Source organism: Paraliobacillus sp. PM-2 (assembly GCF_001368815.1).
Taxonomy (GTDB): domain Bacteria; phylum Bacillota; class Bacilli; order Bacillales; family Amphibacillaceae; genus Paraliobacillus.
The window spans coordinates 1-57,671 of sequence record NZ_CTEI01000001.1; the positions used below are offsets into that span (position 1 = coordinate 1).

Annotated in this window: 56 protein-coding genes, 2 tRNA genes, 1 rRNA gene, 1 other RNA gene and 2 other annotated features (1 of these 62 running past the window's edge); of the genes, 32 read left to right on the forward strand and 28 right to left on the reverse strand. The window is 34.3% G+C overall.

The genetic code is table 11. The features are described from left to right. The 8 genes from BN1058_RS00005 to tadA form a co-directional block, all read right to left on the reverse strand. Positions 1-122 (reverse strand): 16S ribosomal RNA (locus tag BN1058_RS00005); the annotation flags it as partial. Positions 123-566: 444 nt separating this feature from the next. Next, positions 567-833, reverse strand: a complete 267-nt coding sequence (locus BN1058_RS00010; protein WP_090851018.1) for a pro-sigmaK processing inhibitor BofA family protein — start codon at positions 831-833, stop codon at positions 567-569. A 63-nt stretch (positions 834-896) separates the two neighbouring features. Further along, positions 897-1,109 (reverse strand): YaaL family protein, encoded by a 213-nt coding sequence (locus tag BN1058_RS00015; protein ID WP_090851022.1) that lies wholly within the window; start codon positions 1,107-1,109, stop codon positions 897-899. Between the two features lie 15 nt (positions 1,110-1,124). Beyond that, entirely contained in the window at positions 1,125-1,721 is a 597-nt protein-coding gene (gene recR / locus BN1058_RS00020; RefSeq protein ID WP_090851025.1) for a recombination mediator RecR, read from the reverse strand. A 12-nt stretch (positions 1,722-1,733) separates the two neighbouring features. After that, positions 1,734-2,057: a YbaB/EbfC family nucleoid-associated protein gene (locus tag BN1058_RS00025; protein ID WP_090851028.1), complete on the reverse strand. Its 324-nt coding sequence runs from the start codon at positions 2,055-2,057 to the stop codon at positions 1,734-1,736. 21 nt (positions 2,058-2,078) lie between these two features. Then, on the reverse strand, positions 2,079-3,770 hold the full coding sequence (gene dnaX / locus BN1058_RS00030; RefSeq protein ID WP_090851031.1) for a DNA polymerase III subunit gamma/tau: 1,692 nt from the start codon (positions 3,768-3,770) through the stop codon (positions 2,079-2,081). 148 nt (positions 3,771-3,918) lie between these two features. Then, positions 3,919-4,183, reverse strand: an RNA gene (ffs, locus tag BN1058_RS00035) — signal recognition particle sRNA large type. Positions 4,184-4,267: 84 nt separating this feature from the next. Beyond that, positions 4,268-4,756: a tRNA adenosine(34) deaminase TadA gene (gene tadA, locus BN1058_RS00040; RefSeq protein ID WP_090851035.1), complete on the reverse strand. Its 489-nt coding sequence runs from the start codon at positions 4,754-4,756 to the stop codon at positions 4,268-4,270. A 153-nt stretch (positions 4,757-4,909) separates the two neighbouring features. On the opposite strand from tadA, the gene BN1058_RS00045 reads away from it, so the two are divergent. The 4 genes from BN1058_RS00045 (at position 4,910) to BN1058_RS00060 (ending at position 10,181) form a co-directional block, all read left to right on the forward strand. Further along, complete coding sequence (locus BN1058_RS00045) at positions 4,910-6,199, forward strand: glycoside hydrolase family 18 protein (protein ID WP_090851038.1); 1,290 nt, start codon at positions 4,910-4,912, stop codon at positions 6,197-6,199. Between the two features lie 138 nt (positions 6,200-6,337). Continuing rightward, positions 6,338-7,822 carry a spore germination protein gene (locus BN1058_RS00050; RefSeq protein WP_090851040.1) on the forward strand — a complete coding sequence of 495 codons (1,485 nt, stop codon included), beginning with the start codon at positions 6,338-6,340 and terminating at the stop codon, positions 7,820-7,822. Positions 7,823-7,839: 17 nt separating this feature from the next. After that, the gene (locus tag BN1058_RS00055; RefSeq protein ID WP_090851043.1) at positions 7,840-8,928 is read left to right on the forward strand and encodes a GerAB/ArcD/ProY family transporter; all 1,089 of its coding nucleotides are present in this window, start codon (positions 7,840-7,842) and stop codon (positions 8,926-8,928) included. Beyond that, on the forward strand, positions 8,925-10,181 hold the full coding sequence (locus BN1058_RS00060) for a Ger(x)C family spore germination protein (protein ID WP_090851045.1): 1,257 nt from the start codon (positions 8,925-8,927) through the stop codon (positions 10,179-10,181). Before BN1058_RS00055 ends, BN1058_RS00060 begins: the two co-directional genes overlap by 4 nt. Positions 10,182-10,439: 258 nt before the next feature. Here the strand turns inward: BN1058_RS00060 and BN1058_RS00065 are convergent. Then, positions 10,440-10,512, reverse strand: a tRNA-Arg gene (locus BN1058_RS00065). A gap of 238 nt (positions 10,513-10,750) precedes the next feature. Here BN1058_RS00065 and BN1058_RS00070 point away from each other — a divergent pair. Both BN1058_RS00070 and BN1058_RS00075 read left to right on the forward strand, forming a co-directional pair. Further along, on the forward strand, positions 10,751-11,389 hold the full coding sequence (locus BN1058_RS00070; protein ID WP_090851048.1) for a deoxynucleoside kinase: 639 nt from the start codon (positions 10,751-10,753) through the stop codon (positions 11,387-11,389). Further along, positions 11,389-12,063: a deoxynucleoside kinase gene (locus tag BN1058_RS00075; RefSeq protein WP_090851051.1), complete on the forward strand. Its 675-nt coding sequence runs from the start codon at positions 11,389-11,391 to the stop codon at positions 12,061-12,063. The genes BN1058_RS00070 and BN1058_RS00075 overlap by 1 nt, the downstream gene beginning before the upstream one ends. A 37-nt stretch (positions 12,064-12,100) precedes the next feature. On the opposite strand, the gene proC is transcribed toward BN1058_RS00075, so the two are convergent. The 9 genes from proC to guaB all read right to left on the reverse strand — a co-directional run bounded on the left by proC (position 12,101) and on the right by guaB (position 20,711). Beyond that, positions 12,101-12,919, reverse strand: coding sequence for a pyrroline-5-carboxylate reductase (gene proC / locus BN1058_RS00080; RefSeq protein WP_090851054.1), 819 nt, complete (start codon positions 12,917-12,919; stop codon positions 12,101-12,103). A gap of 30 nt (positions 12,920-12,949) precedes the next feature. Next, entirely contained in the window at positions 12,950-13,621 is a 672-nt protein-coding gene (locus BN1058_RS00085; protein ID WP_090851057.1) for a DUF1129 family protein, read from the reverse strand. After that, positions 13,622-13,951, reverse strand: coding sequence for a PadR family transcriptional regulator (locus tag BN1058_RS00090; RefSeq protein WP_090851061.1), 330 nt, complete (start codon positions 13,949-13,951; stop codon positions 13,622-13,624). A gap of 239 nt (positions 13,952-14,190) precedes the next feature. Further along, positions 14,191-14,283, reverse strand: a tRNA-Ser gene (locus BN1058_RS00095). Positions 14,284-14,343: 60 nt separating this feature from the next. Next, the gene (serS, locus tag BN1058_RS00100) at positions 14,344-15,618 is read right to left on the reverse strand and encodes a serine--tRNA ligase (protein WP_090851064.1); all 1,275 of its coding nucleotides are present in this window, start codon (positions 15,616-15,618) and stop codon (positions 14,344-14,346) included. Positions 15,619-15,679: 61 nt separating this feature from the next. Beyond that, positions 15,680-15,899 (reverse strand) — a binding site (T-box leader). A gap of 41 nt (positions 15,900-15,940) precedes the next feature. After that, positions 15,941-16,531 carry a pyridoxal 5'-phosphate synthase glutaminase subunit PdxT gene (gene pdxT / locus BN1058_RS00110; protein ID WP_090851071.1) on the reverse strand — a complete coding sequence of 197 codons (591 nt, stop codon included), beginning with the start codon at positions 16,529-16,531 and terminating at the stop codon, positions 15,941-15,943. Positions 16,532-16,554: 23 nt separating this feature from the next. Beyond that, on the reverse strand, positions 16,555-17,439 hold the full coding sequence (gene pdxS, locus BN1058_RS00115; protein WP_090851073.1) for a pyridoxal 5'-phosphate synthase lyase subunit PdxS: 885 nt from the start codon (positions 17,437-17,439) through the stop codon (positions 16,555-16,557). 250 nt (positions 17,440-17,689) lie between these two features. Continuing rightward, on the reverse strand, positions 17,690-18,982 hold the full coding sequence (locus BN1058_RS00120; protein ID WP_255307029.1) for a D-alanyl-D-alanine carboxypeptidase family protein: 1,293 nt from the start codon (positions 18,980-18,982) through the stop codon (positions 17,690-17,692). 259 nt (positions 18,983-19,241) lie between these two features. Next, positions 19,242-20,711, reverse strand: a complete 1,470-nt coding sequence (guaB, locus tag BN1058_RS00125) for an IMP dehydrogenase (protein WP_090851079.1) — start codon at positions 20,709-20,711, stop codon at positions 19,242-19,244. 207 nt (positions 20,712-20,918) lie between these two features. On the opposite strand from guaB, the gene BN1058_RS00130 reads away from it, so the two are divergent. Further along, a complete protein-coding gene (locus tag BN1058_RS00130) occupies positions 20,919-21,872 on the forward strand; it encodes a YaaC family protein (RefSeq protein WP_090851082.1) in 954 nt (317 codons plus the stop codon). A 48-nt stretch (positions 21,873-21,920) separates the two neighbouring features. Here the strand turns inward: BN1058_RS00130 and BN1058_RS00135 are convergent, their stop codons facing one another. The 8 genes from BN1058_RS00135 to dnaA all read right to left on the reverse strand — a co-directional run bounded on the left by BN1058_RS00135 (position 21,921) and on the right by dnaA (position 32,378). After that, the gene (locus tag BN1058_RS00135; RefSeq protein ID WP_090851085.1) at positions 21,921-22,994 is read right to left on the reverse strand and encodes an HD-GYP domain-containing protein; all 1,074 of its coding nucleotides are present in this window, start codon (positions 22,992-22,994) and stop codon (positions 21,921-21,923) included. Between the two features lie 148 nt (positions 22,995-23,142). Next, positions 23,143-25,632: a DNA gyrase subunit A gene (gene gyrA / locus BN1058_RS00140; protein ID WP_090851088.1), complete on the reverse strand. Its 2,490-nt coding sequence runs from the start codon at positions 25,630-25,632 to the stop codon at positions 23,143-23,145. A 64-nt stretch (positions 25,633-25,696) separates the two neighbouring features. Beyond that, the gene (gyrB, locus tag BN1058_RS00145; protein WP_176694397.1) at positions 25,697-27,616 is read right to left on the reverse strand and encodes a DNA topoisomerase (ATP-hydrolyzing) subunit B; all 1,920 of its coding nucleotides are present in this window, start codon (positions 27,614-27,616) and stop codon (positions 25,697-25,699) included. 105 nt (positions 27,617-27,721) lie between these two features. Continuing rightward, the gene (gene remB, locus BN1058_RS00150) at positions 27,722-28,015 is read right to left on the reverse strand and encodes an extracellular matrix regulator RemB (protein ID WP_090851091.1); all 294 of its coding nucleotides are present in this window, start codon (positions 28,013-28,015) and stop codon (positions 27,722-27,724) included. Between the two features lie 53 nt (positions 28,016-28,068). Beyond that, positions 28,069-29,181 carry a DNA replication/repair protein RecF gene (recF, locus tag BN1058_RS00155; RefSeq protein ID WP_090851094.1) on the reverse strand — a complete coding sequence of 371 codons (1,113 nt, stop codon included), beginning with the start codon at positions 29,179-29,181 and terminating at the stop codon, positions 28,069-28,071. 30 nt (positions 29,182-29,211) lie between these two features. Further along, on the reverse strand, positions 29,212-29,442 hold the full coding sequence (yaaA, locus tag BN1058_RS00160) for a S4 domain-containing protein YaaA (protein WP_090851096.1): 231 nt from the start codon (positions 29,440-29,442) through the stop codon (positions 29,212-29,214). A 220-nt stretch (positions 29,443-29,662) separates the two neighbouring features. Beyond that, positions 29,663-30,805, reverse strand: coding sequence for a DNA polymerase III subunit beta (dnaN, locus tag BN1058_RS00165; RefSeq protein ID WP_090851099.1), 1,143 nt, complete (start codon positions 30,803-30,805; stop codon positions 29,663-29,665). Positions 30,806-31,025: 220 nt separating this feature from the next. Further along, positions 31,026-32,378 carry a chromosomal replication initiator protein DnaA gene (gene dnaA / locus BN1058_RS00170; protein WP_090851102.1) on the reverse strand — a complete coding sequence of 451 codons (1,353 nt, stop codon included), beginning with the start codon at positions 32,376-32,378 and terminating at the stop codon, positions 31,026-31,028. Between the two features lie 654 nt (positions 32,379-33,032). On the opposite strand from dnaA, the gene rpmH reads away from it, so the two are divergent. The 12 genes from rpmH to ygjK all read left to right on the forward strand — a co-directional run bounded on the left by rpmH (position 33,033) and on the right by ygjK (position 46,445). Further along, positions 33,033-33,167: a 50S ribosomal protein L34 gene (gene rpmH, locus BN1058_RS00175; protein WP_090851105.1), complete on the forward strand. Its 135-nt coding sequence runs from the start codon at positions 33,033-33,035 to the stop codon at positions 33,165-33,167. A gap of 162 nt (positions 33,168-33,329) precedes the next feature. Further along, the gene (gene rnpA / locus BN1058_RS00180) at positions 33,330-33,674 is read left to right on the forward strand and encodes a ribonuclease P protein component (protein WP_090851108.1); all 345 of its coding nucleotides are present in this window, start codon (positions 33,330-33,332) and stop codon (positions 33,672-33,674) included. Positions 33,675-33,816: 142 nt separating this feature from the next. After that, complete coding sequence (gene spoIIIJ / locus BN1058_RS00185; protein WP_090851111.1) at positions 33,817-34,599, forward strand: YidC family membrane integrase SpoIIIJ; 783 nt, start codon at positions 33,817-33,819, stop codon at positions 34,597-34,599. After that, positions 34,596-35,219: an RNA-binding cell elongation regulator Jag/EloR gene (jag, locus tag BN1058_RS00190; protein WP_090851114.1), complete on the forward strand. Its 624-nt coding sequence runs from the start codon at positions 34,596-34,598 to the stop codon at positions 35,217-35,219. Before spoIIIJ ends, jag begins: the two co-directional genes overlap by 4 nt. Before the next feature lie 295 nt (positions 35,220-35,514). Continuing rightward, on the forward strand, positions 35,515-36,891 hold the full coding sequence (gene mnmE, locus BN1058_RS00195) for a tRNA uridine-5-carboxymethylaminomethyl(34) synthesis GTPase MnmE (protein WP_090851117.1): 1,377 nt from the start codon (positions 35,515-35,517) through the stop codon (positions 36,889-36,891). 45 nt (positions 36,892-36,936) lie between these two features. Continuing rightward, positions 36,937-38,826 carry a tRNA uridine-5-carboxymethylaminomethyl(34) synthesis enzyme MnmG gene (mnmG, locus tag BN1058_RS00200; RefSeq protein WP_090851120.1) on the forward strand — a complete coding sequence of 630 codons (1,890 nt, stop codon included), beginning with the start codon at positions 36,937-36,939 and terminating at the stop codon, positions 38,824-38,826. Between the two features lie 33 nt (positions 38,827-38,859). Further along, positions 38,860-39,576, forward strand: a complete 717-nt coding sequence (rsmG, locus tag BN1058_RS00205) for a 16S rRNA (guanine(527)-N(7))-methyltransferase RsmG (RefSeq protein WP_090851123.1) — start codon at positions 38,860-38,862, stop codon at positions 39,574-39,576. A gap of 358 nt (positions 39,577-39,934) precedes the next feature. Continuing rightward, positions 39,935-40,789 (forward strand): nucleoid occlusion protein, encoded by an 855-nt coding sequence (gene noc / locus BN1058_RS00210; protein ID WP_090851126.1) that lies wholly within the window; start codon positions 39,935-39,937, stop codon positions 40,787-40,789. Between the two features lie 161 nt (positions 40,790-40,950). Continuing rightward, positions 40,951-41,733, forward strand: a complete 783-nt coding sequence (locus tag BN1058_RS00215; RefSeq protein ID WP_090851130.1) for a ParA family protein — start codon at positions 40,951-40,953, stop codon at positions 41,731-41,733. After that, complete coding sequence (locus BN1058_RS00220) at positions 41,705-42,547, forward strand: ParB/RepB/Spo0J family partition protein (protein ID WP_090851133.1); 843 nt, start codon at positions 41,705-41,707, stop codon at positions 42,545-42,547. The genes BN1058_RS00215 and BN1058_RS00220 overlap by 29 nt, the downstream gene beginning before the upstream one ends. Positions 42,548-42,658: 111 nt before the next feature. After that, a complete protein-coding gene (locus tag BN1058_RS00225) occupies positions 42,659-43,366 on the forward strand; it encodes a DUF554 domain-containing protein (protein WP_090851136.1) in 708 nt (235 codons plus the stop codon). A gap of 703 nt (positions 43,367-44,069) precedes the next feature. Next, positions 44,070-46,445, forward strand: coding sequence for an alpha-glucosidase (ygjK, locus tag BN1058_RS00230; protein WP_090851139.1), 2,376 nt, complete (start codon positions 44,070-44,072; stop codon positions 46,443-46,445). Positions 46,446-46,556: 111 nt separating this feature from the next. On the opposite strand, the gene yyaC is transcribed toward ygjK, so the two are convergent. Next, complete coding sequence (yyaC, locus tag BN1058_RS00235) at positions 46,557-47,204, reverse strand: spore protease YyaC (protein WP_090851140.1); 648 nt, start codon at positions 47,202-47,204, stop codon at positions 46,557-46,559. Between the two features lie 86 nt (positions 47,205-47,290). On the opposite strand from yyaC, the gene BN1058_RS00240 reads away from it, so the two are divergent. From BN1058_RS00240 to BN1058_RS00290, 13 genes are all read left to right on the forward strand, one after another. Beyond that, on the forward strand, positions 47,291-48,304 hold the full coding sequence (locus BN1058_RS00240) for a YkvI family membrane protein (protein WP_090851143.1): 1,014 nt from the start codon (positions 47,291-47,293) through the stop codon (positions 48,302-48,304). Positions 48,305-48,379: 75 nt separating this feature from the next. Then, the gene (locus tag BN1058_RS00245; protein ID WP_090851147.1) at positions 48,380-48,580 is read left to right on the forward strand and encodes a DUF951 domain-containing protein; all 201 of its coding nucleotides are present in this window, start codon (positions 48,380-48,382) and stop codon (positions 48,578-48,580) included. A gap of 219 nt (positions 48,581-48,799) precedes the next feature. Continuing rightward, positions 48,800-49,900: a redox-regulated ATPase YchF gene (gene ychF / locus BN1058_RS00250; protein WP_090851150.1), complete on the forward strand. Its 1,101-nt coding sequence runs from the start codon at positions 48,800-48,802 to the stop codon at positions 49,898-49,900. Between the two features lie 170 nt (positions 49,901-50,070). Next, entirely contained in the window at positions 50,071-50,361 is a 291-nt protein-coding gene (gene rpsF, locus BN1058_RS00255; RefSeq protein WP_090851153.1) for a 30S ribosomal protein S6, read from the forward strand. A gap of 12 nt (positions 50,362-50,373) precedes the next feature. After that, entirely contained in the window at positions 50,374-50,862 is a 489-nt protein-coding gene (ssb, locus tag BN1058_RS00260) for a single-stranded DNA-binding protein (RefSeq protein WP_090851156.1), read from the forward strand. Between the two features lie 25 nt (positions 50,863-50,887). Continuing rightward, the gene (gene rpsR, locus BN1058_RS00265) at positions 50,888-51,118 is read left to right on the forward strand and encodes a 30S ribosomal protein S18 (RefSeq protein WP_090851159.1); all 231 of its coding nucleotides are present in this window, start codon (positions 50,888-50,890) and stop codon (positions 51,116-51,118) included. Between the two features lie 189 nt (positions 51,119-51,307). Next, positions 51,308-51,634, forward strand: a complete 327-nt coding sequence (locus tag BN1058_RS00270; RefSeq protein ID WP_090851162.1) for a hypothetical protein — start codon at positions 51,308-51,310, stop codon at positions 51,632-51,634. A gap of 263 nt (positions 51,635-51,897) precedes the next feature. Further along, positions 51,898-52,893 carry a DUF4003 family protein gene (locus BN1058_RS00275; RefSeq protein ID WP_090851165.1) on the forward strand — a complete coding sequence of 332 codons (996 nt, stop codon included), beginning with the start codon at positions 51,898-51,900 and terminating at the stop codon, positions 52,891-52,893. A 31-nt stretch (positions 52,894-52,924) separates the two neighbouring features. Beyond that, the gene (locus BN1058_RS00280) at positions 52,925-53,647 is read left to right on the forward strand and encodes a DUF975 family protein (protein WP_090851168.1); all 723 of its coding nucleotides are present in this window, start codon (positions 52,925-52,927) and stop codon (positions 53,645-53,647) included. Between the two features lie 158 nt (positions 53,648-53,805). After that, positions 53,806-54,025: a binding site (T-box leader), on the forward strand. A gap of 145 nt (positions 54,026-54,170) precedes the next feature. Further along, positions 54,171-55,757, forward strand: a complete 1,587-nt coding sequence (serA, locus tag BN1058_RS00285) for a phosphoglycerate dehydrogenase (protein WP_090851171.1) — start codon at positions 54,171-54,173, stop codon at positions 55,755-55,757. Positions 55,758-55,877: 120 nt separating this feature from the next. Continuing rightward, entirely contained in the window at positions 55,878-56,054 is a 177-nt protein-coding gene (locus tag BN1058_RS14235; protein WP_176694398.1) for a hypothetical protein, read from the forward strand. 16 nt (positions 56,055-56,070) lie between these two features. Continuing rightward, positions 56,071-56,196, forward strand: coding sequence for a DUF6254 family protein (locus BN1058_RS14405; RefSeq protein ID WP_255306918.1), 126 nt, complete (start codon positions 56,071-56,073; stop codon positions 56,194-56,196). Between the two features lie 156 nt (positions 56,197-56,352). Continuing rightward, positions 56,353-56,931 (forward strand): hypothetical protein, encoded by a 579-nt coding sequence (locus BN1058_RS00290; RefSeq protein WP_090851174.1) that lies wholly within the window; start codon positions 56,353-56,355, stop codon positions 56,929-56,931. A gap of 66 nt (positions 56,932-56,997) precedes the next feature. Here BN1058_RS00290 and BN1058_RS00295 read toward each other — a convergent pair whose 3' ends face one another. After that, positions 56,998-57,671, reverse strand: partial view of an MATE family efflux transporter gene (locus BN1058_RS00295; RefSeq protein ID WP_090851178.1) — the end only. The gene runs 697 nt beyond the window's last position; the window shows 674 of its 1,371 coding nt (coding positions 698-1,371); its start codon lies off the right edge, out of view; the stop codon is at positions 56,998-57,000.

The following is a 57,671-nucleotide window of genomic DNA, read 5'->3' on the forward strand; positions in this document are numbered from 1 at the left end:
GTCCGCCGCTCATTCCACAAGCGCACACCCCGAAGGGTGATTGCTTGCTTCCTGCGCTCGACTTGCATGTATTAGGCACGCCGCCAGCGTTCGTCCTGAGCCAAGATCAAACTCTCCATAAAATTGGGTTGCACACGGATGTGCTGACATCAACGTTGCAACACGGATGTTGCGAAATTAGTCGATGATCATTGAGTTTGCTTACTCATTACTTGACTAGCATGTTACTTCTTAACATATTGGTTGTTTTGTTCAGTTTTCAAAGATCAAATTGTTGATAGTGTTTTTTAGCAACTTAATTATCATAACACTAAACTCAGTAAAAAGTCAACTTGTTTTTTAAATATTTTTTTAAAAACAAATTGTTAGTAGTTGCTGCTCAATTCGACAGCTTATATATTATATAATATATAATAATAAAAAGCAATAGTTTTTTTGAAAAGATATTAAATTAACTATCAATATCAAAAGCAACATTTTTTACTATACCATGTATAAGTAGACTTTGTAAACCATTTATTTTAACCAAAAATATCCTTCCTATTTTAATTTAGGAAGGATATTTTTTAATTGAAAATCAATAGATGGAGCGCGGTAAGTGAGATGAACCCCGGTATACCTAAAAGACCAATTATACCAGCATTATAAATATTTATCGGTAAATGTAATCCAAAAGAAGCTCCAAAAATATTAAAGAAAAATAAACATAATACACCAATGATGATCTTTACCGAACCTTGCATAAACCATCTTATTGGCTTTAAAGGAGCGCCAACTACTAATAACAAGACAATTAAAGCCATTATTCCTATAATGACAAAAGGGGCATTCATTTCCTCTCTCCTTTCAAGCTTTTTTTACATACTATGAAAGACAAAAAGGAAATAGAACAAGCCCTATTGAGCGCTAACCCCACGATGTCTTGCTTCACGTAATAAATAGAAGTACTTCGCTTCAGCTACTTTTACTTCATACATTCCTATTTCACTAGGTTCAACACTTATATCAATAATTCCCTGCATTTTTGCCCATTCATCTTTTAAGCGAAAGATATCTTGAAGTAAACGTTTGTTTAGCTCTTTTTCTTTTATCTTTTTTCGAAAAGCCATTTGGTCACAACTCCCTTATAATTCTCGCCTTCCCTCTAATGCCTTTGATAATGTCACCTCATCAGCATATTCAAGGTCTCCACCCATTGGTAATCCATGTGCAATACGCGTAATTTTAATACCAGATGGTTTCACTAAACGTGAAATATACATTGCTGTAGCTTCACCTTCAATATTAGGATTAGTCGCAAGAATTAACTCTCCCACCTCTTCATCCTTTAATCGATTTAATAAAGTAGGAACATTAATATCTTCTGGCCCTATTCCATCCATAGGTGAGATTGCTCCATGCAATACATGGTAACGCCCATTAAACTCTTTCATTTTTTCCATCGCAATGACATCCTTTGGATCTTGAACAACACATATAACCGAGCTATCCCTTGTTTCATCTTGGCAAATTGGACAGGGATCTTGATCGGTAATATGTCCACATACACTACAATGTGTTAACTCTCTCTTCGCACTAACAAGCGCGTTACTAAAATCAAGCACGTCATCTTCTTTCATATTTAGTACAAAAAAAGCCAGTCGAACCGCAGTTTTCGGTCCGATCCCTGGCAATTTAGTAAAGCTATCAATTAGCTTTGAAATTGGTTCTGGATAATACACAACAACTACCTCCTAGAACATTCCTCCAGGTAAATTCATTCCTTTTGTGAATTTGCCCATTGTTTCATTTGATTGATCATCTACTTGCTTAAGCACATCATTTGTTGCAGCCAAAATTAAATCCTGTAGCATTTCTACATCATCTGGATCTACTACTTCTTCTTTAATTTCAATATCCGTAATTTGTTTACTTCCATTTGCTACAACCTTCACCATTCCTCCACCTGCTGTCGCTTCAAAACTCATCGCTTGCAAGTCTTCTTGTGCCTTCATCATATCTTTCTGCATTTTTTGCATTTGTTTCATCATTTTATTCATATTTCCTCCACCACGCATGGTAATTCCTCCTTTTATTATCTACTCTTCGTGTATTTCTAATAAATCATCGCCAACCAGTTTACGAGCCTCTTCTACAACCGGATCTTTTTCTTCTTTATCAGAATCAGTATGTTGCTGTTGTCGTTGTTTCTGCACATATTCTTGCCTGATTTCTACCCAGTTAGTTTCTGGTATAGGAATAATTGATACTTGCTTACCAATTACTTCTGATAATAATAATTCTATCGTTTGTTGGTGTTCCAAAGCAAGTGAACAATGAATGTCATATTTGAACGCCAATATCAAAGCATTGTCTGACGCAGCACTTGGTTTACTATCTTGAACAGTGGCATGTGCTGGCGCATTTTGTTTTTTTAATAATTGCATAAAAGTTGCCCATTGTGATTGAATGTTTTTTAAGTCGGCCTTTGATGCATGCTCTAATACGTGTCTAATTCGTTCGTATGGAACTTTAAATCGATTTTTTGTTGTCGGTTGTTTTCGCTTTGTCGCGGGCTGTTGTGTTTGCTTTGATTCATGTGTTGTGCTGTTTTGTTTGATATCCTTTAGTTCTTTTTCTAACTGATCAACTTTTTGCATGAGACGTTTGACTGATTCTGTTTCTACTATATTACCTTCACTATATTGCAATTTTTCTTCCGTTATTTTTAATACTGTTATTTCTAGAAACACCTTCGGACTATTTGTCCACTTCATTTCTTGTTGACAATCGTTCAATAAACTAATTACCTTTTGAATCCATTTTGCATGTATTGTATTACTTAGTTGTTGAAATGGTTCATCAACCATGGCACGATCTAATACATCTAATTGGGGTGCACTTTGATACAATAACACATCCCTTAGAAAATAGATGGAATCATATACAAAACGACCAGGATCTTTACCTGATTGAATAAACTCATCTACCAATTGTAATGCATGCTGTGCATCATTTTCGAATAGCGCTGATATCATTTCTATCAATTTCTGTTGTGAGACAGATCCCGTTACAGCGAGTACATCTTCTAATTTTACTTGTTCATCACTATAAGATATAGCTTGATCTAGTATACTTAATGCATCACGCATACCACCCTCTGCAGCTAAAGCAACAGCGTGGAGTGCCTCTTTCGTTATGGAAATCGCCTCTTTTTCAGTAATTGTTTCCATTCTTTCAACTATATCTTGCTGTGTAATGCGTTTAAAATCAAAACGTTGGCAACGAGAGATGATCGTTAATGGTATCTTATGCGGCTCTGTTGTTGCTAAAATAAATATAACGTGTTTTGGTGGTTCCTCTAATGTTTTTAATAAAGCATTGAATGCGCCAATAGATAACATATGTACCTCATCAATAATGTAAACTTTATATGCTACAGCACTTGGCGCATATTTTACCTTATCACGTATATCACGTATTTGTTCCACACCATTATTTGAAGCAGCATCAATTTCCATTACATCTGAAATCGAACCATCCTGAATTCCTTGGCAAGCGTCACACGTATTACATGGTTCAGCTACTGGTGCCTTTCTGCAATTAATGGTTTTAGCAAATATTTTTGCCGCACTTGTTTTCCCAGTCCCTCTCGGACCAGAAAATAAATAGGCATGTGAAAATTTTTCTTGTACTATTGCATTTTGAAGTGTTCGCGTAATATGTGATTGACCTACAACATCCACAAAGCTCTGTGGACGCCAAACACGATACAAGGCTTGATAGCTCATTTATTCATGATCCTCTCTTAGGAATTCTTTTTTATTATAACTGAAACATAATCATTCTGTGAATCATTCAGTCAAAATTATATTTATATTATAGAAAAAAACCTCTCACGCATAATGGTAAGAGGTTTTTGTATGTATTAAGATAACACCGTGCACCCGTCGTCGATGCTATAGCCCCAAGCGTTACATAAGTTCATGGCTCAGTTCAGGTTGCTCTGCGGCACACGAGAAAGACCGCTTACTGCTGCTTCCTTCCGGACCTGACAGAATTCACGGGTTCCCGTTGCGCAGGACCCAAACATCAACACCAATTCCTTATGGCAGACCTTAAAGCTATACACCTCAGACGGGGATTCCGTCTCGCTATAGCGGATTGCGAGTATAGGGCACCGCTACCTCCCCACCTAGCACGGCAAGTTGTATAATAATTTAAGCGCAAGTAAAGCGCAATTACAATTATAGCGATTGTTTTAGCAAAATGCAAGGGATTGACTGTGTTATTTATTTCCTTTTTTATTTTTATTTACTTCTTTTTTTTTGCTACGTAATTGTTTAAAAAAATCGGTTAATAATGCGCCACATGCTTCTTCTAATACTCCACCCATTAGCTTTACCTGGTGATTAAAACGATTATCTTCTAATAAGTTCATAATTGATCCTGCACAGCCCGCCTTCGGATCATATGCACCAAAGACAACTCTCGGAATTCGTGATTGTACAATTGCCCCTGCACACATTGGACAAGGTTCTAAGGTAACGTATAACGTGCATTCCTCTAAACGCCAGCTTCCTATCTGTTCATTTGCTTTATCAATTGCTAGCATTTCAGCATGTGATGCAGTAGTTTGCAAACTTTCTCTTAAATTAAATGCTTGTGCAATCACATCTCCACCATGAACAATCACCGCACCTATAGGTACTTCACCTAATTGATTCGCTTTTATTGCTTCTGCTAGAGCTAATTCCATAAAATCTTCATCTGTCATATTGATAAACTCCTACTATTTTTTCTATGGGATGATGTCAGATCATTTATTTATTATATTGTATCAAATGAGAAGGACAAAAAGAACCAAACATTTTCATCTTTTCTAACGCATAAGCTAATAAAGGTATAAAGAAAAGAGGAGGAATTAGTAATGCAAATTCATGTTGTTAAAAGTGGTGATTCACTTTATTCCATTGCCAACATCTATGGTACAACATATCAAGCGATAAACGAAGCAAATGAACTAGATAATCCCAATCAATTAGTTGTTGGTCAATCGCTTGTCATTCCAATCATTGGACAATTTTATTACGTGCAGCCTGGTGATAATTTGTATAGTATTGCCCAACAATTTAATTTAAGCTATCAAGAGTTAGCTGCTATTAATAATATAAATCCGAATAGTACGCTTTCTGTTGGTACGCGATTATACATCCCAGAACAAGAACAACCAACTATTGAATCAAATGCCTATATTGAACCATTTGGTAATACCGTTTCTACTACATTAGAAAATGCAGCAGAAAAAAACACACCTTACTTAACTTATTTGGCCCCTTTTAGTTATCGTGTTAACAGAAAAGGAAACTTAATTGCCCCACCATTAAATAATTTTGCTGCTATTGCTAATAAAAATGATGCCACTTTAATGCTCGTTGTAACAAACTTAGAAGAAGGAGCTTTTAGCGCAGAGCTTGGAAACCTTATTGTTACCGATCAAGCAGTTCAAGATACATTATTAACGGATATTATTGAAACAGCAAAAAAAATAGGATTTAGAGACATACATTTTGATTTTGAATTTTTACCTGTTACTGCAAAAGAATCCTACAATACTTTTTTACGAAAAGCAAAGGATCGTTTAGCAAAAGAAGGTCTATTAATGTCTACTGCATTAGCTCCAAAAACAAGTAGTGAGCAAAAAGGGGAATGGTATGAAGCACATGATTATCAAGCACATGGTGAAATAGCCGACTTTGTTGTGTTGATGACCTACGAATGGGGATATAGTGGCGGGCCGCCTCTTGCCGTTTCACCGATAGATAAGGTAAGAGAAGTAGTCGAATACGCTTTAACAGAAATGCCAGCTAGCAAAATTATGCTAGGTCAAAATCTATATGGATATGATTGGACGCTTCCTTACGAGCCAGGGGGAGAATATGCAAAAGCTGTTAGTCCTCAGCAAGCTATTCTTTTAGCTAGGGATAATAACGTAGCAATTGAATTTGATCAAGAAGCACAAGCCCCTTTTTTCTTCTATACAGATAAGGATGGCAAGCGACATGAAGTTTGGTTTGAAGATGCCAGATCGATTCAATCTAAATTTGATCTCATAAAGGAATTAAACTTACGTGGTATAAGCTATTGGAAACTAGGTCTAGCTTTCCCTCAAAATTGGCTTTTACTAGAAGATAATTTTGCAATAAAAAAACAAAAATAATGCTTTCCAGTATAAAAACTCGCTTCAGTTGCTATGGAAGCGAGTTTTTATTATTTATAGATTTAAATACTTTAAGGTATAAAAATAAATTACCCACACAAACTAAACGTTGAAATATTCCCGTTTGGAGGGTAATCTATGTTTCGCTTTCAATCATTTGAAAAAAAGGAAGAAAATTTCACAAAAAAAGATACCCCATTAAGCAGTGATACCAACCTACTGATCAAACAACTAAAAGAAATATATGATCATCATATAAATAAAGACTTCTGTTCTCGTACTTTATTTGCTAACTTTAACAAGAAAAATGTCTATTTATTCTATTATGCTTCCATTGTTAATAGTGACAAAATAGAACAAGCTATTGTGCAGCCATTATTGGAGAACGATGGTTCTTCATATTCTAATGTATTAACGAATGAGAGTCTAAAAGAAATAGCTACAATAGAAAAAGCAATTGAACATATTAATAGCGGGAAAGTTGTCCTTTTATCTGAAGGCGACCAGATTGCTTATTCCATTGATGTATCTCAATTTCAACACCGTGCGATTAGTCAATCTGAAAATGAAAGTGTTGTTAAAGGGCCACAAGACGCTTTTACCGAGTCTACTCATATAAATGTTTCTTTAATTCGTAAACAAATTAGAGATAAACAACTAATTACTACTGTTTCTTCTGTTGGAGAGCGATCAAAACAGGATGTAACCATTGTATATATATCAGATTTAGTAAATCCCAACATATTAAAAAATGTAAAAGAAAGAATTGAAAATATAGATACAGATAATGTCCGTAATGTGGAGTTATTAGAGCAATATTTAGAAGAAAGACCATACTCAATCTTTCCAAGCATTTATTATACCGAACGTCCAGATAACGCTGCGGCTTTTATAGAGGATGGCCATATCATACTACTGATGGACAGTTCTTCTGCATGTCTCATTTTACCAGTAACTTTTTGGACTTTTTTTCATAGTCCTGAAGATCGCTATTCCCGTTTTATGTTTGGCAACTTCTCTAGATTAATAAGATTTATTGCTTTTTATATAACAATGATGATCTCTGCTACTTACGTGGCTTTAGCCAATTTTCATAGCCAAATGATTCCACCAGATTTACTATTAGCGATCACCGCATCAAGGGAAAGGGTACCATTCCCGCTAATTGTAGAAGTATTAATCATGGAGGTCGCATTTGAATTAATTAGAGAAGCAGGAATTCGGATCCCTTCTGCACTTGGTCCTACCATCGGTATTGTGGGTGCATTAATTCTTGGACAAGCCGCCGTAGAAGCAAATATTATTAGTCCTATTATTGTCATTATAGCTGCTTTATCTGGACTTACATCTTTTGCTATCTCTGATGTCAGCTTGAACTATACGGTACGAATTACAAGATTCTTATTTATTTTTGCCGCTGGTTTGATGGGAATGCTTACGTTGATGGGCGCATTCTTACTTTGGTTTATGTATGCAGCATCATTAAAATCTTTCGGTATGCGTTTCTTATCTCCAATTGCACCATCTTTTAAATCACCAAAAGATACCTTATTTCGCAAAGCCGTTCGTAGTGAAATTTGGCGTCCTGGACAAATCCAACCAAAAGATTTGAAAAAGAAATAAAGTAGGTGTGTTATATAATGAATCCACATAAATTGTTAAAAACCGGTGAGATGTTTGCCATGTTAGTCATATTACTATCATTAAAGGCATCGGATACTACTGCATCATTACTTGCACAACACACACAAAATGCCTTTTGGTATATGCCATTTATCTCATTACTCGTTGTTCTACCATCCATACTCATATTAGTACATCTACTAAAAAAATATGAAGATAAAAATTTAGTTCAATTAATAGAGGCTATCATGGGGTCTTGGGCAAGTAAAGTTATTAGCTTTATGATCTTTCTAAGTTCATTTATACTAATGGGTTTTAGTTACAGAAGTTATGTTGGACAAATTAAAATAATGTATTTTCCTCAAACCCCCACACTTTTTCTATATTTGATTTTTTTTATCATTGTCTATTTTGCTGCAAAGAAAGGATGGGAAGTTATTGGTTTTACTTCAAAAATATTTTTACCTTTGTTTATAGTATCTACTTTAATTTTAATAAGTTTAACTATGAATGACATCGTTATCGAAAGGATTTTTCCGTTTTTTGGATCAGGAAAATTACCTATATTAAAAGAAGGAGCATTAAAAGGCTCTATCTTTGTTGAAGTTTTTTTGATTACCATTGCTTATACCTCATTTAAAAAAACAAACTATTTTAGAAAAGGGTTATTCTTAGGGTTAGCCTTTTCTACTGTTAAAATTATGTTATTCTTTTTTATTTATGCAACACTGTTTGATTATAATTCTATTGTAATGCTTTCCTATCCTTTCCATGACGTGCTACAGTACGTTCATTTCGGTGCATTGACTAATATCGAGACTTTCTTTATGATTTTTTGGCTTTTAGGAAGCTTTCTACGATATGCTATATATCTGTATTTAGTAAGTTGGATATTTTCAGAAATCTTTCACATTAAACATATTGAATCTTTGCTTCTTCCTATTGGTTTTTTGGGATTAATGGTAGCAGTTATTTCAAGGAATGTAATTGTCAGCGAGTTGGTTTTTTACAATTCCATTTCTAATTACATCACCTTCTTTTATATTGGATTCCCTATTTTATTATGGTTAGTATCATCTTTGAAAGGGGAAATGATAAAACAATGAAACAACTATTACAGTTAATTATCCTTTTACTTTCATTGCTTTTATTGACAAGTTGTTACGATAAAATCGAATTAGAACAGCAGTCCAACGTAATTGCAATTGGCATAGATAAAGAGGACGAAAAGGGTAGCTTCTCTTTTACCTTTCAAATTGCTAATCCAGAAGCAGGTTCAACCTTATCTACAATTGGCTCTAAAGAAGAAGAAAAAGAAACCATTACTGTTCCCGGAACCGATATCCTTACCGCAACAAGTTTGGCAAATTCCTTTGTTACGAAGCGAATGGTCCTAGATCATACAAAAGTAGTTGTTGTTTCAAAAGAATTAGCAGAATCAAATGATTTCCTTCGAATTATTCAATCAGCCTCTAGAAAGCCGGAGATCAGAGGCGATGTACAAATTATTGTTTGTAAGGAAGAAGCTTCGCAGTTTTTAAGAAATAATCAACCATCCATGGAACGAAGACCACACAAGTATTATCAATTTATGTTACAGCGAGCAATACAAACCGGTTTAATTCCTGATGCTGATTTTCATCGTTTTTTCCAAATTACAGAAGGGGATGCGGACTTATTTTTGGCTATATATGCAACTACTCTAGAGGAAAATGAAAAAGAATACCGTATAACTAAAGAACATAATTATATAGCTGGACAGATCCCTAAAGAAGGCGGAAACAGGACACAATTTATTGGTTCTGCCGTTTTTAAAAAAGGAAAAATGATTGACATATTATCTGGTCAAGAAACAAGAACGAGCAATATACTGGATAAAACACTCCATATGGACAACATACAAGTTACTTATTCTGATCCAATTAAACCTGATTACCAAGTAGCAGTAGATTATATTCAAAAAGTCAATCCCATCATTGACATACAATACAATAAAGAAACAAATCATGCTTCTATCGATGTGACTGTTCCATTTGAGGTTCGAATCATTGCTATACCAAGTATGGTGAACTATCTGTCAAATAAAGAACATCAAAAAAAACTATGTAACACAATTGAACAAACAAATGAAAATATCGCCAACAAATTGATTGAAAAATCCCAAAAAATATACAAATCCGATCCATTCTATTGGTCCCTATATATTCGAAAGAAGTTTAAAGATATCCCTTCATTCGAAAAAGCGAATTGGGATGAAGAAATTTATCCGAATGCAGATATTAACGTTAGTTTTCAGTTAAAACGCATGTCTTTTGGGAAAATGTTCAATGATTCAAGACTAAATGAGGTGACAGAATAATGGAGCTCTTCCTGTTGAGTGTATTAGCTATTTATATAGCTATTTATTGCTTATACATTGGATATGATCAAATAAAGCACCATGATAATAAAAGTGGAGGAATTTCAATTTTTGTTTTAATCCCCTTTATTCTCTCCTCTCCTGTTCTCTATTATTTTTTAAGATAGCTGTGCTCATCAGTGTTGCCATAGTTAATAAAGCAACTTAAGAAACGAGCAATATGCTATATAGCATATTGCTCGTTTTGCTTAATAAAAGCGGCCCCAGCAGGATTCGAACCTGCGACACATGGTTTAGGAAACCATTGCTCTATCCCCTGAGCTATGGAGCCAAATTAGTATATAGATAAGTTGAATAAAATCATACCTATATATTATACAAAATAACGAATCAATTGAAAAGTAATTAGCAGGATACTAGATCAAGATTAAACTTTACAGTGTAAAAATTCCATTTAGTTAAATTTGTGAATATTCTTTTTGATAAAGAAAAATGTGATAGAATATTGATTGTCTTATTCTTATATTTTACACATAAATTGTTGCATAATGTCGATTGGAGGGGAATAGATGCAACATTTACCATTTATTGCTGTAGAGGGGCCTATTGGCGTTGGCAAAACCTCTTTATCAAAAAAAATAGCGGCACACTTTGAACTACACTTATTAAAAGAAATTGTTGAGGAAAATCCATTTCTAGGGAAATTTTATGAAAACATTGAAGAATGGAGCTTTCAAACAGAAATGTTTTTTCTCTGTAATCGATATAAACAGTTGGAAGATATCCAAAAAGACTATTTATCACAAAGCAAACCTGTTGTTGCTGATTACCATATTTCAAAGAATATGATATTTGCAAAACGAACACTGAAATCCTCACAATTTGAAAAATACGAGCAAATCTATCATATCCTCACAAATGACATGCCTAAACCGAATATGATGATTTATTTAGATGCTAGTTTAGATACATTGCTAAAACGTATATCTATGCGTGGAAGAGATGTAGAAAAGAATATCCAATCTTCGTATTTACAACAACTAAAACAGGACTATCAAGATTTTATGGAGAGTTTTGAAGCAAAACATCCAGAAATACCTGTTATTCGAATTGATGGCGACAAATTAGATTTTATAAAACACCAAGATGATCTAAATCAAATTCTGTACAATATTGAACAACAAATAAAAAAAGGGGAACTAACGTAATGAACCTAAGAGAAAAATACCAAATCCCACATGATAGCGTGATAACCATCGCTGGAACAGTTGGTGTAGGTAAATCAACAATGACAAACGCATTAGCCAATGCACTTCAATTCCGTACGTCTTTAGAGAAAGTAGATACCAACCCCTATTTAGATAAATTTTATGCTGATTTTGAACGTTGGAGTTTTCATTTACAAATTTACTTTTTAGCCGAACGATTTAAAGAACAAAAACGTATCTTTGAATACGGTGGTGGTTTTATCCAAGACCGTTCCATTTATGAAGATACAGGTATATTCGCAAAAATGCATTATGAAAAAGGAACCATGACGCCAACTGATTATCAAACATATTATAGCTTGTTTGAATCCATGGTGATGACACCTTATTTCCCGCATCCAGATCTTTTAATTTATTTAGAAGGTTCATTTGACGATGTGATTGATCGTATTAAAGAGCGTGGACGTCCGATGGAACAACAAACACCGATTAGCTATTGGAAAGAGATGCATGAACGTTATGAAAATTGGATTAACAGTTTTAATTCATGTCCAATTCTACGTATTAATATTGCTGATTATGATGTTATAAATGATGATCAATCTATTGAATCCGTCCTCGAAAAAGTGGGACATTTTATCCAACAATCACGTAAATGGAAAGTAAGACAATAAAAATTCCCAAAAATAAAACAGGCTATAAGTGCCTGTTTTATTTTTTTGATTCGCCTAATTCCTTTGATCGCTTCAAAGCCGCTAATATTGTTGCTTCTATGCCTTTATCTACTTCATGATCCATCAACGCTTCTATTCCACTTTGTGTTGTACCATTAGGACTTGTAATGTTTTTTCGTAATTCATATGGCTCTAGATCGGTTTGCTGTAGCATTTCCGCTGCACCAAGAATCGTTTGATAAATTAAATCTTTAGCAACATCCGACTCTAATCCATTTTTTATAGCGGCTGTTTCCATTGCCTCCACAATATAATAAAAGTATGCTGGACCACTTCCAGATACAGCGGTCACCACATGCATCTGTTCTTCATTAACAATCGATACATTCCCGACCGTCTCAAATAATTGTTTCGTTTGTTCTAGCTGATCCGCAGTAACAAACTTTCCTGCTGTCATCGCTGTTGCACCATAACCAATCGTTGCTGATGTATTTGGCATGGCACGAATTACAGGATTGTCTTGTTGCAATTTTTCTGTAAATAAGGCAATTGGTGTGCCTGCCAAAATAGATATTAATAATTGTGATGGCTGTAAGAAAGGCTTTATCTCTGTCAATGCATGCGTAATGTCCTTGGGTTTTATAGCGAAAATAACAGCATCTGCTCCTACAACTGCTTTTTCAGTAGATGATGTCGTTCTCACTTTATATTTCATTAATAATTCTTTTAGTCTCGCTTGATTTGATTTATTAGTTACTGTAATTTGATCGGGAGTCAACATTTTTGCTTTAATCATTCCTGCAATCAATGCTTCTGCCATAGATCCTGCACCAATAAATGCAATTTTATTTAACATATTACTTCCTCCTTTTTTAATATATAATACTTATACCTGTTTTCTAAGTTTTTGTCCCATGAAAAACAACACAATCCCTATAGGAATGAACCAATAGACATCAAAAGTAATAGTCGGTCCAAAAGATGGCATAAAATAAAAAATGAACATGAACAGACAAAATGGTAGCACACCAAACAAAATACCCGTAAACACAAATTCAAAGACTTTAGATACTTGTTTAAAACAAGACCATCTTAAATAACGAATGATTCCATATAGTACAAGTGCAGCAACACCTAATGACAAACAAGTATTCACTAACACGGTACCAACGGAATACGTTTGACTTATTTCTGATTGATTAAAGACATAAAATAAAATTATTGATAACAAACCTTGAAACATTGCACTTACTGCAAAAAAATAGGAAACACCCATACCGAATAACAGTAATCTTTTTTTTGAGACTGTTTTAGGGAGTTCATTAATAATTTCATCTGCATACCTCTGTGGGTCCTCTCCAAACAATTCTTCAGCATCTTTACCTTCTTCTTGCAAAATGAACAAATGATCTAATAATTCCATTAATATTTCTTCGGTTTCTTCTTCAGACTTATCATAAGATAACCGAATATACATTAACATATCTTCATAAATTTTTTTGTTCTTCTCATTAAGCAATTTTCGTTTTTGATTATTCGCTTGAATTATCGCCTCCACTTAGTATTCCTCCTTTTGTTCTAATAGTTGGTCTACTGGACGTTTGAGATTTTCCCAATTAGAGCGAAATGCTTGCAATGCGGTCTTACCTTTTTCAGTTAATTGATAATATTTACGATTGGGGCCACTAGGTGACTTTCGCATTTCCCCAACAATAAGTTGTTCTTTCTGTAGTCGCAATAAAATCGGGTAGATCGAACCTTCACTAACATCGATCCCTTGTGTTTGTAATTTGACAGCAAGCTCATAGCCATATACCGTTTCTCTTGCGATAATAGCTAATAAACATCCCTCTAAAATTCCTTTTAATAATTGACTTCTAATTGCCATATCATCACCTACTTTGCAATACAAGTTAGCGTATATTAAAAAATAGATAGTCCACTAAACTAGCTATTTTTAAACAGACAAATTTATTCGCTATCTTGTTATACCATATAGTAAATATGTTATATTATTTTTCGTTATTATACAAGGTTTATGTGAAATTTTATTACATTTAAAAAGCAGCAGCTATTAACTAGCTACTGCTTTTGTTTATTTATATTGTCATTTTGTATGTATAAAAATGGCGGAGGAGGAGGGATTCGAACCCCCGCGGGCCGTGAAGCCCCTGTCGGTTTTCAAGACCGATCCCTTCAGCCGGACTTGGGTACTCCTCCAAACTGACGACAAAATTAATATTATCAGTTCTTTTTATACATGTCAATGATTTTTGTAAATTATTTAATAACTGTTTTTCCACCCATGTATGCTTGTAACACTTCAGGTACCATAACAGACCCATCTTCTTGCTGATAGTTCTCAATAATTGCTGCTACCGTTCGACCAATTGCTAACCCTGATCCATTCAATGTATGCACATATTCTGGTTTTGCTTTTTCCTCACGACGGAAACGAATTCCTGCACGGCGAGCTTGAAAATCTTCAAAATTTGAACAAGAAGAGATTTCACGATACGTATCATTACTTGGCATCCAAACTTCAATATCATATTTCTTAGCAGCTGTGAAACCTAAGTCAGCTGTACACATGCTCATGACACGATACGGAAGCTTTAGCAATTGCAACACTTTTTCTGCATGCCCTGTTAATTCTTCTAATACATCATAAGAATCCTCAGGTTTAACAAATTGAACAAGTTCTACTTTATTAAATTGGTGCTGGCGAATTAAGCCACGTGTATCGCGTCCTGCTGATCCAGCTTCAGACCGGAAAGAAGCACTAAAAGCAACGAATTTCTGTGGTAATTTATCACCGGTCAAAATATCGTCACGATAATAATTTGTTACTGGAACTTCAGCTGTTGGGACAAGAAAATATTCCCAATCTTCAATTTTAAATGCATCTTCTTCAAATTTCGGAAGTTGACCAGTTCCTGTCATACTCGTTCTGTTTACCATATATGGTGGTAACATTTCTTGATATTCATGTTCATCTGCATGTAAATCCATCATAAAGTTTAATAAAGCACGCTCTAACCGAGCACCTAAGCCTTTATAAAATACAAAGCGACTTCCTGTGACTTTACTAGCACGTTCAAAATCTAACATATCTAGTTGTGTAGCTAATTCCCAGTGGGGTTTTTGCTCATATGATGGTTGATTTACTTCTCCCCATTTCCGAACCTCTATATTATCATCTTCTGTTTCTCCAATTGGGGTTGATTCATGAGGTATATTTGGGATGGATAATAAAAGCGTTTCTAATTTCTGTTCTACTTCCTTTAATGTAGTATCAATTGTCTTAATGCGGTCACCAACTTCGCGCATTTCGCTAATCATATCATCTGCGTCTTTTTTCTCTTTTTTTAATACAGATATTTGTTTAGAAACTTCATTACGTTTTGCTTTTAATTCCTCTGTTTCTGCTATTAATTGACGTCTTTGATTATCAAGTTCACCAAATGCATCCAAATCAGAGAGATCTTCTCCTCGATGTTTTAACTTTTCCTTTATCTCATCAAAATTATTACGTAATCGTTTCATATCTAACATATTCTTATTCCTCCATTATCATTATTCCATGAAATAAATAAAAAAACTCTCATCCCTATAAGTAAGGGACGAGAGTTTTTTCCCGCGATACCACCCTGATTGAAGGAAACACTTCCTTCCGGCTTCATTTTAAGATAACGGCTCATGAGTGATAGCCGGGTATGATTTACGACCACATACCTGCTCCAGGATGGATTCACAGCAGTCTTTCACTGATTTGCACCAACCATCAGCTCTCTTAGAAAGAAAAGACTGTTACTACTTCCTATCAACGCTTTGTTTATTTCAGGACTTATTTTGTACTATCATAACGAAATCTATTTCAAGATGCAAGGTGTTTTTTTGATTCTTTAACCATGCTTACGAAATATTGCATTAGTCGGTGATCTCCAGTTAATTCCGGATGAAAAGCACTACACAAATAATGGCCTTCTCTGGCTGCAACGCATTTCCCTTGATTAGTAGCTAACTCCTCTACCTGTTGCCCAATCTCTACAATGTATGGTGCTCGAATAAAGACCGCCTCAAAATCGTCTGCAATTCCTTTAATTTTTAATTTTCCCTCAAACGATTCGCGTTGTCTACCAAACGCATTTCGTTCGACTTTTATATCCATTAATCCTAAATGAGATTCCTCTTGTCCTACAATTTCTTTTGCTAATAGTATTAATCCAGCACAAGTACCAAAGATCGGTTTGCCTTGTTTTCCGAACTGTTGTAATGGAGTCACAAAATCATATTGATTCATTAAACGACGCATCGTTGTACTTTCCCCACCAGGTAAAACAAGACCATCTATTTCATCAAGTTGCTCTTTTTTCTTGATTACAATTGCTTCTGCACCTGATGCTTCAATGGATTGAACATGCTCACGAATAGCACCTTGTAAGCCTAAGACTCCTATTTTTGTCATGTTATCCCTTCCCCTTTGTTAACTTACCAACCACGATCCTGCATACGTTGTTCTGGTGCAATCGTGCTTATTTCTATTCCTTTCATTGCCGTACCAATCCCTTTAGAAACTTTGGCAATTAATTCATAATCATCAAAATGTGTTGTTGCTTCAACAATTGCTTTTGCAAATTTAGCTGGCTCGTCAGATTTAAATATACCTGATCCGACAAATACACCATCTGCACCTAATTGCATCATTAATGCTGCATCTGCAGGCGTTGCTACACCTCCAGCAGCGAAATTAACTACTGGCAAACGACCATTTTCTTTGATGTCAACTAACACTTCAAATGGAGCACCTAATTCTTTGGCAAAAGTCATGATTTCATCAGAAGACATCGTAACTAATTTACGTACTTGCGCTTGTACTTCTCGCATATGGCGTACAGCTTCTACTATATTCCCTGTACCTGGCTCTCCCTTTGTACGTAACATAGAAGCACCTTCACCGATTCGACGCGCTGCTTCACCTAAATCACGACAACCACAAACAAATGGAACAGTATAATCTTTCTTATTTAAATGGTATATTTCGTCAGCAGGTGTTAAAACTTCACTTTCATCAATATAATCAACACCCATTGATTCTAATACACGTGCTTCAACAATATGACCAATACGCGCTTTAGCCATTACTGGAATCGACACAGCATTCATTACTTCCTCAACAATCGTTGGATCTGCCATTCTCGCTACGCCGCCAGCAGCTCGAATATCAGATGGAACACGTTCTAATGCCATTACTGCGACAGCACCTGCTTCTTCTGCAATTTTTGCTTGTTCAGCGTTAACTACATCCATGATAACGCCACCTTTTTGCATTTCTGCCATTCCTCTTTTTACACGATCTGTCCCTACATTTGCCATGATTTTATCCCCCTATATAATTTAAATTTTCAATCATTTTTTAGGTGAAACTAATATGCAATATTGTATAACAATAACACAGTCTAACGCAAGCTAATTTGCACCAATTTGATAGGAATTAGTAAAAAGCTAATGCTTCTAATTACTTTTAAATAGCTTGTACATATGAATAGCTTTACGAAAGTATTCCATTCTGTAAGAAATACTAAAAAGGAACTGTCCCAAGACAATTCCTTTTTTATCTATCGTATTAAGAGAACCAACCGGTAACAGTATCTTTCACACTAGTGAAAATCCCACCAAAAAAGTCTCCGATCGCACCAAGTGTTAACATGAACCAATTTGATTTCTCTACTGCACTTGTTGTAACAATATCAACTGATTGTACTTGTTTATTATCAACGATATAGCCATAGTCCACTGTACCACTATAAGTTAATTCCATCGTTCCTACGACTTGCCCTTTTTCAATAGGTGCAACTAAATTGCCATCCTCATCTAATAAGTCTTCATCCATATGATATTGAACATTATAAGCTTCTTCTTCACCATTCTTAATCGTGGAAAATAGTGCCTCACTCGTTTCAATATCAACAGTATCTTCTTTTCCTTTAGCCACATCTAATGTGGACTGATCTTTAATTTGATAACCTGAAGGGTAAAGCTCTATTTGTGAAAATTGATTAAAGCCATAATCCATTAATTTCTTCGTTTGTTCAAAACGAGCACCAATGCTATCGGTTCGCATAACAACTGAAATCAATCGACGTCCATCTCTTTCTGCTGTCCCAGTAAAGGTATAACCAGCTTCATCCGTATGTCCTGTCTTTAATCCATCAACACCCTCATAATAATATTGTGCAAAGTTATCATTATTCCAAGGTAGCATCCAATTCCAATTTTCTGTTGTGTGCCCATCTAATTCATCAGTAATTTGACTAGATATTTCTAATGACTCTGGATAATCATTTACTAAATGATATGCTAATAAAGCAGCTGCGCGTGCAGAGAGTAAATTATTTGCGTCAGGGTCGGTTCCATTAGGATAATCATCACCAAGATCACGATTAGATAAACCAGTAGAATTAACAAACTCAAACTCACCTAGTCCCATTTCTTTCCCTTTTTGATTCATCAATTTGACAAATTCACCTTCAGACCCAGCAACTAATTCAGCTAAAGCAATACTTGTTGCATTATCTGAATTTATCGCCATAGCCTCATATAAATCCCTGACTGTATACTGCTTGTCTTGACGTAAACCAATGCCAGAAGAACTAATATCAGCAGAAATACGATAAGCATAATCACTAATACTTGTTTTCGTTTCCCAACTAATCTGTCCATTTTCAATTGCTTCTAAAACAAGATACTCAGTCATCATTTTTGTCATGCTTGCTGGTGGCAATTTAACATCAGCATTTTTAGCAAATAATATTTTACCAGATGCTGCATCAACTAATATTGCTGATTCAGCTTCTACTTCCAAGCCATCTGCTTGCACTTTAAACGGGTGTAAACCTATAAAAGTAAAGAGTAGCACACAGGTTAATATAGCATACACGGATGTTTTTGTTTTAAGTTTCAACCTTTTATACCTCCACGACGATTGTTATTACATATTCGATATTTTATCACATCCTATCAAAAAGTGGAACGTACTTTTGTAGGGGTTTTTTCTATAATCTTTTTACGTAAAATTATATAAATCTATTATTTAAATTTTGGTGAAAACAAGGATAATAAAATAAACAAAAAAGAACAACCTAGCATGATAATCACTAAGTTGTCCTTTTAATCATTTATAATGAGTAGTTTGGTGACTCTTTTGTAATTTGAACATCATGTGGATGAGATTCACGTAAACCTGCTCCAGTCATTCGAATGAACTTTGCATTATTACGGAAATCATTTAAATCTTTTGCACCGCAATAGCCCATCCCTGAGCGTAAACCACCAAGTAACTGATGGACAGTATCAGTTAGTGGCCCTTTATAGGCTACTCTTCCTTCAATTCCTTCAGGGACTAGTTTCTTCGCATCCTCTGTATCTTGGAAATAACGATCTTTTGAACCAGATTTCATTGATGCAACAGATCCCATACCACGATAAACTTTGTAACGACGGCCTTGGAAAATTTCTGTATCGCCAGGGCTTTCTGTCACTCCGGCAAAGAGACTTCCAAGCATAACCGTGTGTGCACCAGCAGCTAATGATTTGGCGATATCTCCTGAATATTTAATACCACCATCAGCGATAATTGGAATATTGTACTTAGAAGCCTCCGTAGCACAATCATTAATGGCAGTAATTTGCGGAACACCAACCCCTGCAACTACACGTGTTGTACAAATGGAACCAGGTCCAATTCCAACTTTAATAATGTTAGCACCCGCTTCAATTAATTCACGTGTTGCTTCTGGTGTAGCTACATTACCAGCAATGATATCTATATCTGGATATGTTTCACGAACTTTTTTCACTTGTTCCAGTACACCTTTTGAGTGTCCATGAGCTGTATCAATAACAAGTACATCAACACCAGCTTCAACTAACTTTTCAATTCTAGTCATCGCATCTCCAGTTACACCGACAGCTGCCCCTGCTAACAAACGACCATGCTTATCTTTGGCAGAGTGTGGAAATTCAATGACTTTCTCGATGTCCTTAATGGTGATTAGTCCTTTTAAAACACCATTATCATCTATTAGTGGAAGCTTCTCTATTCGATGTTTTTGTAAAATTTTACTTGCTTCATCCAATGTTGTTCCAACTGGTGCTGTTACTAAATTATGAGATGTCATTACTTCAGAAATTTGAATCGAATAATCTTCGATAAAACGTAAATCACGATTAGTTAAAATGCCAACTAACACTTGGTCTTCCTTGTTATTTACAATTGGAACACCAGAAATTCTAAATTTACCCATTAAATGTTCGGCATCAAATACTTGATTTTCAGGTAGCAAGAAAAACGGATTCGTAATAACTCCACTTTCAGAGCGTTTTACTCGATCCACATGCTCTGCCTGTTCTTCAATTGACATGTTTTTGTGTATAATGCCAATACCACCTTGTCGAGCCATAGCAATAGCCATCTCTGCTTCTGTAACGGTATCCATTCCTGCACTAAGCAATGGTATATTCAGTGTAATTCGATCTGATAATTTTGTTTTAATAGAAACATCTCGTGGTAAAACTTCTGACTTTGCAGGAACTAAGAGTACATCATCAAACGTTAAACCTTCTTTAGCAAACTTATCCTCTCTCATTTTTAACTGTTACCTCCTTAAATATTAATATTTTTTTATAATAATTGATAAATATGGGCGTTGCTGGTTAAGCTACAATAGACCAATCCAAAGCAAGCTCTTTTTCTTATTGTTATTTACAATACGACATAGAAACATGTTTTTCAACCTTTTTTATGACCAAACATAAATTCCCATTTAATAAAGCCTGTTAAAAGGAGCTATTCCATGAAGCAATCTATCTTTATTTTATATAATTATTTACAATCACAAGAGAATGCACGCGATTATCTTAATCATTGTTATCAAAAACAGGAAATAAAAAATCACAAAAAGTGGAGCTATCATAATTGCGAACGATTTTATTACATGATTAAACATGGTTTGACGTATTACAAAACTGGTGATCAATCACCTGTCATGATTCGTCCGTTACTGTATTACTATGGAATGATGCACCTTATCAAAGCTTGTCTGTTAACCATAATCCCATCTTATCCAAAAAGTACGACTTTATTAGCACACGGGTTATCAACACGCAAACAAAAAAAACAAAACTATCAATTACTTCGAGATGAAGTTAAAATTCAACAAAAAGGGTTATTTCCTTACTTTTCAACACATTTATTTCAAGTCAAAACATTTACTAAAGAAAAATTTCTTATTGAACATTTATTACAGGCTATTCCAGAACTAGACACATTATTTAGCTTACAGCAGCAACAATCGAACTTTATTATGGTAGGAAAAATAAATGAATATACACTTACATTCCCTGAGAAGATTCTAGATATTTACCACGTATCACAAAATCGATTTATTGAGAAACTACAAGCTTATATCAATATTGCTAGTATTAATAAAGTTAATTCAGGCTTTCAATTGCTTCTGCACGAGCCGGTTGCTGTTATGGTAAATCAACCTTTATATTTTCATTCACAAAATGCTTGTATCTACTTCCCTTTAAACAATCATATACCATTTCAAAATCATGAAATGATGCATCACTTTATGCTACTTTATCATCTTAGTATGCTCGCTCGTTATGAATCTGAATGGTGGGGGGATTTTGTGCAAACACAACAATCAAGCGATTATTCAATTATTACTCAATTTCTAAACGTTACATCTAAAAAAGTTCCCAGCTATCTTGGTTACTATTTACAACAATATATCCACTAATAGATGTTTTAATATTTTCTTTCTTTTATTTCATGTCTGTAAAGGCTCTTAATGAAGTATTTGTTCAATATACAACGATTTGTTCTCTTTTAGTATTATCATTTCCCCATTCTCTAAACGGACAATTGGACGTGTAGGAAATTTTGGTTCTTTATAGACAATTTCACCAATTGACCCATTTGAGAGCTGTACTTTAGTTCCTAAGGGATAAGAAGCAAATAAATCAATAAATTTATTAAAAATTCGATAATTAAATTTCTGATAACAATCTCGTTCCATCTGTTCTATTACGTTAAATGGAGATTGGCTCTTTCGATAATTACGTTCTGACGTCATCGCATGATATGTATCACATACAGCTATTATTTTGGCAAAGGAATGGATTTTGTCTGATTTCACCCCTAAAGGATACCCAGTACCATCTAACCGCTCGTGATGCTGTAAAATGGCCAATTTAGCCCCTTTAGACAAAGCTGATGATTTTTCAATGTAACGATACGAATATATGGGGTGCTTTTTTATTTCTTTAAACTCTGCTTCGTTCAATAAACCTTTTTTTAAAAAAATAGAACGATTGATTTTTGCCATACCACTTTCTGCAAGGAAGGCAGCAATTCCAACCTGCATCCATTCTTTTTTTATCCCTAATCTCTTTGCTAATAAGGCTGCTAGTAAACTAGTAGCTACACTATGATGATAAAAATAATCTTGTTTATTTGAATAAAGATATAATTCCAAAATAGATAAGCCAAATTCCTCAATTCGTTCTAACAAGGGAACAATTAATTGCCTCACCTTTTGTATTTGTACATAAGATCCACTTTGCCAATGCCAAAACATTTTTTTGTATGCATGGACAGTTTTATTGTAGTGTTCTATTAGCGGTTGTACTTCAATCTTTTTTATTTTATCGTTCGTTGCCTTTCTTTCCTTTGGATAAAAAGGGGCGCCATTTGCTAATTTTGGTGCTACTTCAACTTTATCTATTAAGAATTGTTGAAGAACTTGAATATGCATTTCACTAATAATTGTATTTTTGAGTACAATTGGTCGTTTCGTCTTTCCAAACACATCACTTACAAGTACACACTCAGGAGTTAATTGTGATGGATGAACTTCCATGAACAACACCACCTTTTTTATGTTTATTGCAAAAACAGTGTATTTTATAAATTTATCTGCTTTTAAAAGGAATGGAGCTGTCAAATGACAACTCCAAACGAAATACGTAAACTACTTTATATTTTATTCAAAAATACAAGATAACGACTTATTCTTCTGTTGGTTCTTGGGCTGTTTCTTCAATATCTTCAATAGCATCGATATCGTCCTCTGTTTCAATTCGCGCAACAGTTGCCACTTTTTCATCTTCCTGTAGACGAATTAGTCGCACGCCCTGTGTGTTTCTTCCAGTCACTGATATTCCTTCTACAGGCATACGAATTAAGACACCAGCTGCAGTTATAATCATAATATCCTCTTTACCAGTTACTGTTTTAACTGCAACCACATCACCTGTCTTTTCGGTTATATTACATGTAGAAATACCTTTACCTCCACGATTAGTGATTCGATAATCTTCGGCAGGTGTTTGTTTCCCATAACCATTCTCTGTTACATTCAATACCTGCAGCCCATCTTCTATGATCTCCATCGAAACTACTTCATCATTTTCCCGTAAAGATATACCCTTCACACCAGCAGCTGTTCGACCCATAGAGCGAATTTGGTCTTCTTCAAAACGAATCAATGATCCTTGTTTTGTTCCAATCATAATATGTTTAGAACCATCTGTTAAACGAACAGAAATCAATTCATCTTCTTCTCGCAAGTTTAACGCTATTAAGCCACCTCTACGAATATTTGCAAACTGAGATAAAGAAGTCCGCTTTGAAATCCCCTGCTTAGTAGTAAAGAAGAGATACCAGTCAGAATCAAACTCATGGACAGTAATAACTGCATTAATCCATTCATCTTTATCAACTTCTAATAGATTGATAATAGGTATTCCTTTTGCTGTTCGACTAAACTCTGGAATTTCATATCCTTTTGCACGATACACTTTTCCTTTATTACTAAAAAATAGTACGGTATCATGGGTAGAAGTAGAAACTAAATGCTCAACAAAATCGTCCTCATTCGTATCCATTCCTTGTACACCTCGTCCACCTCTACGTTGCACACGATATGTCGAGGAAGGTAATCGTTTAATATAACCTTGGTGAGTTACGGTGATAACAATATTTTCTTCAGGAATGAGATCCTCATCTTCAAAGAAATCTGTGCCACCTACGCTAATTTCTGTACGGCGTGTATCGTTAAATTTATCTTTAATCTCAAGCAATTCTTCACGAATGATTTCAAGTACTTTCTCTTCATCTGCTAGAATTGCTTTTAGTTCATTGATTAACTTTAATAGCTCTTGATATTCGTCTTCTATTTTTTCACGTTCTAAACCAGTTAAACGTTGTAAACGCATATCTAAAATTGCTTGCGCTTGTTTCTCTGATAATTCATAGTTTTCCATTAAGCCTGTTCTTGCAATGTCTGCTGTTTTCGATTGGCGAATGAGTGTAATAATTTCGTCTATATGATCTAGTGCAATACGAAGTCCTTCTAAAATGTGTGCTCGCGCCTCTGCTTTTCGAAGTTCATATGCTGTACGACGCTTAATAATTACCTTCTGATGCTCTAAATAATGGGATAATGCTTGCTTTAAATTTAGTACTTTCGGTTGTCCATCTACTAATGCAAGCATATTAATCCCAAAAGAAGTTTGTAGAGCGGTTTGCTTATATAAATTATTTAATAACACATTTGGATTTGCGTCTCTTCTTAATTCAATGACTACACGCATACCATTTCGGTCTGATTCATCTCGTAAATCAGTGATACCGTCAATTTTCTTATCACGAGCAAGTTCAGCAATTTTTTCAACAAGTTTTGCCTTATTAACTTGATATGGTAATTCGGAAACAATAATGGTCGCTTTACCATTCGCTTTTTCTTCAATTTCAGCCTTTGCACGAATAGTAATAGAACCTTTTCCTGTTTCAAATGCTTTACGAATCCCACTTCGGCCTAATATCATTCCACCAGTAGGAAAATCCGGACCATAAATATAAGATTCCATTAGTTCATCAATTGTAATATCAGGATCTTTACTTATTGCTAATACAGCATCAATTGTTTCCCCTAATTGGTGGGGTGGAATATTTGTTGCCATTCCAACCGCAATACCTGACGCACCGTTAACTAATAAATTTGGAAAACGTGATGGTAATACCTTTGGCTCACGCTCTGATCCATCATAATTATCCATATAATCTATGGTATCTTTGTTAATATCACGAAGAATCTCCATCGATATTTTAGACATTCGTGCTTCTGTATAACGCATGGCAGCGGCTGGATCACCATCTACTGAACCAAAGTTTCCATGACCGTCAACAAGCATATAACGATAACTAAAATCTTGAGCCATTCTTACCATTGCTTCGTAAACTGCTGAATCACCGTGTGGATGATATTTACCAATAACATCACCGACAATACGAGCAGATTTTTTATAAGCTTTATCAGCATGCATTCCTAGATCATTCATCGCATAAAGAATTCTTCGATGAACAGGCTTTAACCCATCTCTTACATCTGGTAAAGCCCTTGAAACAATTACACTCATTGCGTAATCTAAAAAAGATGTACGCATCTCTTTTCCAATATTTATTTCTTGCACCTGTGGACGTTGATTATCCACCATATGACTACCTCCTATCCTACTGAGGACAAACTTACCTTCACTTTATACAAATTTCTCTATTTTCTTATACATCTAAATTCTTTACATAAACCGCATTGTCTTGAATGAAATTACGACGAGGCTCTACCTTGTCACCCATTAACATATCAAATATTTGATCGGCTTCAATTGCATCTTCTAGATTAACTTGAAGTAATGTTCGATTGTCTGGATCCATTGTTGTTTCCCATAATTGTGTTGCATTCATTTCTCCAAGACCTTTATATCGCTGCAAACCTGGTTTCGGTTGTTTAGGCAATTCTTCAACAATACGTTCCATCTCTTTTTCATTATATGCATAATAAGCTGCTTTTCCTTGTTGTACCTTGTAAAGTGGTGGCTGCGCAATATAGATATATCCGTAATCAATTAATGGGCGCATATAGCGATAGAAGAAAGTTAACAATAGCGTTCGAATATGTGCACCATCCACATCAGCATCTGTCATAATGATTATCTTATGATAACGCGCTTTTTCAATATTAAAGTCCTCTCCGATACCAGTTCCTAATGCAGTAATAATCATACGAATTTCATTGTTCGATAGAATTTTGTCTAACCTTGCCTTTTCTACATTAAGAATCTTCCCTCGCAATGGTAAGATAGCTTGAAAGTGACGATCACGTCCCTGCTTCGCTGAACCGCCTGCAGAATCCCCCTCAACGATATACAGTTCGCTTTTCGCTGCATCTCGAGATGAACAATCTGCAAGCTTACCAGGTAAATTAGAAACTTCCAAAGCACCTTTACGTCTGGTTAATTCACGAGCCTTCTTCGCTGCCATTCTTGCGCGAGAAGCCATTAAACCTTTTTCTACAACAATTCTAGCTGTATCTGGATTTTCAAATAAAAATTTAGAGAATAATTCACTAAAGGTCGAGTCAGTAATTGTTCGTGCTTCACTATTACCTAATTTTGTTTTTGTTTGTCCTTCAAATTGAGGATCAGGATGTTTAATAGAAATAATCGCCGTTAGTCCCTCACGGACGTCATCGCCGGTTAAATTGGGATCATTTTCTTTGAATAAATTGTTTTTGCGTGCATAATCATTAATGACACGAGTTAATCCTGTCTTAAAACCTGATTCATGGGTACCGCCTTCATAGGTATGAATATTATTTGCGAAAGAGTATATATTACTAGCAAAGCCGTTATTATATTGCAAAGCAACTTCGACATTAATACCTGACTCTTCTTTTTCAGCAAAGAACGGTTCATGTAGTACTTCACGAGAGCGATTTAAATGCTCAACATAAGAACGTATACCACCTTCATAATGGAATGTGTCTGTCTTATCTTCTTCACGTTTATCTTCAATTGAGATAGTTAAGCCTTTATTTAAGAAAGCTAATTCACGTAATCGCTGTGATAAAACATCATAACTATACGTTGTTGATTCATCAAAAATTGTTGGATCAGGAGTGAAGTGAATACGGGTACCAGTAATCTCGGTTGTTCCAATTACTTGTAATTCTTCATCAGGTACACCGCGTTTAAAGCTTAAGTAATGAAGCTCGCCATCACGGTGCACATAAACTTCTAGAGATGTAGAAAGAGCATTCACAACTGATGCACCAACGCCGTGAAGTCCACCTGAAACTTTATAACCTCCACCACCGAATTTCCCCCCTGCATGAAGAACTGTCATAATTACTTCAACGGCAGGACGGCCTGTTTTTTCGTGTGTGCCTACTGGTATTCCACGTCCGTTATCCATTACTGTGATACTATCGTCTTTTTCAATAAACACTTGAATATGATCACAATATCCTGCTAGCGCCTCATCAATACTATTATCAACAATTTCCCAGACTAAATGATGTAATCCCTTTTCATTCGTAGATCCAATATACATACCAGGTCTTTTTCGAACTGCTTCTAAACCTTCTAATACTTGTATTTGATTTTCATCATATGTTTGTTGTGTTGAAACTTTTTCTTCCATTGTCAATTCACCCACGTTTCTATTTGGAAAGTCACTCTTTTCTTCTTTCCTTATTTTTCTTAACTTTATGCTCAAATTTATGACATTGCATATGAAATGACCGTGTTAGGTTTCTTCAAATGTTTCATCATTACTATAATCATCTAATTTGCTAATTGTAGAAATCATGCTAGCGCGTTTTTTTAGTGTTAAGACAGATAAGGGGCTATAGTAAATGTGATCTTTTGTAATAATTATTGATTTTGTTTCTTCTCCATGGAAACTCAACACATTATTAGCCTTTTTCTGGTTATTCACCATTTCCTCATTAATCGATGAAGAAGCAACATACTGATAATCAATAATAGCAATGACATCTTTTGATTCAATGATGTCATCTCCTCCAATATGAATAAACATGTTAATCCCCCTATTCTTCACTTAAAATTATAGAAACTTTAATAATGAACGTATTACATAATAATTGAACCATTTTCTACATGAAAAAGTTCAGCCTGATGAATCGTATCATGCTGAATATCACTAATACTTGTAGTAGATACAAACGTTTGTACTTTACCTTGAATTGTATGTAATAAATGTGATTGGCGATATTGATCCAGTTCACTTAACACATCATCTAATAGGAGAATTGGATATTCACCTACTTCACTTTTAATTAAGTCAATTTCCGCTAGTTTCAATGATAACGCGGTTGTCCGCTGTTGGCCTTGAGAACCATACGTCTGTACATCTTTTCCATTAACATAAAATATTAAATCATCGCGATGCGGACCGATCTGCGTATTACCTCTATCGATTTCTTTATCTACCATGTAATGAAAACTATTAGTATACTTAGCTCTTATTTTCTCCCTATCTTCCATTTCTGATACATCTATCGACGCTAAATAACCAATTTCCATATTTTCTTTTTCCCGACTAATTCCTTTATGGATTGGTCCTGCCCATTTACGTAATAAATCCAAGAATAAGAATCGCTTTTCAAGAATAACACTAGCATGCTCAATCAATTGTTCTGTTAAAACTTCCAACATTGTAAGATCTTTACTTTTTCTGCGCTGGAGATCCTTTAATAAATGGTTGCGTTGTTTTAGAATTTTTTGATATTGACCTAAATGATAAATATACACTGGTTGAATCTGACCGATTTCCATGTCAATAAACCGTCTTCTAATTTGAGGACTCCCTTTTACCAAATTTAAATCTTCAGGAGCAAACATAACTACATTTAAAGCGCCAATATAATCACTAAGTCTTCTTTGTTCTAAATGATTTATTTTTGCTTTCTTCCCTTTACTTGAAAATTGTATTTCCAATGGAAAGGTTTGTTTACGTTTGTATACTTTACTTTTTATTTTAGCATAATTTTGTTCCCATTGAATAAGTTCTTTATCACGAGGCGTACGGTATGATTTGGAAAAAGCAAGTACATATATAGCTTCCATTAAATTTGTTTTCCCTTGGGCGTTTTCACCAATGATTACATTTACTTTATCATCAAATGTGACAGATAAATCTTGGTAGTTTCGATAATTAGCAAGCGATAATTCTTGAATATGCATAATAATTCCCTTTCTAACCGATCACAGTAATTACATAGCTTCTTCCGCACAAACTTCAAATAAACCAACATCTGGTATATTAATTTGATCTCCGGGATATAATTTTCTGCCTCTACGTTGATCTTGTTCATCATTTATAAATACTTCATAGTCAGCTAAGAATAGTTTTACCATTCCACCTGATTCCACAACATTAGCAAGCTTGAGAAATTGACCAAGTGTAATATAATTCGTAGTTATACCTATTTTTTCTGTATCCATAACAGATCCTCCTTCGTGGGAAATAGATAGTATCATATCTATGGGGTATTATTCATTTTGTTGCACCGTTCAATTTAATGCCCTTCCTTCTATTTTACTAAACATTTTGAGATAAGCAAAGTTTTGTGGACAATCTTATTACTAAAGAAAAAGGGATTGTTCATAAACAACCCCTTTTAGCTTATCTCTAATGATTTATATTTTATCTTTTTATATAAAATTAATACGTTCGTACTGGCAAAATCAATTGTAAAATATATTCATTATCTATCGGCCTTATAATAAATGGTCGCATAGCACCTGTAAATTCAATTTTCACTTGTTCTTCTTCAATGATTTTTAATGCATCGATCACATACTTAGCACTAAAGGAAATCTTTAATTCATCGCCTTCTATTCCATCTGTAGATAAATCTTCCACCACTTCTCCTACTTCTGGTGTATTACTGGTAATCTCTAATTGGTGATTTTCCCTCGTTTGGAGTTTAACCACATTATTACGATTTTCCTTTGCCAATAGTGAGGCACGGTCGATTGCTTGCAACAACTCTTTGGTTTTTGCATATATAATTGTCTTGCTCTCATCAGGAATAAGTCGTGATGTTTCAGGGTAGTTTCCATCTAATAAACGTGATAAGAAATACAGATTTTTTGTTTGGAATAAAATTTGATTCTCCGTCACACTTATTGTGATTTTGTCGTCATTGTCTTCAATAATTTTATTTAATTCAGATAGACTTTTTCCTGGTATAACAACATTATTAAAGTTGACTTGGTCATTTGATATTTCTATTGGTAGTTTTCTAGAAGCAAGCCGATGACTATCTGTTGCAACAAAATGTAAAAATTCTGCTTCTAGTTTCATGTTAACACCAGTAAGAATTGGTCTTGTTTCAACGGTAGATACAGCAAAAACGGTTTGTTTGATTAAATCCTTTAATACTTCATTCTTTAATGTAAAGCAATTATCTGTATGTAAGACAGGTAATTGCGGATATTCTGCAGCATCTTGACCATTCAGGTGAAATTCAGCACCACCTGATTTTATTGTAACCTGATAATTTTCATCAGCTATAATTTCTACTGCTTTCAGAGGAAGTTTCCGGATAATATCTGGAAAGTATTTTGCTTGAACAACAACACTACCTTCTGTTATTTCTTCAGCATGAATCATTCCATCGGTTTCTCTCGGTATAAAAGATTCAATGGAGATATCTGAATCACTTCCAGTTAACTTAATTCCTTCTTTTGATGCTTCGATTTTAATTCCAGTTAAAATCGGTATAGTTACACGAGATGATATAGCCTTCATCACGTGTTGAATACTTTCAATTAATTGATCACGTTGAATAATAAAACGCATAAATGAAATCCTCCTAAGGGAAGTTATATATATTAATTATTAATAATAAAATTCGTAGTAATAGTAATAGGGCTTGTTAGTATGTGGATAACTGAAAAATGTAACTGTATATTATAGTCACGCGTTTGTGGATAAGGTGTTGGCAAACGTGTAAAGATTATCCACGTTATTCACATGTGTATAAAAGCGTCAATTAGTTAATAATCTTATTTTTTACTGGTTACATTGATTTTAATCGTTCTTTTATTTCTTCAATATCACGATTTAAGTTGTCATCTTCGCTTAACATTTTAGAAATTTTTTCGTGCGCATGAATAACTGTTGTATGATCTCTTCCGCCAAACTCTTCTCCTATTTTCGGTAAAGAGAAATCGGTAAGCTCTCTTGATAAATACATAGCAATTTGTCTAGGGAAAGCAACTGATTTTGTACGTTTTTTAGCAGCAAATTCTTCTAGTTTTATATGATATTTCTCAGCAATAACTTCTTGAATGGTTGCTATCGTAATTACCTTCGGTCTGGAACTAGGAATAATATCTTTAAGTGCTTCAGCTGCTAGTGAAGCATCAATGTCTTTGTTAATTAAGGAAGAGTAGGCAACGACACGAATCAGTGCTCCTTCTAATTCTCGAATATTTGTATCAATCTGATTAGCGATGTAAAGCATAACCTCATTAGGAATATCTAATCCTTCCGCTTTTGCCTTTTTACGCAAGATGGCAATACGGGTTTCCAAATCTGGTGGTGTAATATCTGTAATTAATCCCCATTCAAACCTTGATCGTAAGCGATCTTCTAAAGTAGGAATCTCTTTTGGTGGTCTATCACTTGAAATAATAATTTGCTTACTCTCTTCATGTAAGGTATTAAATGTATGGAAAAATTCCTCTTGTGTTTGTTCTTTTCCTGCTAGAAATTGAATATCATCGATTAATAAGACATCAATACTTCGATATTTATTTCTGAAATTTTCAGCTTTATTATCACGAATTGAGTTAATAAATTCATTTGTGAATTTTTCGGAAGTTAAATAGACTACTTTTGCATCAGGATTATGATCAAGTACATAGTGTCCAATAGCATGCATTAAGTGTGTTTTACCTAGGCCTACGCCTCCATAAATAAATAGAGGGTTATATGCTTTAGCTGGAGCTTCTGCTACAGCTAGTGAAGCAGCATGTGCAAAGCGATTACCAGATCCAATAACAAAGGTATTGAAAGTGTATTTATCATTTAACATTGTTTTTGGTGGTTGATTATTTTCTGTTGTTTTAACAGTTGGTATTTTTTTAGCTTCTTGTGTTTTGCTTTCTTGATGATTTTCAGTTTCAGGAATAACAAATTTTGTTTTTAACTTGGCTCCGGTTACTTCAAATAAAGCATCAGATATTAAAGTTGTATATCTACTTTCAAGCCAATCACGAGCAAACTCATTTGGAGCAGAAACAATGATGGTGTCTTCTGTGATATTTTCAGCACTTGTATTTTTTAACCAAGTGTCATAGCTGGGTTTACTTACTTTTTCTTTTATTTTAGCTAGTGTACTTGTCCATAGTTCTTCAATGTTTTCCATTTAACTTTCACCCCTTTCTTGGCATATTACTTCTATTGAAAGCATATAGTTAATTAGAAATAAAAAGCCTCTCGCAATCCCAATTCAAGAAGGGATCGAAAGGCATATAAGATTTCCGTAGTTGTGGATAGTTAAGTATAGAATAAATCAGGATAAAAGCAAGTTTTATTAATTATCCACTAACTTGTGTATAAATAAATAAACAAGGATGTGAACACATGTCCACACGTTATCCACAATCTGTGGATAGCATTTGTGTGTTTTTATTTTATTTACATGTTAAAACACAAATATAATACCAAATAAATACTAATATAGCAAGGGTATTTCGACACTTATCCACATAAACTACACCTTGTAGACATTTTCTATCCACAGTACTATATTTTGTGCGTAATTTGTAGACAATCCTTGTGGATAGAAAAATAGATAAATAAAACAATGCACATGGTCTGTGGATAATAAAAAAATGCAGATTAGATCTATATCAACTGTTAATTACTGATAATATTTTATGTGAATACGTATTTTTTTCTAAAATCCTAATACTTAAATATTAGGGACCATGTTGACAGAAGGTGTCTTTATTCCGTATAATATGTTAGGCTGTCTTTTTATTATAAAAAGTCAATTCCTCAGGGAGGTGTTTTATACATGAAACGCACATTTCAACCAAATACACGTAAACGTAAAAAAGTTCACGGTTTTCGTTCTCGCATGAGTACGGCAAACGGAAGAAAAGTTATTGCTCGCCGTCGTAAAAAGGGAAGAAAAGTATTATCTGCATAGGCCACTGAGATCATGTCAGTGGTCTTTTTTCCAATTAGGACAACCTTTATAGTGTGTTTGACAAAGAATAGTACATGAATAATGGATAAATGGGCTATGGTTAAACCACTTATTGGTGATTCGTTCTGATTGGATTTTAGTGTATAATGGAGGTAACATTCCATGAAGAAAACATATCGAATTAAAAAAAACGAAGAATTTCAAGATGTTTTTAAAAACGGGAAATCGTTTGCTAATCGACAGTTAGTTATTTACTTTTTAGACAATCCGAAACAACCACATTTTCGGATTGGATTGTCTGTCAGCAAAAAAATCGGTAATGCTGTAGTACGTAATCGTGTAAAGCGGTATTTACGACAAGCTTTCTTAGAGTTGAAAGAACAGGTTGATCCATCTTTCGACATCGTCATTATTGCACGTGTACCTACAAAAGAGATGGATTATCATCAAGTAAAAAAAAGTTTGAAACATGTGCTGTCAAAAACTGAATTGTTAAAACGCTCCTAATCAAATATAAATAATTTTAGTTTTCCCTTTTACAATGATGTAGCAACTATTTACGTTGTTCTAAATCTTTTGTATGATATATGATATTTATAGTTATGAATAATTTATATATATGTAAGAAGTGGAATGAAGGAGGAAGAGTATGCGTAAAAAGGTCTTATTATTAGTGGCCTTAATCGGATTATTAGTGCTATTGTCTGGTTGTGGAGATATCAATTCTGATATTACAAGTGAAAGTGATGGGATTTGGGACTCTTATTTTGTGTATCCATTATCTATAGTCATCACAAAAGCAGCAGAGCTATTTAGTGGTAGTTTTGGATTAGCAATTGTGGTGGTTACGATTATTATTCGCTTGATCTTGTTACCACTAAATATTAAACAACTAAAAAGCTCAAAGGCAATGCAAGACATTCAACCAGAATTACAAAAAGTGAAAGAAAAGTATAGTTCAAAGGATGCGCAAACGCAACAAAAATTACAGCAGGAAACTATGGAATTGTTCCAAAAAAATGGTGTAAATCCAATGGCAGGTTGTTTACCAATATTAGTACAGATGCCAATCTTAATTGCTTTTTACCATGCCATTATGCGAACACCACATCTTGATGATGGTAGTTTCTTATGGTTCCAATTAAGCGAACCAGATCCATATTATATCCTACCGATTGTTGCTGCCGGTGCAACTTTCTTACAACAAAAGCTAATGATGGCAGGAACAAATACATCACAAAATGCGGCAATGCCACAGATGACAATGATGTTGTATATGATGCCAATTATGATTGGGGTTATGGCATTATTCTTCCCATCTGCACTTGCGCTGTATTGGGTAGTTGGTAACGTATTTATGGTATTGCAAACCCTATTTATTCGTAAACCAATGATGAATAAGGAATCAACAGCGGGAGGAAACAAAAAGTGAGACAAGTAACTGCTTCTGGACAAACAGTTGAGGATGCGGTCCAATCAGCATTAAAGCAGTTAAACACCACAGAGGACCAAGTCAATGTAGAGATTATTGATGAAGGTAAAAAAGGGATTTTAGGATTATTTGGTTCAAAACGAGCAATTGTAAAAGTTACAGTTGCTGAAGATCCTATTCAATTAGTGAAAGACTATCTTACCGATATCCTTACTGGTTTTACAAACGAAATAGTAAAGGTAGAACCTTTCGTTCAAGGCAATACAATTACATTCGAATTAACGGGTGAGAAATTGGCTATGATTATCGGTAAACGTGGTCAAACATTGAATGCGATGCAATATCTTGTTCAAACGATGATCAACCGAAAAGCTAAAGAGCGATATAATATTATTGTTGATGCAGAAGGTTATCGAGAACGAAGAAAGCAAACATTAGAACAGCTTGCCCATCGTTTAGCAGATAAAGCCACTAAAATAAATAAACATGTATCTTTAGAACCAATGCCATCGTTTGAGCGAAAGATTATTCATGGTACACTACAGGATAATCATAAGGTTGAAACTTATTCAGATGGTGTTGATCCACATAGACACGTTGTAATAAAACCAATGAAATAATAAATGTATGTTTAAAAGAGTTATCTCATCTGAGGTAACTCTTTTTTTATATAATAATAAAACAAAAAAAATCTAACCATAAGTTATGCACATGTGGATAAAAACCAAAACAACAAAACCCTTCGATTTATAGTTACTAAAAGATAGTATGCACATGTGGATAAAACCATTAACTAAATTGCTTTTCAAGTAGGATGATTATATGATATTCTTGTAAGTTAGTGACAAGTGTCTAATAAAAACAAACAGGTTAATAATAAATAAATAAAAGGAATCAAAAAAGTGGGGTGGAAATATGGAAAAAGATACGATTGCAGCGATATCAACACCACTAGGTGAGGGAGCAATTGCTATTGTAAGATTAAGTGGTGATGAAGCTGTAGAGATTGCGAATCGCATCTTCCATGGAAAAGATTTAATGGAGGCTGACTCACATACCATACATTATGGTAAAATAATTGATCCCACAACAGATCAATTTATTGAAGAAGTAATGGTAAGTGTTATGAAAGCACCAAAAACATTTACGAGAGAAAATGTAGTAGAGATAAATTGTCATGGTGGATTGGCATCAGTTAATCGCCTTTTGGAATTGGCGCTACAAATGGGGGCGCGTTTGGCTGAACCAGGTGAATTTACTAAACGTGCGTTTTTAAATGGACGTATTGATTTATCTCAGGCTGAAGCAGTAATGGACTTGATTCGTGCTAAAACAGATAAAGCAATGGATGTAGCTATTAAACAATTGGATGGGAAATTATCTAAGTTAATTCATCAATTACGACAAGAGCTAATTGAAACGGTTGCTCATGTAGAAGTAAATATTGATTATCCAGAATATGACGATGTGGAAGAGATGTCACACGATATGATGCTTATCAAAACAAAACAGGTTTATCAAGAGGTTGAACGGCTATTACAAATGGCGAAACAAGGTAAAATTTTGCGCGAAGGTATTTCAACTGCAATTATTGGTCGACCGAATGTTGGAAAATCATCATTAATGAATGCATTAGTACATGAAAATAAAGCAATTGTTACGGATATACCTGGAACAACGCGTGATGTAATAGAAGAGTATGTAAACATAAGAGGCGTACCACTTCGCTTAGTTGATACTGCAGGTATTCGTGATACAGAAGATATCGTTGAAAAAATAGGGGTAGAACGCTCTAGACAAGTACTAAAAGAAGCTGATCTAATTTTATTAGTAGTCAATCATAATGAATCTTTAACAGAAGAAGATAAAAAATTATTTGAATTAGTACGTGACCTAGAAGTAATTGTTCTTATTAATAAAACAGATTTACCAAAGAAAATAGATGAAGAAAAGGTAAGACAATTAGCAAATGATCAACCAATTATTACGACTGCATTAATAGAAGAAAAAGGAATTGATCAATTAGAACAAGCAATTGCAGATACTTTTTTTGCTGGTGAATTAGAATCGAATGATTTAACATATGTTTCAAATGTTCGGCATATTCAGCTTCTAAAACAAGCAATGGATGCATTGGACGAAGCAATGACAGGTATGACAGATGGAATGCCAATTGATTTGGTTCAGATTGATGTAACAAGGGCATGGCAATTACTTGGCGAAATTATTGGTGATACCGTTCAGGATAGTCTGATTGATCAATTGTTCTCACAGTTCTGTCTTGGAAAATAAGCGTTCATGTCTATAAATGATAGACTAAAAAGGAGAGTTAATACAATGACATATGATGCAGGAAATTTTGATGTAATCGTGATAGGTGCTGGCCATGCAGGGGTGGAGGCTGCTAATGCAAGTGCTAAACGTGGAGCAAAAACCTTAATGCTTACATTAAATTTAGATATGATAGCCTTTATGCCCTGTAATCCTTCCATTGGAGGACCGGCAAAAGGTGTAGTTGTTCGTGAAGTAGATGCATTAGGTGGGTTAATGGGGAAGGTAATTGATAAAACCTATATTCAAATGCGCATGCTTAATACTGGTAAAGGACCTGCTGTTCGTGCTTTACGTGCACAAGCAGATAAACCATTATACATTCAGGAAATGAAACAACAATTAGAAAATATAGATAATCTAACTTTACGCCAAGGTATGGTAGAAAAATTAATCGTTGAAGATGGAGTCTGTAAGGGTGTAATTACGGAGACGAAAGCAGCTTATTATGCAAAATCAGTTATTATAACAACTGGAACATTTATGAGAGGTCGCGTTATCATTGGTGATTTATCTTACGAAAGTGGCCCCAACAATCAACGTGCTTCAGTTAAGCTATCTGAAAACTTAGAGGAATTAGGGTTTGATCTTGTTCGTTTTAAAACTGGAACACCTCCACGTGTAAATAGTCACACAATCGATTATTCTAAAACAGAAATTCAACCAGGTGATGAAAATCCAAGTCATTTTTCGTATGAAACGGTGGAAGCAATCGTCGATCAAATTCCTTGTTGGTTAACTTATACGAACGAAAAAACACATCAAATTATAGATGATAATTTAGGCTTATCCGCCATGTATTCTGGGATGATAAAAGGAACAGGCCCACGTTATTGCCCATCTATTGAAGATAAAGTGGTTCGTTTTCATGATAAACCACGTCATCAAATTTTCTTAGAGCCGGAAGGAAGAAATACTGAAGAAATTTATGTTCAAGGATTATCTACATCTTTACCTGAATTTGTTCAAAGAGAAATGCTACGTTCAATTCCAGGATTAGAAGAAGCGGAAATCATGCGCGCAGGATACGCAATTGAGTATGATGCAGTAGTACCTACACAATTATGGCCAACATTAGAAGTTAAAAATATAGCCGGTTTATTTACAGCGGGGCAAATTAATGGTACGTCTGGTTATGAAGAAGCAGCTGGACAAGGCCTAATAGCTGGTATTAATGCAGCAGCTAAAGCACTTAATGCTGAAACATTAATTCTTGATCGCTCACAAGCTTATATAGGGGTATTAATTGATGACCTAGTAACAAAAGGGACAAATGAACCCTATCGTCTGTTAACATCGAGGGCAGAATATCGTTTACTGCTGAGACACGATAATGCTGATATGCGTTTGACAGAAATTGGTTACCGATTAGGGCTAATATCTGATAAACGATATAACGAATTCATTGAAAAACAAGAACAAGTAGAAAAAGAGAAGAAACGTTTAGCGAAACAAACGATTAAACCTTCCGACCAACTAAATCAGTTAATGGATAATATTGGTGCTACACCACTTAAAGAACCAAACAAAGCTGCTGATTTGCTAAAAAGACCTGAAATTAACTACGTATTTATTGAAAAGGTAACAGAGGCATCAATGCCATTACCTGCAGATGTGAAAGAGCAAGTGGAAATCCAGATTAAGTATCAAGGTTATATTGAAAAATCAAACCAACAAGTTGACAAGATGAAAAAAACAGAAAATAAACTTATTCCAGATAACATTGATTATGATGCAATTGGTGGAATTGCCACAGAGGCAAAACAAAAATTAAAAAAAGTACGTCCTTTATCAGTTGGACAAGCGTCCCGTATTTCTGGTGTAAATCCAGCTGATATTTCCATTCTACTTGTTTATATTGAACAAGGGAATGTTGCTAGAATAAATGAAATATAAAAAGCAGTATGGTAATAGAAAGGATTGTTAATGATGAATGCAAATACCTTTGCAGCTCAATTAAAACAACAAGGAATTAATCTTTCTGATAAACAAAAGAAACAATTCGATATATATTTTAAAACGTTGATTGAGTGGAATCAAAAAATCAACTTAACTGCAATTACAGAGGAAGATGAGGTTTACTTAAAGCATTTTTATGATTCGATTACTGCTGCTTTTTATTTTGATTTTACAACAGAATTACATTTATGTGATGTAGGAGCAGGAGCTGGTTTCCCGAGTATTCCATTAAAGATATGTTTTCCACAATTAAAAGTAACGATCGTTGATTCATTACAAAAACGAATTACATTTTTGAATCAGTTGGCCCATGAGCTTGAACTTAATGATGTAGCATTTTATCATGACCGTGCAGAGCTATTTGGTAAACGTGAACAATTCAGGCATTCGTTTGATGTCGTGATGGCTCGAGCTGTTGCAAGAACATCCGCATTAAGTGAGTTATGTTTACCATTATGTAAAACGGATGGTTCATTTATTGCGATGAAAGGACCAAATGCAACAGCAGAGATAGCAGATGCTAAAGCGGCTATTGAATTGTTAGGTGGAGAAATTAAAGAGATTAATACGTTTGAACTTCCAGAAAATAGCGGGGAAAGAAACATTGTTATTTTTAATAAAAAACGAAAAACATCAAAAAAATTCCCAAGGAAACCAGGTGTACCAAATAAAACACCCATTCAATAATTTTTAATAATACGATTGCTTATAACGGACTGCTAATTAAATATAAGTAAAACTAACAAGTAGATGTACAAAGTTATCAAGGATAGTGCATCTACTTCTTACCATTGATCAAATACAATATATAAAATCTATTTTTTTTATTTCTCCCATATCATCTTCCTATTTTAAAAGATAATATGGTAGAATAAGAATTAGAATAACGTCGCAGATAAGTAATGAATACTTATCTTAAGGAAAATAATTTAATGTTTCACGTGAAACATTAAATTAAAAGCTACTTCATTATTATGATCCTGTGAAACCAATAGATGGATTTGGTAAGGTAGCATAGGAAAGAGATTAAGGTGGTGTCTAATGTATGTTGCACCCATTTGGCCGAATATTCGGCATAGGTGACAAGGAAGAAGTTGTGGATGAATATGTGCCAGACGAAGTCATCCAAATTCCAGTAAAAGAAATTGCTGCAAATCGTTATCAACCACGTTCCATTTTTAATCAGGAAAAGATTGAGGAATTGGCACAAACAATCCATACACACGGTATGATTCAACCTATTGTGGTTCGTAAGATGGATACCGACAATCAAGGAAGGAAATTTGAATTAATTGCTGGGGAAAGAAGATGGCGTGCTGTCACCTTTTTAGAATGGGAAACTGTCCCTGCAATTATTCGAGAAATGACGGAAGCAGAAACAGCTTCTGTTGCATTGATAGAAAATTTACAACGAGAAGAACTCACAGTTATTGAAGAAGCAAAAGCTTATGGTAGATTATTGGATATACACGGTTTAACACAAGAAGCTTTAGCACAACGACTTGGAAAGAGTCAATCAACCATTGCGAATAAAATGCGTCTACTAAAACTACCAGAAGCTGTGCAAACTGCTATTCTGGAGAAAAAGATTACAGAGAGACATGCTCGTGCACTTATTGTTATTAAAGATCCTGAAAAGCAAGAAAAAATATTACAAGAAATTATAGATAAGAATCTTAATGTAAAGCAAACCGAAGATAGAATACAAAAATTATTAAAACAAACACCAAAAAAGAAACGAGCAACATTAAAAGGTATTAATAAGGATATGCGAATTGCGATAAATACAATTAAGCAATCGCTTCATATGGTCACAGAAACAGGAATAGATTTAGAGACTGATGAACAAGATCATGATGAATATTATCAGATAACAATAAAAATTCCAAAGAAAAAATAATACACCTATTAAGTCCCTTCTTCATGTATTGCAAGATTGGGATTTTCTTTTGTGTAATAATTGTTTATTCGATAAATAAATCTAATTTCTGTGTTTATTTTTGAAAAAAATGATAGAATGTATTTTATAGTCAATAGAGTTTGAACTAGGTAGGTGACACCATGGGAAAAGTAATCGCCGTTGCTAATCAAAAAGGCGGCGTAGGAAAAACGACATCTTCAGTCAATTTAAGTGCATGTTTAGCTTATATGAACCATAAGGTTTTGTTAGTAGATATTGATCCACAAGGTAATGCAACAAGTGGTTCAGGGATAAACAAGGCTGACATGGATGAATGCATCTATAATGTATTGGTGGAAGACTTAGATGCTGAAAAGGTGTGTGTTCCTACAACAGTAGAAAATTTAGATGTAATACCGGCAACAATCCAACTTGCTGGGGCTGAAATTGAACTTGTCCCAACAATATCTAGAGAAGTCAGGTTGAAAAAAGCACTAGAACCACTGCTGAATACGTATGATTTTATCATTATTGATTGCCCTCCATCACTTGGTTTATTAACAATTAACGCTTTAACTGCATCTGATAGTGTGTTAATCCCAGTTCAATGTGAGTATTATGCATTGGAAGGTCTAAGTCAATTACTTAATACTATTCGTTTAGTCCAAAAACATCTTAATAAACAATTAACAATTGAGGGCGTTTTATTAACGATGCTTGATGCGAGAACAAATCTAGGTATACAGGTCATTGATGAAGTGAAAAAATATTTCCAAGATAAAGTTTACAAATCCGTTATACCACGGAATGTAAGACTTGGAGAAGCACCAAGTCACGGACAACCAATTATCGTTTATGATCCCAAATCTAGAGGAGCAGAAGTATATCTTGATCTAGCAAAGGAAGTGATCGCTAATGGCGAAAGGATTAGGAAAAGGAATTAACGTGTTTTTCCCTGAATTAGAAGAATCAAGTGAAGAAGAGACAATACAACAAGTATCTATTCAATCATGCCGACCAAATCCTTATCAACCTCGAAAAACGTTTCAAGCAGAAGCTATTGATGAGCTTAAAGAATCAATTTTGGAGTATGGGATTCTTCAACCTTTAATTGTACGCGAGAGTATTAAAGGCTATGAGATTGTTGCGGGGGAACGACGCTATAGAGCAGCAAAAGAAGCAGGTTTAGAAAAAATTCCAGTCATCATAAAAGAATTAACCGATCAAAAGATGATGGAGTTAGCTCTTTTAGAAAACCTACAACGAGAAGATTTAACCCCAATTGAAGAGGCACAAGCCTACAGCAATTTAATGGAAGAATTTAAAATGACCCAAGGAGAACTAGCTCAACGACTAGGAAAGAGTAGACCACATATCGCCAATCTGATTCGTTTATTAAGTTTACCAGCTCCAATTAGTGCTCTAATCAATAATGGAGAGTTATCTATGGGTCACGGAAGAGCTTTATTAGGTTTAAAAGATAAAAATAAATTACAGCCTTTAGTAAATAAAATAAAAAATGAAAATCTGAATGTCCGTCAATTGGAACAACTTATTACCAAGTTAAATAATAAAGCTCCAGAGCAAAAGAAAAAAGTAAAAGAAAAGAAAGATGTTTTTTTGACTGAACGGGAAAATTTATTACGTACACATTTAGGCACTAGTGTTAAAATCCAAAAAGGTAAGCGAAAAGGGAAAATAGAAATAGAATTCTTTTCAGATGACGACTTAGATCGTATTCTTGAATTATTTCAATAACTTGTAAGTCTGGCAATAAACAAATGCCAGACTTTTTATATATAAAAGATTTAAATAATAGAAAAGATTACTAAATGTTTCACGTGGAACATCTTAAGTGAGGGGATTGTTTTGGCTTTAACTGGAACTATTGTGAACGGAGTAGCTATTATTATAGGAACCATATTAGGAATGTTGTTTACAAATATACCAAATCGCTTTAAAGAAACAATATTAAATGGAATAGGGATCTCAATTATTTTAATTGGATTACAAATGGCCTTACAGGTGAATCATATTGTTATTGTACTTATGAGTATGATGATAGGGGCTGTAATTGGTGAACTTATTAATGTAGAAGAACATTTAAATCAATTAGGTAAATGGGTAGAATCAGTGATAAGTAATAAGAGGGTTCATTCAAAGATATCTCAAGGATTCATTACAGCAACCTTATTATTTGTTGTGGGTGCTATGGCAATTGTAGGTGCACTAGATAGTGGACTAAGAGGTGACCACGAAGTATTATTAACCAAATCTATTTTAGATGGTTTTACGGCAATGATATTAACAACAACGTTAGGGTTTGGTGTGGTTTTATCTGTTATTCCAGTCGTATTATACCAAGGTAGTATTGCTTTATTAGCAACGACAATTCAACAAATTGTACCTAACATCTTTTTGGATAGCTTTATAACAGAAATGACAGCAGTTGGTGGCATATTAATTGTGGCGATTGGTTTAAACATGTTAAACATTATGAAAATTAGAATAGCAAACTTGCTACCCTCATTGGTTGTAGTCGGTTTCTTGCTAGCTATTTATCAGCAATTTTTTTAATTAATACGATTACAATACTTGCTAATAACCTCAGTAAAAGTAAGTTTTGAGCTAATTTCTAATATGAGGATAGTATGTAATATGGAGAACACTAACTAAAAATTGTTCCTATTAACAAGCCTCTGGATGGATTGGAGATTTAACATAAGATAAATACTATGTTAGTATCCCTAAAGTAGTACTAATTTACTGCATCAGTTGATTGAAAAATTAAAATAAATATAATTTTTGTTTGGATTTATTTCCTTTTTTATAGGAAGTTAAAAGAAGCAATAGTTCTATTGAAAACGAAAACATTTACATGATATAATTTTTTCAAATCTAATATTTGGTATAAATAACAATTTAATCTGCGTGTTACTGATACGATCAGGCATAAGTATACAATGATGATGCAAAGAAAAAACGCTATGCTTCATTATTTATACTTATGCCTTTTTTTAATATATATAAAGGCTTGAAAAAGTAGGAATAGTAAATGTTGCATGAACCTCTTAATAACTTATAAAGGTTTAAGGCAGTACTTATACTAACCTAATTATTTTCTATTCAATAATTAGGTGTGAATAACATCAAAGAAATTAAGAGAATGCATGTGAATCTTAGAATTTAAGTTTTAAAATCTTCTGTATCAAAAAAGTACAATTTAAAACTAAACATTTATTGGTGAAAAGAGAACGATAATACTTTAAGGAGTGATTAAATGAGAAAAAGAAATTTGTTAGTAAGTTTATTTATTATTGCATTGACCTTTCTATTTTTAGGATGTGAAAACAAAGAAAGTAATACGACAAATAATTCAAAGGTTGACTTAGAGAATAAAGCCAATAATAATTTTAATATAGCTCGTACAAACGTTGACCAATTTGCCAACTTATTAGACTTATCAGCTAATCCAACTAAAGAAGCCCATGGAGTATATCAAACAAATAAGTTTAATCATTTTTCTGATCTTGGCGCTTGGCATGGGTATTATCAGCCTGCTAAAGATAATAAAAATTTGTTAGGTGGTTTTGCTGGGCCATTAATTGTTGGTGAAGAGTACCCAGTCAATCTATCTGCTTCTATTAATCGTATTCAAATAGTAAACAAAGAAACAAATGAACAATATGATTTGAGTAGAAGTGAGCATATTGATTTTTCCTATTATCCTGGTAGATTACAACAGAGCTATGAATTAGGTGATATTACTTTAGATTTATCACTAATTTTTGTTAGTAATCGCTCTGCATTAATACGTACAGATATTAAAAATAACAGCGAAGAAACGGTAGAATTAGCTATTTCTTGGCAAGGTTCAGTTTTCAATGAGGTTATTGATGGGGATAAAACAATTAATATGGGAACGAGCCTAAAAGAAGACAGAAATGCAATACAAGTTAATTTTAGTAAGATACGAGAACAGTGGAACTACTTTGCTACAGATGAAGTAAAGTATTATATTTTCCATGATAGAGAAGTTAATACAGAAATAAACGGATTAGATTATACATCTTCACTTGAGGATTCAGTGGTCATAGAGGCAGGTGGGAATTTTGAAACCTACACGACAGAGTCATATACTTTCACAGAAGATGAATTTTCGAAAGAAAAAAACAAATTATCTGATTATATAAACAACCAGGCAAATTATTTTAAAGAAAATACGGAGAGATGGCAAAAATATTTAGACAAAACATTCTCTGGTAAAAAAATAAACAATTTCCCGGAATATCAAAATGCAGTAGTAAAATCAATTCAGACTCTAATAACTAATTGGCAAAGTCCTGCTGGAGCCATTAAGCATGATGGCATAGTTCCTTCTATGTCTTATAAATGGTTTATGGGTATGTGGAGCTGGGATTCGTGGAAAGCTGTTGTTGCTTTATCGGACTTCAACCCTGATCTAGCTAAAAGCAACATGCGTGCTTTGTTCGATTATCAGATTAAAGCAGATGATGATGTTCGACCACAGGATAAAGGTGCGATCATTGATGTTATATTCTATAATCAAAATAGTTCACGTGGTGGAGATGGGGGGAACTGGAATGAACGTAATTCCAAGCCACCATTAGCAGCTTGGGCAGTCTGGAGTATATATAAAGAAACAAATGACAATGAGTTTTTAGAAGAAATGTATCCTAAATTGATGGATTACCATAATTGGTGGTATACAAATCGTGATCACGATAATAATGGTGTTTCTGAATATGGAAGTATGGTAAGTGATGCTAATTGGCAAACGGATGAACACGGCGAAGTGATAATTGATGAAAATGAAAAACCAAAACTTAATGAAGAAGCTATTATTGAAGCTGCAGCTTGGGAGAGTGGTATGGATAATGCTACTCGCTTTGATAAAGAAGGTAGCGGCCAAGATGATGTTGGTGTAAAGGTATTTGAAAACAAAAGAGACGGAGAAGTAGTTGGTTACTCTATTAATCAAGAATCCGTTGACTTAAATTCATATCTGTATGCTGAAAAAGGATTTTTAGCACTTATGGCAGCTGAACTTGGTATGGAAGAAGATGAAAAAACATTAACGGAAGATGCAAACAAATTGAAGAAGTACATCCAAGAGAATATGTATGATGAAGAGACAGGTTTCTTTTACGATTTACAAATTAATGATGATGGTTCTAAAACCAAATTATTAGTTAATAGAGGCAAGGGTACTGAAGGCTGGATTCCACTATGGGCATATTTAGCAACAAATCATCAAGCTGAAAAAGTAAAAGATAACATGATGGATGAAGATAAATTTAATACGTATATGCCTTTCCCAACAGCATCCAAAGATAATGAGAAATTTAGTCCAGATCAATATTGGCGAGGGCCAGTATGGCTAGATCAAGCCTTGTTTGCTGTAGAAGCTTTACAAAACTATGGTTTTAATAATGAAGCAACCTACGCAACTAAAAAGTTGTTTAATCATGCAGAAGGTTTAATGGGAAATGCCCCAATTCATGAAAATTACAATCCGTTAAATGGTAAGGGAATTAGTACAAAAAATTTCAGTTGGTCAGCCGCATCCTATTATTTATTGTATAAAAATAGTATTTTGAGTAATGATCCAACAACTCAAAGTGTTTTTAAGTAGTGTAAATTAGTTTAGTATTTATTCAATAAAAAACTTAAAAGCAAATCAGAATCATATAAAGATGTTTAAATAAGTAAAAAATAAAGAAGTTCACTATTGGAGTTTATACTATTAGTTAGACTCTGAAGTGGACTTCTTTTGATTAAAAGAATAATTAATTCCTGTCTCTTTTTTCATACGTTTAGCTGAGGGGTAAGTGAGATAGGTGTCCAAATAATGTAAGGAACCTGCTAATACCTCAGCCATATTCATTACTATATGTAATCTAGTACTTTGCAAGACCATATAATCCATATAACCACTTACATTTACTACGCCATTCAGATACAAATCACCAACAGCAGGTAATTCTTTCTGTAGAGCTGCACCAGGTTGAATTGAGCCAGTTCCAACTATTATTGAACCTACTGATGATTTTCTGCCTAAGCATGCATCTACAGCAATAATAAAAGGATTCGTATATGTTTGATTAATAAAAGTAATGGTATCAGTTAAATTAGTTGCATGTACCGGTCTCTCAAGTGTTCCAAATACAGTAAAATGATTATACTTTCGTTTATTTAATAAACTCCCTGTTAGAGGGCCTAATGCATCCCCAGTCGAACGATCGGTTCCAATACATACAATAATATATTCTTTTGGTTCATCTGGAAGCCAGTTTATTAAAGCTTCTGCAATCCTTTCCTTAACAAAAGCTGTATCATATAAAAAGCGTTTTTCATTTTCCAGAAAGATAGGAGTTTTAGTTTTAAGATTCATAGCTTCTCCTCCAAATACATATTTTTATTAGTATACGAGTATTTACTTTGTTCTATACATTGTTATTAAAAATAGGAGTGAAAGCCATGTTTAAATCAGGAATGAAATGGATTTTTTTAATTATTGGTACAATGATCGGTGCTGGGTATGCATCGGGTAGAGAGCTATGGCAATTTTTTGGTCCGGAGAGTGGACTAGCTATCGTTTTATTTGCAACGTTATTTACGATTTGTTGTTATACTATTTTACTGATTAGTTATGAAAATAAAACGACTGATTATTTACCTGTGTTAAAGATATTGGTAGGCAAACGATTTGCCCCTTTATATGACGGTATGATTATTATTTACTTATTTACCACTACAGTAATTATGCTGGCTGGCAGTGGGGTAACAATGGAAGCATTTCGTTTACCTTACTGGTGGGGAATTGTGTTTATTGCAATACCAGTTGTTATTGTGTTTATTTGGGATATAGATGGCGTTTTATCACTAAATAGTATCATATTACCTCTGTTAATTGTTGGATTAGTTAGTGTTCTGATATCCTTTATAGTAAAACAAGATTTAATGATTTTTGCGGATATTAAAGAACAAGGCAATTGGATTGCGGCATTCCCTTTCACAGCATTAAATATTTTACCACTTGTAGCTGTTCTTGGTGCCATAGGAGGTCAGATACATTCAAAAAAAGAAGCTCTTTTCTCTAGTATAGGAAGTGGAGTAATATTGGGATCCATTTCTTTTTTATATAATAGTAGCTTAGTGCAGATTGCAAACGACATACTAGTATATGAAATTCCTTTATTTGCAATATTAAAACACTATCCATACACCATGTTTATTTTCATTTCTATTTTACTGTGGTTTGCTATTTTTACGACAGCAGTTTCAGGAACACTTGGTCTAGTTTCAAGAGCAAAAGAAATCATTCGTATGCCAATGTGGTTAATGGCCCTTATATTAGTTGTCTGTATGATTCCTCTAACAACATTTGGTTTTGCAACATTAATTGAATATTTATATCCATTGTATGGACTGTTAAATTTATATATTTTGTCTAGTTTGTTGTTATATCCATTTTTAAACCGATACAAATGAATAGGAACGTGATAAAATAAAGAATAGATAATAATAGTATAGTAATCATCTAGTTCGTTGCTAGGAGGTGGTGTAATGAATAAAGAATATGAACTGAATGACATGGTTCAGATGAAAAAACCCCACCCATGTGGAGAAAATCGTTGGAAAATTATTCGTATGGGTATGGATATTCGAATAAAATGTGATGGCTGTGGCCACAGTGTATTAATACCACGAAAAAAATTTGAAAGTAAATTAAAAAAAATTTTAGTTAAAGCGGCTCAAGAAGATTAAAAAATGTTGTTTCACGTGGAACAATACTTTAATTTAAGTTTTTTATATCTAAAACAAACAAAGAAATGTATGTTTACTTTATTTAAAAGGTTAAAATGAATGAATGTAAGATGTTGAATTTAGACATTTGTTAACTTGTCAATTTGATTGACTGTACCTATAATTAGAATGACTGAAACGTTCATATGAGCGGTATATCCTTAAGGAGTGGAAGTTTTTATGGCATTAACAGCAGGAATCGTTGGCTTACCCAACGTTGGAAAATCAACATTATTTAATGCAATTACACAAGCAGGGGCAGAGTCAGCTAACTATCCGTTTTGTACAATAGATCCAAACGTAGGGATTGTTGAAGTACCTGATGCGCGATTAGAAAAATTAACGGAATTAGTAAAACCAAAAAAGACAGTCCCTACAGCTTTTGAATTTACTGATATTGCAGGTATTGTAAAAGGAGCTAGTAAGGGTGAAGGATTAGGAAACCAATTTCTATCTCACATTCGTCAAGTGGATGCAATCTGCCATGTTGTTAGATGTTTCCAAGATGAAAACATCACACATGTTTCGGGGTCTGTTAGTCCAATTGATGATATTGAGACAATTAATTTAGAACTGATTTTAGCCGATTTGGAGACTGTTTCTAAACGTATGCAACGTGTTGAAAAAATGGCAAGACAAAAAGACAAAGAAGCCGTTGCAGAGTTTGATCTGTTAGCCAAGTTGAAAGATGCATTTGAAAATGAACAACCAGCACGTTCTGTTTCCTTTACAGATGAGCAACAAAAGTTAGTGAAGGGACTACATTTATTAACAAGTAAACCAGTATTATATGTGGCGAACGTTGGAGAGGACGAGCTGCTTGAAGCAGATAACAACCCTAATGTACAAAAGGTTCGTGAGTTTGCAGAGCAAGAAAACGCAGAAGTGATTGTGATTAGTGCAAAAGTAGAATCAGAAATTGCTGAACTTGAAGGGGAAGAAAAAGCAGAGTTTCTTGAAGAGTTAGGAATAGCTGAATCAGGTTTAGACCAACTAATTAAAGCAACCTATCAATTACTTGGACTAGCTACCTACTTTACCGCTGGGGAGCAAGAAGTTCGAGCATGGACCTTTAAAAAAGGGATAAAAGCACCTCAAGCTGCTGGTATTATTCATACTGATTTTGAAAGAGGATTTATTCGAGCTGAAACTGTATCGTACGATGATTTAGTAGACGCTGGTTCGATGAATGGTGCAAAAGAAAAAGGAAATGTTCGATTAGAAGGAAAAGATTATTTGGTGAAAGACGGTGATGTTATGCATTTCCGTTTTAATGTGTAAGCCTGGATCATTATAAAAAGTAAACAAAAGATGAAATAAGTAAGGATATTGGTCCTTGCGCGATACTTGAATGTTTGGTATAATACTTGATTGTGAGTAATGAACAAATTATTACTCCTTGCTTATTTCAAAAGAGATAGGCCGCGAAGACCAAAAGGAGGTGCAAACGGATGAATAACTATGAAATTATGTACATCATCCGCCCAAACATTGAGGAAGAAGCGCAAACAGCATTGATTGAGCGTTTTAACAATATCCTTACTGACAATGGAGCGGAAATTGAAAAAGTTGAAGAAAAAGGTAAAAAACGCCTTGCTTATGAAATCAACGATTTTCGTGATGGTTACTATGTAGTGATTAATTTCAAAGGCGATGAAAAAGCAATTAATGAATTTGATCGTTTAGCGAAATTCTCTGACGATATTATTCGTCATATGGCAATTCGTGAAGACGACAAATAAGGAGGGATTCCCATGTTAAATCGTGTCGTACTCGTCGGCAGGTTAACGAAGGATCCAGACTTACGCTATACTGCAAATGGTGTTGCAGTAGCTAATTTCACCTTAGCCGTTAATCGACCCTTTTCCAATCAACAAGGCGAACGAGAAGCAGATTTTATAAACTGCGTGGTTTGGAGACGACCTGCAGAGAACTTAGCTAACTTTATGAATAAAGGAAGCTTAGTTGGTGTGGATGGCCGAATTCAAACTAGAAATTTCGAAGGCCAAGATGGAAAGCGCGTCTATATAACAGAAGTTGTTGCAGATTCTGTACAATTTCTAGAATCAAAAGGTGGCGGTGGATCAGGTTCATCAAAAGGTGGACAAGGATCAGCAGGATACAATCCTGATTACAACCAAAACCAATCATTTAATCAAAACAACAATCAATCGAATGAAAAGAATCCGTTTGAAAATAATGGAGAACCAATTGATATATCAGATGATGATTTACCATTTTAATGTTTAATTAAAGGAGGGCTTTCTGATGGCAGCTCGTCGTGGACGTTCAAAGCGTCGTAAGGTGTGTTATTTCACAGCGAACGGTATTACACACATTGACTATAAAGATGTTGATTTGTTAAGAAAATTTGTTTCAGAGCGTGGAAAAATTCTTCCTCGCCGTGTAACAGGTACTTCTGCAAAATATCAACGTAAATTAACAAGAGCAATCAAGCGCGCACGTCAAATGGCATTATTGCCTTACGTGAACGACTAATAGCTATTTAAAGGCACCATAGGATAACCCTATGGTGCCTTTTTTGATGTATGGTACTGGAAGGGATTTTAAAGAAACAACAATATCAAATTGACAGAAATATGATACAATAAAATGAAGTAAGTTTATGGAAAAATGGTTTTTTCGGTTAAGAGCACTTCCAAAATCTTTATTTAAAGAGGTGATGATGTGTCAAAGGCTATTTACTGTGATAAATGTATCAATGAAATTAAAGTGCGAGATGATTTAGTAACTGCTACATATGTATTTGTAGTTGTCCCATATCATGAAGAATGCTATGCAAAAGATTTAAAGGGTGCAAAGACATTTTTCTTAGACAATCAACCACTAAATGGGTTTTCTGGTAATTTGTTTTTCCTATTCTCTATCATTCTAGCTATAATATGGTGCTTCATTGCTGAGCCGTCATTAAAGTGGTTATCGCTATTTGCAATCACCCCAATTGGTTATAGATTATATTCTTACTTGATTTATGAAAGACACATTGAGAAATAGTTAAGAACCAAGCCATCTATACTAAGTACAGTTACAAAATATTCAATTATAAATTTTTGAATAAGAATATACGCAGTTTCAGCATTGACCTGACTTGGCAATACTGAAACTTTTTGCGGTTTATTTACGTAGTAACAAAGTGTAAAGTAATAAAAATGCAATTCATTTGAACGTTGCTAACGGTTTTACTAATTTCAAAAATAAATTCCATCAAAAATAGTTTCTATATTATTGACAATCTTTTTAAAAAGGAGAGTGTGTATATGCACTTAGCAACATTAAATGAAAAAATATCAACGTTTGAAACTATTTACAAACAGCTTCAAGATAAATTAAAATGGAAGTTTTCAGATAAGCGTATTTTAATGGTTATTGCATCTACTTATGTTTTGAATTGTCGAAATTTTCAATTAGACCAGTTCCTAGACATTAGTAATTATATTAAGAAACATGTTGGAGCTTTCTCTACTTTAAAATCTTATCAGCGCTTTACAACAGCTTCCATGTTGGATGTGCGTTTTCAAAATCCAAAGGAAGAATTCCATCAATTTATTGACATATATGAACAGTTAATCCGTGGTGGTTTTTCTAGAGGTTCCTTTACTTATATTGCTGCAATGGCAATTATGACAAACCCCTCAGAGGAATCATATGATAAAGAGCGGGTAGGTCGATCATTGGATATTTATAGAGAGATGAAAAAGCATCATTTCTTTTTAACATCAAGTAGTGATTATCCACTTGCAGCACTTTTATCTGGGATAAACGTTGAAATTAATCATTTAATAAACCGAACCGAAAGTCTCTATGAAAGTTTAAGTAATAAGGGATTTAAAAAAGGAAATGATCTTCAATTCTTAACGCACATCTTGACTCTTCATCCAAGTATTAGCGAAGATACATTAGTTAATCGCTCTACTAAACAGTTAGTGGCTTTTAAAAAAAATGGAGTAAAAATTAAAAAAATGCACTATCCAGAAATCGGAATGTTAGCTTTATTAGAAGATACCTCAGGTTTTATCGAGAGAATAAAGGTAGTTACTGAACAATTAAATGATTTAAAAGGCTTTAAATGGACAAAGGACTTCAATCTTATTTTTGCCATAAACTTTGTTATGAGTGAAGTAATAGAAGATAAAACACTGTTAGAAGCAGGATTACACACAGTGATGGAGGCCATCATGCAAGCGCAACAAGCAGCTATGATTGCGGCCGTTGCTGGAGCATCTGCGGCGACTTCGTCTGCAGCTAATTCGTAAATTTATCTCTAACGCGAGGAGGAGCATGTTTATGTGGATGAGAAGTGAGCTTAAAGACAGAGCGAAAGAAGTGTTGAAAGGGACATATTGGAAAGCCTTTTTAGTTAGTCTCATTCTTTCATTCGTAAATGGTGGTAGCGGTGGAAGTAGTGGTGGAAGTGGAGCGAATACAGTTCATGTTAGTAGCGGGGAAGGTTGGTATACATTACTCCCAGCTCTAATTTTTATTGGCTTGATTGCTGTAGCTATTGGTTTATTGCTTCGTATTTTTTTAGGGTATCCGATTGAAGTAAGCGCGAGACGTTATTTTGTTCAAGCTGCAAAAGGAGAAGTGACTTTACACCATCTTGGATATTCATTTAAACGTGACCGTTACATTAGTATCGTAGGAGCAATGCTTTATAAGGGAGTGTTGATCTTTTTATGGTTCTTATTATTGATCATCCCTGGAATAGTGAAAGCTTATGCTTATAGTATGGTACCTTATATATTATCTAATAATCCAAACATTGGTTATAAGCGGGCAATACAATTGAGTAAACAAATGACAAATGGTGAAAAAATGAATATATTCATACTGGATCTATCTTTTATTGGCTGGTTTTTATTGGGTGTTTTGACCTTTGGTATCGGTCTTTTATTTGTAATGCCCTATTATAATGCAACAAAAGCTGAACTGTATATAGCTTTAAGACACATAGCAGTAGAAAATGGGCTCAGCTCAAGAGAAGAGCTAAACCTTACGTCTATGTAATAGGTACTCTTCGTTGTGGATTGCTAAATGCGATGGTTCATGAATAACTAAAATTATTAATTAAATTGAACGCACATTCATGAAAAAGTTGCTTAAAACCTGTTGACATAATTTCTATTCGTGCTATTATATATGAAAATTCAAAATTCTTTGTGAATAATAATACGGAGAAGAAGACAAGTTTATTGAAGTTGATTCCTAAGAGAGCTGATGGTTGGTGCGAATCAGTGAATCATACAATAAATAGCACTTCAGAGTAGGTAGATTGAATAATAGTAGATCTACACGTGATGCACGTTACGCATAATCCAATGAAGGCTGTTTTTTGACAGCAAAACCAGGGTGGTACCGCGGATAATACAACTTTTCGCCCCTTACGCAGACGTAGAGGGTGGAAAGTTTTTTTATTAATTTTTTAAAAGATAAGAAAGGAGAAGAAGATCAAAAATCATATTATTGCATAGTAAAAGGTAGTTTAGAAGGAGAGCCAATGTAACCATTATTCTAATAGGGGGACAATAAAATGACTTATCGCGTATTAATTAGTGATCCATTAAGTGAAGATGGTATTTTTCCGTTACGAGAAGCAAAAGAAGTAGAAGTGGATATGTTAACCGATTTAACCGTTGAGCAATTGCAAGAAAAAATAGTTGATTATGATGCTTTACTTGTGCGGAGTCAAACCAAGGTTACACGTGACATTATCGCAAAGGGTAAAAATTTAAAAATTATTGGTCGTGCAGGTGTAGGTGTAGATAATATTGATATAGAAGCCGCTACAGAGCATGGAGTAATTGTCGTGAATGCACCAGACGGCAATACAAATTCAGCCGCAGAGCATACAATGGCGATGTTGATGTCACTTGCAAGAAAAATCCCTCAAGCCTATCATGCATTAATACAAAAGAAGTGGGATAGAAAATCACACATTGGTGTAGAATTAAAAGAAAAAACCTTGGGTGTAATCGGAATGGGGCGTATCGGTAGAGAAGTTGCGATGCGTGCAAAAGGCCAACGAATGAAAGTGATTGCTTATGATCCATTTTTTACGGAAGAGAAAGCGGATCAATTAGGTGTTTCACATGGAACAGTAGAAGATGTTATTCAAGCAGCAGATTTCATCACGGTGCATACACCATTATTAAAAGAAACCAAACATTTAATTGATGCGGAAGCATTTAAAAAAATGAAAGAAGGCGTACAGATTGTGAACTGTGCCCGCGGTGGTATTATTAATGAGGAAGCGTTATATGACGCTATTGTTTCTGGGAAAGTTGCTGGTGCAGCATTAGATGTATTTGAAGAAGAACCAGCAACAGATCATAAATTATTAGAATTAAAAGAAGTAATTGCCACGCCTCATTTAGGTGCAAGTACGGTAGAAGCACAGGAGAATGTAGCCATTGATGTTAGTCATGATGTTGTTCGCTTGCTAACAGGAGAATCAGTAAAGAATCCAGTTAATTTACCATCTGTTCCAAAAGAATTAATGAAAAAAATTGAACCTTATTTTTATTTAGCTGAAAAATTAGGACTATTTTTAACCAACGTAACAAAAGAAGTGATTAAAGAAATTACGATTTATTATGCTGGTGAATTGTATGAAATGGAGGTTGCTCCGCTAACAAGAAATACAATTAAAGGTTTGTTAAAACGACACTTTGGTGATCATATCAATGATGTGAATGCAGCATTTTTAGCAGAACAACGAGGTATTGTTATTAATGAACAAAAAACAAGTTCGACACAAGGATTTACTAATCTAATTACAGTAGAAGTGAAAACGAAATCAGGTGTGCATACAATCGCAGGTACGCTTCTAAATGGATTAGGTGCACGTATTGTTAAAGTTGATAATTATAGTGTTGATTTAGCACCTGAAGGTCATGTACTATTCATTCATCATAAAGACTTACCAGGCGCAATTGGTAGAGTGGGTAGTATTTTAGCTGAAGAAGATATTAATATTGCTACCATGCAAGTTGGTCGTGCAGATATGGGTGGAGATGCGATCATGTTATTAACCGTTGACAAAACCGTTACTGAAGCTGATGTTGAAGGGTTAACAAAGCTTGCTGATATTTATGATGTGACAGCTATGAAATTATAAATAGGGAGGGAAAAGAGGGCTCAATTAATGTTGAGTTCTCTTTTTTGTTAGCTCTATTAATACGTTTGCGAATATTTCCTTGTTCATTTTACATACTAAAAACAAAAAGGAGGGAAAAGCATGGCTAAGCGTACAAAGAAAAATGATCCACAACAGAAAAATAAACAAGGTTTTGATTCCAGCAAAACAGATTCTGAATTCTCCGAGGAATTAGGTAGTGCAGCAGCAAATCGCGCACATAAAGAAAAAGCAAAAAAAATAAGAATGACGAAGAACAAAAATAAGCCCACCAGTTAAAAGGAGACTTTCATATATGTCGACATCTAAAAGTCGCAAAGAGCGTGAATGGAACAATAGAAAACAATCACAAGATCCGCATGGTAAAGTTAAATCATTTGAGGAATTAGCAGAAGAAGCAAAAAAGGATTCAAATAATTAAAACGGAAAAGAAGCGATGATATTATCGCTTCTTTTCCATTTATCTAATATGGTGAAAGATGTAATACGAAATATTGAAACACGCTTTTGTAAGGTTTATGATATAACTATATATTTATTAAATCACTAGATGGTTGGACAAGTGAAGGGGGATTATTTGAAAAGATTAATTTGGTTATTAGCAGTTACCTTTATCATTGCTTGCTTTTACTTTGCTTACTCCGCTTACAAGCAACATCAGCGTTATGAAACATACATATCAAGTCAAATTATGCAGTCTTTAGGAAGTGTAGTTGGCACCATGGGTCATGAAAGTAAGCTAAGTGACCAAGCACTAAGCACTATACTTGAGCGTAAATCGTTATCTTTGAAACAACTAAACAATATAAATTCAGTTGTTAATTTTTATATGCAAAAACTACAAGTAACAAGAGAAGTGGCAAACCATTTTGGAATGGAAACGAATCAAGACTTGCACGAATATATATTGTCTTGCCGCCAAAAGCTGTTTGAATATCAAAGGCAATTCGAAAGAAACGAGCTTACTAAACTTGAATTAAATACGAATGAATTGCAGTTTTTTAAGCAATTGAAAGATAACACGGCTAAATGGGAATCCGTGATTGTTAAATATAAAGATATACCAGAAACCGAACGATATGAAGTAAGTGAAGGGCATTGGATTAGTCTATATAATGATTTATCAAACGCCACACAACATACCACAATCGAATAGTGTAGACTATACAATAATTTTAAAAGGCCTCCATGTAAATGGAAGCCTTTATTCGTAGTATAACAATTATGTTGCTACATCCATAAGCTTTGCACGTTCTCTTCGATATACGATTCTCAAACGAATAAAGAAACCAATTGCTGCTCCGGTTAAACCTAATGTAATACCTATCCAAAAACCAGAAGGACCGAGCGAGGTAAATGCAGCTAGAAGAAGGCCAGCTGGTATTCCAATTACCCAATAAGATACAAAAGCGATATAGAACGGTAGTTTTACATCTTTGTAACCTCGAAGAACCCCTTGAAGGCTTGCTTGCGAAGCATCAGATAACTGGTAAATGATAGCTATCGTGAATAATTGTGCTGCAATATGAACAACAGCAGGGTCGGTTGTATAAAGGTATGCAATGGGTTCTTTAAAGAAGAACATAAATATCGATCCGATGGATAAAAACCCTATAGCACTAAAAACCCCAATATAGGAGTACTGTTTAGCAGCTTCTAACTGCTTACCACCAATGGAAAAACCAACCACAATGGTTATCGCCATAGATAAACTCAAAGGAATCATAAATAGTAAAGTTGTAAAACTAATAACAATTTGGTTTGCTGCAATTACATTTGTCGAAAACATCATTCCAATAAATAAAGTAACGACTGAAAATATACTTGCTTCGAAAAAAATAGATAATCCCATTGGTATACCGATGGATAATTGTTCTTTCCATGCAGAAATAGAAG

Bases quoted from the DNA above. Each gene is read 5' to 3' on its own strand.
- recF (WP_090851094.1), bottom strand. From the start codon at position 29,181: ATGCATATTCAAGAATTATCGCTTGCTAATTATCGAAACTACCAAGAT.
- dnaN (WP_090851099.1), bottom strand. From the start codon at position 30,805: ATGCGTTTTATTATTCAACGTGATCAATTAATTGAAAGTATTCAACAC.
- BN1058_RS14235 (WP_176694398.1), top strand. From the start codon at position 55,878: ATGGCTAAGCGTACAAAGAAAAATGATCCACAACAGAAAAATAAACAA.
- serA (WP_090851171.1), top strand. From the start codon at position 54,171: ATGACTTATCGCGTATTAATTAGTGATCCATTAAGTGAAGATGGTATT.
- pdxS (WP_090851073.1), bottom strand. From the start codon at position 17,439: ATGGCAAATGTAGGGACAGATCGTGTAAAAAGAGGAATGGCAGAAATG.
- ychF (WP_090851150.1), top strand. From the start codon at position 48,800: ATGGCATTAACAGCAGGAATCGTTGGCTTACCCAACGTTGGAAAATCA.
- BN1058_RS00220 (WP_090851133.1), top strand. From the start codon at position 41,705: ATGGCGAAAGGATTAGGAAAAGGAATTAACGTGTTTTTCCCTGAATTA.
- gyrB (WP_176694397.1), bottom strand. From the start codon at position 27,616: ATGGAAGAAAAAGTTTCAACACAACAAACATATGATGAAAATCAAATA.
- BN1058_RS00090 (WP_090851061.1), bottom strand. From the start codon at position 13,951: ATGGCAATTAGAAGTCAATTATTAAAAGGAATTTTAGAGGGATGTTTA.
- proC (WP_090851054.1), bottom strand. From the start codon at position 12,919: ATGTTAAATAAAATTGCATTTATTGGTGCAGGATCTATGGCAGAAGCA.
- serS (WP_090851064.1), bottom strand. From the start codon at position 15,618: ATGTTAGATATGAAACGATTACGTAATAATTTTGATGAGATAAAGGAA.
- rpmH (WP_090851105.1), top strand. From the start codon at position 33,033: ATGAAACGCACATTTCAACCAAATACACGTAAACGTAAAAAAGTTCAC.
- BN1058_RS00245 (WP_090851147.1), top strand. From the start codon at position 48,380: ATGAATAAAGAATATGAACTGAATGACATGGTTCAGATGAAAAAACCC.
- pdxT (WP_090851071.1), bottom strand. From the start codon at position 16,531: ATGACAAAAATAGGAGTCTTAGGCTTACAAGGTGCTATTCGTGAGCAT.
- BN1058_RS00075 (WP_090851051.1), top strand. From the start codon at position 11,389: ATGAACCTAAGAGAAAAATACCAAATCCCACATGATAGCGTGATAACC.
- mnmG (WP_090851120.1), top strand. From the start codon at position 36,937: ATGACATATGATGCAGGAAATTTTGATGTAATCGTGATAGGTGCTGGC.
- ssb (WP_090851156.1), top strand. From the start codon at position 50,374: ATGTTAAATCGTGTCGTACTCGTCGGCAGGTTAACGAAGGATCCAGAC.
- remB (WP_090851091.1), bottom strand. From the start codon at position 28,015: ATGTTTATTCATATTGGAGGAGATGACATCATTGAATCAAAAGATGTC.
- BN1058_RS00045 (WP_090851038.1), top strand. From the start codon at position 4,910: ATGCAAATTCATGTTGTTAAAAGTGGTGATTCACTTTATTCCATTGCC.
- BN1058_RS00215 (WP_090851130.1), top strand. From the start codon at position 40,951: ATGGGAAAAGTAATCGCCGTTGCTAATCAAAAAGGCGGCGTAGGAAAA.
- BN1058_RS14405 (WP_255306918.1), top strand. From the start codon at position 56,071: ATGTCGACATCTAAAAGTCGCAAAGAGCGTGAATGGAACAATAGAAAA.
- BN1058_RS00025 (WP_090851028.1), bottom strand. From the start codon at position 2,057: ATGCGTGGTGGAGGAAATATGAATAAAATGATGAAACAAATGCAAAAA.
- noc (WP_090851126.1), top strand. From the start codon at position 39,935: ATGTTGCACCCATTTGGCCGAATATTCGGCATAGGTGACAAGGAAGAA.
- BN1058_RS00275 (WP_090851165.1), top strand. From the start codon at position 51,898: ATGCACTTAGCAACATTAAATGAAAAAATATCAACGTTTGAAACTATT.
- BN1058_RS00060 (WP_090851045.1), top strand. From the start codon at position 8,925: ATGAAACAACTATTACAGTTAATTATCCTTTTACTTTCATTGCTTTTA.
- BN1058_RS00010 (WP_090851018.1), bottom strand. From the start codon at position 833: ATGAATGCCCCTTTTGTCATTATAGGAATAATGGCTTTAATTGTCTTG.
- BN1058_RS00130 (WP_090851082.1), top strand. From the start codon at position 20,919: ATGAAGCAATCTATCTTTATTTTATATAATTATTTACAATCACAAGAG.
- spoIIIJ (WP_090851111.1), top strand. From the start codon at position 33,817: ATGCGTAAAAAGGTCTTATTATTAGTGGCCTTAATCGGATTATTAGTG.
- rnpA (WP_090851108.1), top strand. From the start codon at position 33,330: ATGAAGAAAACATATCGAATTAAAAAAAACGAAGAATTTCAAGATGTT.
- dnaA (WP_090851102.1), bottom strand. From the start codon at position 32,378: ATGGAAAACATTGAAGAACTATGGACAAGTACACTAGCTAAAATAAAA.
- rpsR (WP_090851159.1), top strand. From the start codon at position 50,888: ATGGCAGCTCGTCGTGGACGTTCAAAGCGTCGTAAGGTGTGTTATTTC.
- rsmG (WP_090851123.1), top strand. From the start codon at position 38,860: ATGAATGCAAATACCTTTGCAGCTCAATTAAAACAACAAGGAATTAAT.
- mnmE (WP_090851117.1), top strand. From the start codon at position 35,515: ATGGAAAAAGATACGATTGCAGCGATATCAACACCACTAGGTGAGGGA.
- BN1058_RS00280 (WP_090851168.1), top strand. From the start codon at position 52,925: ATGTGGATGAGAAGTGAGCTTAAAGACAGAGCGAAAGAAGTGTTGAAA.
- BN1058_RS00055 (WP_090851043.1), top strand. From the start codon at position 7,840: ATGAATCCACATAAATTGTTAAAAACCGGTGAGATGTTTGCCATGTTA.
- BN1058_RS00135 (WP_090851085.1), bottom strand. From the start codon at position 22,994: ATGGAAGTTCATCCATCACAATTAACTCCTGAGTGTGTACTTGTAAGT.
- yyaC (WP_090851140.1), bottom strand. From the start codon at position 47,204: ATGAATCTTAAAACTAAAACTCCTATCTTTCTGGAAAATGAAAAACGC.
- gyrA (WP_090851088.1), bottom strand. From the start codon at position 25,632: ATGGTGGATAATCAACGTCCACAGGTGCAAGAAATAAATATTGGAAAA.
- dnaX (WP_090851031.1), bottom strand. From the start codon at position 3,770: ATGAGCTATCAAGCCTTGTATCGTGTTTGGCGTCCACAGAGCTTTGTG.
- BN1058_RS00070 (WP_090851048.1), top strand. From the start codon at position 10,751: ATGCAACATTTACCATTTATTGCTGTAGAGGGGCCTATTGGCGTTGGC.
- tadA (WP_090851035.1), bottom strand. From the start codon at position 4,756: ATGACAGATGAAGATTTTATGGAATTAGCTCTAGCAGAAGCAATAAAA.
- yaaA (WP_090851096.1), bottom strand. From the start codon at position 29,442: ATGGATACAGAAAAAATAGGTATAACTACGAATTATATTACACTTGGT.
- BN1058_RS00240 (WP_090851143.1), top strand. From the start codon at position 47,291: ATGTTTAAATCAGGAATGAAATGGATTTTTTTAATTATTGGTACAATG.
- guaB (WP_090851079.1), bottom strand. From the start codon at position 20,711: ATGAGAGAGGATAAGTTTGCTAAAGAAGGTTTAACGTTTGATGATGTA.
- BN1058_RS00050 (WP_090851040.1), top strand. From the start codon at position 6,338: ATGTTTCGCTTTCAATCATTTGAAAAAAAGGAAGAAAATTTCACAAAA.
- BN1058_RS00015 (WP_090851022.1), bottom strand. From the start codon at position 1,109: ATGGCTTTTCGAAAAAAGATAAAAGAAAAAGAGCTAAACAAACGTTTA.
- rpsF (WP_090851153.1), top strand. From the start codon at position 50,071: ATGAATAACTATGAAATTATGTACATCATCCGCCCAAACATTGAGGAA.
- ygjK (WP_090851139.1), top strand. From the start codon at position 44,070: ATGAGAAAAAGAAATTTGTTAGTAAGTTTATTTATTATTGCATTGACC.